The sequence below is a fragment of the Pantoea sp. X-Soil-ISGK-421 genome, from assembly GCF_059730785.1.
In genome coordinates this window covers 4,013,417-4,058,584 of the sequence record NZ_AP035979.1, presented here as the reverse complement: position 1 = coordinate 4,058,584, position 45,168 = coordinate 4,013,417, and the positions used below count along the sequence as shown (strand labels likewise).

Below are 45,168 nucleotides of genomic sequence, written 5' to 3'. Positions count from 1 at the left end.
TTATACGCAAGAAACAGGCCTAGTTATCCACAGTCGATCGCGTGTTTAACGTGAAAAAACAGCGCAATCAACTGGGGATCATTCTATTTTCCCGATCCCCAGCCACTATAGATCGTTTTAAATCTGAGTTTTCCATGTGGCGACCCACACTTCGGCGGCGTCTTCCGGGATCTCATGCTCCAGCACGTCGATCTCCAGGCGATCGCCAATACGTTTGGCACCCAACTGGTTTAATTGCTCTTCCAGGAGTTTGATCGCGCCACAGAAAAGATCGTATTCGTGATTACCAATGCCTACTGCACCATAACGTAAGCCGGAGAGGTCTGGTTTTGTCTCTTGCAGTGCTTCATATAAAGGAAGCAAATTATCGGGCAGTTCACCGGCGCCGTGCGTGGAGGTTACAATCAGCCAAATGCCTTCCGGTTGCAGCTCATCCAGCTCAGGGCCATGCAACACCTCGGTTGAGAAGCCCGCTTCCTGCAGTTTTTCTTCCAGATGTTCAGCTACATATTCGGCGCTGCCAAGGGTACTTCCACTGATTAACGTAATATCGGCCATGATGCTCTCCCGCACTAAAGGCGAGCATTGTACGCTGTGATCAAGCCGTGATCCACCTGTGGAAAACAGGGTTAATAGTAGAAAGCATCAGGCGGCAAGTCGCGCCATGCGCGCGATCTGCCGGGGATAAGTTTGTGCACAGCTTAGAGGAGGATCATGGCTTAATGGTGCGCATGATCGGGTTTTGCAGTGAGATCAGGGTTTCGGTGGACTGAATTTCGTCGATGGTCTGGATCTTGTTGATCAAAACCTGTTGCAAGGCATCAATTGATCGGCACATCACTTTGATAAAAATACTGTAATGACCGGTGGTGTACCAGGCTTCCACGACTTCATCAAGGGCATCAAGTTTGCTCAATGCCGCCGGATAATCGCGGGCGCTTTTGAGGATAATGCCAATAAAGCAGCACACATCGAAGCCAAGCTGACGGGGATCGATCTCCACGCGTGTCCCCAAAATAATGCCCGCCTGGCGCATTTTCTCCACACGAACATGAATTGTGCCGGGGCTCACGTTGAACTGTTTGGCGAGCTCGGCATAAGCGGTGCGCGCATTCTGCAGCAGCGCATTCAGAATGCCGCGATCCAGGTTATCCAGCTGAAGGTGTTCCGCCATTGTCCATCCTCGTTGAGTTCTTCTTCTATGAATAAAGGAGAATGTGCAGCAAATTAGCGGTGCAGGCAAGGTGCAGACAACAGCCAGGCCGTTGTCTGCACGCTTTTTAACGCTTACGCCAGAAGGTGACTTGCGCCTGGGTATGCTGGAATTTACGCGCCGTCTCGCGGATCACAAACGGTACATCCTGCGGCGGTGCCACTTCGTCCAAGTCCTCACGTAACAGGCGCTGCAGCGCTTGATAGGTCGTCAGTGCTTCGCCATTTTCGCGAATACCGCCCAGCCAGTTCTCTTTCGGCGTGAAATCTTCCAGCCAGGTATAAGGCGATGACAGCACCAGCAAACCGCCGGAGCGGATCATCGGGGTAATATCCTGCAGGAAGCGTTTTGGCTGACGCAGACGATCAATCAGATTTGAGGCTAGCACCAGATCGTAACGATCCGGCTGCGGCTTCAGGTTACAGGCATCGCCCTGGACAAACTGAATGCGCTGCGCTTGCTCAATTTCAAGACCAAACTCTTTCAGCCGCACTTGACGATATTCCACCAGCTCGCCTTCTTCTGGCACCACATAACGGAAATCCTCACCGGAGGTCAGCTGCAGCGCAACATCAATAAAGCGTGCTGAGTAATCCATACCGGTTACCGCGTCGAAGTGACGCGCCAGCTCAAAACTGGCGCGTCCGGTGGCGCAGCCGATATCCAGTGCCTGACCGCGCACAGCACAGTGCGGCAGCAGTTTTTCCACCAGCGCGGCCGCGTAATTTGGCACGTTGTAGTAGCTCGGCCCGTACTGAAAATCGAGATACTGCGACACCATGCTGTCGGTTTCATAAGGATTGAGCGCCATGCTCTCTTCATGTGAAGAAACCACATAGCGGAAACCGGCGTGCTGGAAGAAATGACGGCGGAAGGCGTAGCGTGCAGATTTCAGCGCTTCGTTACCGGTGGAAATCCAGCTGCCGCCTTTGATCAACGCATGTTTGCCATCAAAGGTCGGCGTGGAGAAATCGTCGTACAGCGGATGCACCTTAAATCCTTCGAAACCGTGGGTTGGCGTGGTCGTCCACTGCCAGACGTTGCCGACGATGTCGTAAAACTCGCCCTGTGCAAAATGGTCAACTGGGCTAGACGAAGCCCAATACGCCAGATTGATATTGCCCGGTGCATCATGCCAATCTGACTGATCGCCGCTTACCTGCTCACGCAGCTGCGCCCATTCGGCTTCGCACGGCAGCTGAACAGATTTGCCGGTCTCTTCGGCCAGCCAGCGACAGAACGCCGCGGCTTCCAGTTGATTCACTTCCGCTGGCCAATCCCACGGCATCGCGACTTCTTCAGCCAGCAAACGCAGTTTTAACTGATCGGGCATCTGTTCATCACCGACCCAAAATGTCGGCATCTGCGCACCAGAGAATTCACGCCAGCCCCAACCTTCCTCATCCCACCAGCGGCGATCGTTATATCCACCCGCCGCAACAAAGCGATAAAACTCGGCATTGCTGACCAGCATTTTACTGGCCTTAAACGGTTTGAGATCTGTTTGCTGGCTGCCGTATTCATTATCCCAACCGTAAGTGTCGTCGGTTTTTCCCTGCTGCACGCGGCCACCGGGCATGGCGATCAGGGAATTGGCTGGCACGGATTGACGATCGTGACGTGCTTGCGGACAAATCGGCCAGTGCGGCTGCGCTTTGACCCATTCGATCGGCAGCTGGCGCATCAACACGCTGGAGGTTTCCAGGTGAATGCGTTCGTGCTCAATCCCCATTAACACCACCCACGCCGGGCTGTCCCAGCCGATCGGCAGTTCCAGTGGCAGGGTGCGAATGAACTCGCTCACCAGGCTTTTCACTTTGCCGCGATAGTCGCGCACTTCTGCGATGGTTGGCCAGTCGTAGTGACTGTCGTTGAGATCGTCCCAGCTCATCTCATCCACGCCGATCGCCATCATCGCTTCGATGTGATCGTCAACGCGTTGCTCAAGATAGCGGCCCGCCATCAGCTTATTAATGTAGAAGGTGGCGGTGTGGCCAAAATAGAAGATCAGGGGATGGCGCAGCGAAATGGCTTTGTTAAACCAGGCGCGATCGTCCGCCAGACAATCAAATAGGCTTTCGTACAGTTCCCAGGTTTGGGTGAAGTACGCCAGCAGCTCGGCTCTTTTTTGTTCGGTATTTTGGCCGGAGAGTCGCAGCGTGCGAGTCGGTGCGGGAAGTTGGGCGGTGGTCACAAGGTGCTCCAGTTGCTTAGTGTGCGAACTTATCACTATAGCAAATAAGCATTTCTGTCAGATGAATTAGCGCTGCCAGCGGCGCAGCAGGCGACTTTTCAAGCCGGTATCGAAGCGCCAGATATGATCGAAGATGCGCAGAATGCCTGGTTTACCATGCAGCGACATCGCCACCGCGTGAAAGCGCTGTTGATATTGGCGCTGGCGCTGCTTAATGGTGCTGATAATGTCGTCTGGCAAACGCTGGGCAATAAAATCCGACACGATCACCGCATCGGCTTCCTGCCACGCGCTGCCTTCCATACGTTTCACCACTGCTGCGAGACAGGCCGCGAGATCGGTGCCGCCGCGAAAACGTTGGCTGAGAAAACGGATCGCCTGCTCAATGCCGTTATCGGCGGTGAGTTCATAGCCGATCACTTCATGGGCGAACAGCATGATGTAACAGCGACGCTTATCCGCCAGCGCCACTTTTAGCAGCGCCAGGCAAAAGGCTTTAGCGCAGCGTTCATTGAAACCGCCCATCGAACCGGACGTATCAACACAGACGATGAACGGGCCGCGTGGTTGCTCTTCATGCTGCTGGTGGCTGACCGGACTCATCGTGACTTTTTCATGCCACGCATCGCCCTGCAAGCGATAGGTCAGCAAGCGTTTCTCGACTAAGCGCCGATAAAACTCCAGCTCTAACTCGCTGATGCTCAATGCCGCCAGTTCAGGTGGCAACAGCCGCAGCACATCATCGCTTTGATGAATGCCGCTGACCTCTTCCGGCACGTTATCCGGTTCGCGCACCAGTTGGTGAAACGCTTCCAGCGGCGCCTCCTGCGACGGCACCGATTTGGCCTCGCGGCTGCGACCCAGCTGCTGCGCCAGTTTCATCAATTCCGGCTGCTGGGCGAGGAAATCGCCGTACTGCACGATCAGTTCGTAATCGCCATGCTGCAGCGGCGCTTTGCTCAAATCCCACAGGCGTCCAGCAGCGGCTTCATCGTCATCGGTGAGAATCGGTGCCAGCTGACCGCTGATCGCCATGCGCTGCTGCAGTTCCGCCATCAAGCGATCGCGCTGCTCTTCCAGAATGCTTTCATTCAGCGTCAACGTTTGCAGCGTCAGGCTGAGACGCCAGCGTTGCAGGAATAGCGTGTGTTGCGCGTTGCTGAGCTCGGCGCTTTCGGCGTTCAGTAACAGTTTGCTGGCTTCTTCGATGAACGGCGACGGCAGGCTTTTCAGCTGCGTCATGATGTTGGGTAGCTGCTGGGTGAAATGTTGCGTACTGAGCAATTGCATCTGCTGAAACAGCTGAAACTCCTGCGCCAGCGCTTCTGGCACCGGCGTGACTTTGATCTGCTCGGCGATCTCCGATCGCCAGCGTGGCAGATCGCGCATCATTGCTTGCTTCAGGCGGGGAAACTTTTCAAAGAACAGCGCCAGTTGCGGCGAAGCGAGCAACGCGATAATCAACTCTTCGATTAACTCGGTTTCGCCAATCGACAGCAGCGTGCTCAGCGTCTCCAGTGAGATCATTTTCTCGCCTGTTTCAGCTGTTCCGCGACATCCTGCAGGCTGGTTTCAATGCGTGCCAGCCAGTCATCGCTAATAAACAGGCAGCGCTGATGTTGGCTGAACAGCGTGCGCTGTGCGCGCAGTTGCGTCTCGAGCGCGTCATATTCATCCATGATCTCCTGCGGGACCTCGCTGCTGCTGCCGGCGCCGGGCAGCGTCAGGCGTGTGGATTGCAGGCTGACATCGCGCAGTGTCAGGCAGTGATGGGTATCCACCAGCATATCCAGCGTCTGACCAAAGCCAATGCCGTTCAGCTTGCCGCGGATTTCACCGCCCTTCAGCAGCCACTGATCCAGCGCTTCGCGGCCAATCAGAATGTGCGTCACCTGCATATCGTGCAGCATCAGCGGCTGTTGCAGCATTAACGTCAGCTGCTCATCGGTGATGGCTGTGGGTAATTCGTAATGCGGTTTGCGGCTGAACATGCCGCTGTGTTTCTCGAGCGTCAGCGCTTGCGCCACACTTTGCTGCTGTTGCAATGCCAAACGACGACCTTTGATCTGCTGCAGTTTGTGCAGCAGCGCCTGTTGCTGCCACGCATGTTGTGACATCAAGGTATCGATTTCGCGATCCAGTAGCTTCATCGAAGCCACGTCATGCCACAGGCAATCTTTCAGCAGCACCAGGTCGATAGGCGCGATGGTCACGCGCCCGCTGTAAAAGGCGCTGGCCTGCAACAGATGAATGGCTTTCTTCCAGCGACGATCGGAAATGTAGGGCGCGTCCGGCAGTGTTTCTAACTGCTGACGTAGCTGATAGATCAATTCAAACACGTGATCCGGCAAACTGACCTGGCTGATGCCTTTCTGCCACTGCTCATACTCTTCATCGCTGATGCGCAATGATTCCGCCACCGGATTGTCGTTTTCATCCTGCTGGTGGGTCAGCATGCTGCGGAAGTTCTGCTTCTCATGCACATTATCCAGCCACAGGCGAATCAACATGCGGTCATACAGCGCTTCCAGGCCGCTGTCGGCTTCCGGCAGTTCGTTCGAGGCGGTAACCAGCAAACGCATCGGGATTTTTTCTTCACTGTCGCCGTTACGGAAGCGACGTTCGTTGATGGCGGTTAGCAAGGTGTTAAGAATTGCCGGGCCGGCTTTCCAGATTTCGTCGAGGAAGACAATTTCGGCATCCGGCAGATAGCCTTTGGTCAGACGCTGATAACGCCCCTCATCTTTGAGCGCCTGAATCGACAGCGGACCAAATACTTCTTCGGGGGTGGAAAAGCGGGTCATCAGGTATTCAAAAGCGCGGGCATGCTGGAAGGCGTATTTTAATCGGCGAGCAATCAGACTTTTGGCAATGCCCGGCGGCCCGAGTAAAAACACGCTTTCGCCACTCAAGGCAGCCAGCAAACAGAGGCGGATCGCATGATGGCGTTCATACAGCCCTTTTTCCAGAGCGTTGCTCAGGCGAGAAATTCTTTCTGCCAAAAGATGGGGTTGAGCCATAATCACATCATTATCCTTTTGATCCTGGTGCCGTCATATTCTGGCGAGCGCAATACTCTACTGATTATCATGCGCGATTGCGTTGATAGCCGTCAGCTTTTTTGTTTCAGAAGGTTGATGCGAGATAACTCGCCGCTTCCAACGGTTTTTTGGCCCGATTTTCGGCGAAAAACCGCGTCACCGACGCGATGGTGACACTTTGTAAGAGTAGGTTTTTTTGGGAATATGTGCATACTGTGCGCTTTTTGATGGCTTGAGCGGTAGGCAAGTGCCTCCGGCTCCAACAAAAGACAACTTATGAGCTCGGATAAGAAACAGTCCCTTGGGGCAGTCACGCTGGCGGCAATTGGCGTGGTGTATGGCGATATTGGTACCAGCCCGCTCTATACATTGCGTGAATGTCTTTCTGGTCAGTTTGGTTTTGGCGTAGAACGTGAAGCGGTTTTTGGCTTCTTGTCGCTGATCTTCTGGCTACTGATTCTGGTGGTGTCACTTAAGTACATTAGCTACGTGATGCGTGCGGATAACGCCGGTGAAGGCGGGATTTTGACGCTGATGTCGCTGGCCGGACGCCATACGGGGGCTAGAGCCACGGCAATTTTGGTGATCATGGGGTTGATTGGCGGCAGCTTCTTCTATGGTGAAGTGGTGATTACGCCGGCGGTTTCGGTACTTTCTGCGATAGAAGGTTTGGAGATTGCCGCGCCGAGTCTTGATGCCTACATCGTGCCATTGGCGATTGCCGTGCTGACCTTGCTATTTGTTATCCAAAAGCACGGCACAGGCATCGTTGGTAAGCTGTTCGCGCCGGTGATGTTGCTGTGGTTTCTCGTCCTTGCAGTACTGGGCGCGCGCAGCATCATTAGCAACCCGGACGTCTTGCATGCGATGAACCCTTACTGGGCGCTGCATTTCTTTATTGAATACAAAACCGTTTCTTTCTTCGCGCTTGGCGCAGTGGTGCTGGCGATTACCGGCGTCGAAGCGCTATACGCCGACATGGGCCACTTCGGTAAATTCCCGATTCGCCTCGCCTGGTTCATCGTGGTGCTGCCTTCGCTGGTGCTGAACTACTTTGGACAAGGCGCGTTACTGCTTAAACATCCCGAAGCGATCAAAAACCCATTCTTCCTGCTCGCGCCGGATTGGATGCTGATCCCGATGTTGATTCTGGCAACCTTAGCCACGGTGATTGCGTCACAGGCGGTGATTTCCGGCGTGTTCTCATTAACCCGTCAGGCGGTGCGTCTCGGCTATTTGCCGCCGATGCGCATTGTGCACACCTCGGAAGAGGAATCCGGCCAGATCTATATCCCGGTGATTAACTGGCTGCTCTATTTCTCCGTAGTGATTGTGATTGTCGGCTTCGAGCACTCCAGTAATCTGGCAGCGGCTTATGGTATCGCGGTGACAGGAACCATGGTGCTGACCTCCATTCTCTGTTCCACCGTAGCGATTCAAAACTGGCACTGGAACCGCTATCTGGTGGTGCTGATTCTGATCGCCATGTTGTGCATCGACGTGTCGCTGTTCTCTGCCAACCTGATCAAAGTGTTCTCCGGCGGTTGGCTGCCGCTGACGCTGGCGCTGATGATGTTCATCATCATGACCACCTGGAAAAGTGAGCGTTTCCGCCTGCTGCGTCGTATGCACGAGCACGGCAACTCACTGGAAGCGATGATCGCGTCGCTGGAGAAATCGCCGCCGGTGCGCGTGCCGGGAACGGCGGTGTATATGTCGCGTGCGTTGAATGTGATTCCGTTTGCCATGCTACATAACCTTAAGCATAACAAGGTATTGCATGAGCGCGTGGTGCTGCTGACGCTGCGTACCGAAGATGCGCCTTACGTGCACAATGTCCGTCGTGTGACCATTGAACAGTTGTCACCCACCTTCTGGCGCGTAGTGGCGAGCTACGGCTGGCGTGAAACGCCGAACGTTGAGGAGATTTTCCACCGCTGCGGCCTTGAAGGCCTTAACTGCCGCATGATGGAAACCTCATTCTTTATGTCGCATGAATCGCTGATAATCGGCGATCGTCCGTGGTATTTGCGCCTGCGCGGCAAGTTGTTCCTTGCACTGCAACGCAATGCGCTGCGCGCGCCGGATCAGTTTGAAATCCCACCGAACCGTGTCATCGAGCTGGGAACCCAAGTCGAGATTTAACGTTATGCATGCGCGTCACCAACTCAAGGTGACGCGCAATCCTCCGCTGGCTCGCTGGCTGAACAGCAATTGAATGTCGTGCAGCTGCGCAATATTCTTCACAATCGAAAGCCCCAATCCGCTCCCGGTTTGCGCCTGTCCCGGCGGTCGCCAGAAGCGTTCACCCAACCGTGCCAGTTGCTCATCGCTGACGCCAGGCCCGTTATCATCAACGGTTATGGCGCGGGCATTGAGCTGTACGTCAATGGTGCTGCCCGACGGCGAATAGCGTAGCGCGTTATCCAGCAGATTCCGCACCATCAAACCCAGCAACAGCGGATGACCGTTCATCACCGGTTCGGCGTGGCTGGTGAACTGCAAATGCTTTTGCTGTTGTTCCGCCTGCGGGAAGTGCTCCGCCAACAAATTTTGGAGCAGTGGCGCCAGCGCTACCGGTTGAAACTCGCTGCGCAGATCGTCAGCTTCCACACGGGACAGTGTTAAAAGCTGATCCACCAACCGCGTGGCGCGCGCAATGCCGCTATCCAGTTGCTGAATGGCACGTTTGCGCATCGCCTCATCATCATCGGCCAGCTGAATTACTTCACTTTGCACCCGCAGCGCCGCCAATGGGCTGCGCAGTTCATGGGCGGCATCGGAAGTAAAGCGACGTTCGCGCTGCACCAAATGCGCCATACGACTGAACAAGCCATTAAGCGCCACCACCAGCGGCTTCACCTCTTTGGGCAAGCGCGTGTCCGGCAATGGCGTAGCATCATCCGGTGCACGCTGATGCAGTGAAAGCGTGAGGCGTTTCAACGGGCGCAGCTCAAACCACACCAGCAACAGCAGCAACAGCAGCATAAACGGCATGGCGATCAGCCACGGCATCAGGCTGCTGAGCGCCAGATCGCGCGTCATATCATCGCGGTATTCCCACTCTTGCCCGACCACCACGCGATAACGCTTATCCTCAGAGGTCAGCCACACTAAGCGCCAGCTGTCATTATCGTCACGCAGCTGACCATCAACAAAGCCATCGCGCTGCTGATCAAACTGCAGATCGCGACCATTTTCACCGTCGTTTAATAGCGGCTGGCCTTCGGCGCTGAAAATGGCAAACGCCAGCGCATCATCATCCTGCTCGCCACGATGATGGCGCAGGATCGCTTTAGTTTTGGGCAGCGTAACGTCCTGCAACGCGGTTGGATCGAGGGTGATTAGGCGTTTAGCAAACAGCATTTGCTGGGTATCAAACAGCTCGTTCACCGTATCGCGGGTTTGATGCCAGGCGCTGAGACCAGCAAGTCCGCCGCACAACATGATCAACAGCACAAAGCCGATGGCGAGGCGCAGAAACAGACTCATTCCTCCGCTCCCAGCGTATAACCAACGCCGTGTACGGTACGGATAAACTGGCTGCCGAGTTTCTTGCGTAGATGATGAATGTGCACTTCTACCGCATTGCTAGAGACATCTTCATCCCAGCTGTAGAGCTTCTCTTCCAGCTGGCTGCGCGTGAGCACGCGGCCTGGATTGCGCAGAAACAGTTCCAGTAGCGCCAGTTCGCGGCTCTTCAGGCTGACGGCTTCGCCATCGCACATTACGCTGTGGCTGTTGGGTGCCATCACTACTTTGCCGTGTTTGAGTTCTGGCTGCAGCTGCCCATGACGACGACGGATCAGCGCCTGCAAGCGCGCCGCGACTTCTGTTAACGCAAATGGCTTGCACAGGTAATCGTCGGCACCAAGTTGCAATCCCTGCACGCGTTGATCGAGCGCATCACGTGCAGTGAGAATTAGCACCGGCACGTCTTGTCCTTGCTGACGCCACTGACGCAGGATATCCAGACCATCGCGTTCCGGCAGCGACAGATCCAGTACCACCGCATCCCAGGGCGCGGCCGTTAGCGCCTGAAATCCGGCTTCGCCGGAGACAAACCAATCCACGCTGAAGCCAAGCCTGGTCAGCCCAACTTTCAAACCGTCGCCAATCAAGGTGTCATCTTCGATCAGTAAAATGCGCATCAGTTCTCCTTGTGTTGAGCCGTGTTATACGAAGCACAATCCCTGTTGTACAGGGAAAATAGCCGCAAATAGACTATTTTTCATGAATGTACGTAAAAGCCATTCTCTTAAGATCCTGTTAAGAACCTTATGGTGAAATAGCTTCCGTAAACCGACACATTCATGGAAAAGAGGTGAAATATGAAAAAGTCCGCAGCTCTGTTAGCGATTGTCGCCCTGGCCGCCACGCCGGTTCTTGCTGCTCAGCAAGGCGGTTTTGTTGATCCGAATGCGCCAACTGCACAGGTTAAATCCGGTGGTTTCAAAGCCGATAACACCAGCGTTGTCACGGTGAAACAGGCCGAAGAGATGAAAGACGATAGCTGGATCACCGTGCGCGGTACGCTTGAGAAGCAAATCGGTGATGAGGATTATCAGTTTCGTGATGCTACCGGCACCATGAAGGTCGAAATCGATCATAAACGCTGGAACGGATTGACCGTCTCGCCGAAGGATCAGGTAGAACTGACCGGCGAACTGGATAAAGATTTCAACTCCATCGAACTGGACGTGAAACAGGTACGTAAACTGCCATAATCCTTCCCCGGAGCCGCCTGAGCGGCTCCAAAACCCTTCCAAACTCAAATTCTCTCTGGCACAAGCGAAACGTTTCGATGGCGATCACATTTCCGTGATGCCGTGATTGAGTTGCCGTGCGCATTTTATACACTCCCGATCAGCGAAACGTTTCGCTGTGGAGTGGAAGAAATGAAAAAAGGTCGCTTGTTAAACGCTGAAGTCTCTCATGTGATTGCTCGCCTGGGGCACACCGATACGCTGACGATTGCTGATGCAGGCTTGCCAATTCCGGCTGGTCCACAGCGCATCGATCTGGCGTTAACGCCGGGTACGCCCGAATTTTTACAGGTGGTTGAGGTTGTCACGCAGGAGATGCAGGTTGAAAGCGCCCTGATGGCGGAGGAGATTAAGCAGCACAATCCGCAGCTCCATAGCGCACTGCTCGCCGTGCTCGAAGCCTTGCAACAGCACCAGGGGAATGTCATCACCATCCGTTACACCAGCCATGAACAATTCAAACAACAAACGCAGCGTAGTCAGGCGGTCATTCGCAGCGGAGAGTGTTCTCCGTATGCGAATGTCATCCTGAGCGCCGGCGTGACCTTCTGAGGCCGCTATGCAACCGTTATTGCAACTCAAAGGGATTGTAAAGTCGTTTCCGGGCGTGAAGGCGCTGAATGGCGCATCGCTCGCCGTCTATCCGGGACGCGTCATGGCGCTGGTGGGCGAAAACGGTGCGGGCAAATCCACCATGATGAAAGTGCTGACCGGCATTTACAGCATGGATGCCGGCTCCATGCAGTGGCTCGGTAAGGATGTCGCTTTCTCCGGCCCGAAAGCGTCGCAGGAAGCGGGCATTGGCATTATCCATCAGGAACTGAACCTGATCCCGCAACTGACCGTCGCCGAGAATATTTTCCTTGGCCGTGAATTTGTTAACCGTTTTGGCCGCATCGAATGGAAAAAGATGTATGCCGCGGCGGATGCGCTGTTAAAGCGCCTTAATCTGCGCTTCAACAGCCACAAGCTGGTGGGCGATTTGTCGATTGGCGATCAGCAGATGGTCGAGATCGCCAAAGTGCTCAGTTTCGAATCGAAAGTCATCATTATGGATGAACCGACTGATGCGTTAACCGATACCGAAACGCTGTCGCTGTTCCGCGTGATCAATGAACTGAAAGCGCAGGGCTGCGGCATTGTCTATATCTCGCACCGCATGAAAGAGATCTTCGAGATTTGCGATGACGTCACCGTGTTCCGCGATGGGCAGTTTATTGCCGAGCGCGCAGTGTGCGATCTCATCGAAGAGAGCCTGATCGAGATGATGGTAGGCCGCAAACTGGAAGATCAATATCCGCGTATCGATCAACAACCGGGTGAGATCCGCTTAAGGGTCGAAAACCTCAGCGGTCCGGGTGTGGATGACGTCAGCTTTACGCTGCGCAAAGGCGAAATCCTTGGCGTATCCGGTCTGATGGGCGCAGGACGTACCGAACTGATGAAAGTGCTGTACGGCGCGCTGCCACGCAGCAAAGGCAAAGTGACCCTGAACGGCCGTGAGATCGTGACCCGCTCTCCGCAGGATGGCCTCGCCAACGGCATCGTATATATCTCGGAAGATCGCAAACGCGATGGCCTGGTGCTGGGGATGTCGGTGAAAGAGAACATGTCGCTGACCGCGCTGCGCTATTTCAGCACCGGCGCGGGCAACCTGAGACACAGTGACGAGCAGCTGGCGGTGGGCGATTTTATTCGTCTGTTCAACGTTAAAACCCCGTCGATGGAGCAGCCGATTGGCCTGCTGTCGGGGGGGAATCAGCAGAAAGTGGCGATTGCGCGTGGCCTGATGACGCGTCCTGATGTGCTGATTCTTGATGAGCCGACACGCGGCGTCGATGTCGGGGCAAAAAAAGAAATTTATCAGTTAATTAACCAGTTTAAAGCCGAAGGGCTGAGCATCATTTTGGTGTCATCGGAAATGCCAGAAGTGCTGGGCATGAGCGACCGCATCATGGTGATGCATGAAGGCCATCTGAGTGGCGAATTTTCCCGTGAGCAAGCTACCCAGGAATCCCTGATGGCGGCGGCAGTCGGTAAGCAACACAGCGAGGAGTTAGTTGTATGAGCACCCAAACCTTACCCGCCAGCCGTCGCTGGTTCAGCAAAGCCTGGCTGCTGGAGCAGAAATCACTGATTGCATTGATCGTGCTGATCGCCGTGGTTGCCAGCCAGAGCCCGAACTTCTTTACGCTGGCCAACATGTTCAACATTCTGCAGCAGACGTCGGTCAACGCCATTATGGCGGTGGGGATGACGCTGGTGATTTTGACTTCGGGCATTGATCTGTCGGTAGGATCGCTGCTGGCGCTGACCGGTGCGGTGGCGGCATCGATCGTTGGATTAGAAGTGAATGCGCTGGTGGCCGTAGCGGCTTCGCTGGCGCTGGGAGCAGCGATTGGCGGTATTACCGGCGTGATTGTGGCGCGCGGCAAGGTGCAGGCTTTCATCGCCACGCTGGTGATGATGTTGCTGCTGCGCGGCGTCACCATGGTGTACACCAACGGCAGCCCCATCAACACCGGTTTCAACGATAACGCCGATCTGTTTGGTTGGTTCGGTATTGGTCGCCCGTTGGGTATCCCCACGCCGGTGTGGCTAATGGTCGCGGTGTTCGGCCTGGCATGGTACATGCTGCATCACACGCGCCTTGGTCGTTACATCTATGCGCTGGGTGGCAACGAAGCCGCCACGCGTTTGTCGGGCATCAACGTTAATCGCGTCAAAATTATCGTTTATTCGCTGTGCGGCATGTTGGCGGCATTGGCCGGAACCATCGAAGTGGCGCGTCTCTCTTCCGCACAACCGACAGCGGGCACCGGTTATGAACTGGATGCGATTGCTGCGGTGGTGCTGGGCGGTACCAGCCTGGCGGGTGGCAAAGGCCGCATCATGGGCACGCTGATTGGTGCGTTGATCCTCGGTTTCCTCAACAACGGCCTGAATCTGATGGGCGTATCGTCTTACTACCAAATGATTGTTAAAGCCGTCGTCATTCTGCTAGCAGTGCTGGTGGATAACAAAAGCAGTAAATAACTCTGACCTTCACACAGGATTTAAAAAATGAAAAAGTTAACTGCATTGGCCGTCATTCTTGGCGCCACCCTCAGTGCTGGCGCTATGGCTAAGGACACCATTGCTCTGGTGGTTTCAACGCTGAATAATCCGTTCTTTGTGTCACTGAAAGATGGCGCACAGAAAGAAGCTGACCAATTAGGTTATAACCTCGTGGTGCTGGATTCGCAGAACAACCCGGCGAAAGAGCTGGCGAACGTGCAAGATCTGACGGTGCGTGGCACCAAGCTGCTGCTGATCAACCCAACCGATTCTGATGCAGTAGGTAATGCCGTGAAGATGGCGAACCAGGCAAACATTCCGGTGATTACACTCGACCGCGTGGCAGCACAAGGCACGGTGGTGAGCCACGTTGCTTCTGACAACCGCTTCGGCGGCAAAATGGCCGGTGACTTCATCGCCAAAAAACTGGGCGAAGGCGCGAAAATTATTGAACTGCAGGGCATTGCGGGCACTTCTGCGGCGCGCGAGCGCGGTGAAGGCTTCAAACAAGCGGCTGACGCACATAAGTTCAATATCCTGGCGAGCCAGCCGGCTGACTTTGACCGTACTAAAGGTCTGAACGTGATGCAGAACCTGCTGCAGGGACATCCTGATGTACAGGCGGTATTTGCTCAGAACGACGAAATGGCGCTGGGCGCGCTGCGTGCGCTGCAAACAGCCGGTAAAACCGACGTGCTGGTGGTGGGTTTTGACGGCACCGCTGACGGTGTGAAAGCCGTCGAATCGGGTAAACTGACCGCCACTGTAGCTCAGATGCCTGACAAGATTGGCGTGATTGGCGTGCAGACTGCCGATAAAGTATTGAAAGGCGAGAAGGTAAAGGCGGTTAATCCGGTTGACCTGAAGCTGGTGACCAAATAATAAGTAAAGAAAAGCAGGGCAACGCGCCACCGTCCTGGTGGCGCATCTTTCTGGATGAATCCCAATGACCACAAGCGCAAAACTGGCCGTTCTCGGCAGCATCAATGCCGATCACATCCTTAACCTCTCCCACTTTCCGCGTCCGGGCGAAACGGTGATCGGGAAACAGTACCAAATTGCCTTTGGCGGCAAAGGGGCCAATCAGGCGGTCGCTGCGGGTCGTGCCGGTGCAGACATTGCCTTTATTGCTTGCGTGGGCGCCGATGACATTGGCGAGCGTATTCGTCAGCAGTTGCAGCAAGATCGCATTGATACCGCCCCCGTTGAAACCGTCGCCGATGAATCGACCGGCGTAGCGATGATCTTCGTGAATAGCGAAGGCGAAAATAATATCGGTATCTATTCTGGTGCCAATGCAGCGCTGACGCCCGCGCGCGTCGAGCATCATCAGCAGGTGATTGCCAATGCCGATGCATTATTGATGCAGCTGGAATCACCGCTGGAAAGTGTGCTGGCAGCCGCGAAGATTGCCCGCAAGCAGCAAACGCAAGTCATCCTGAATCCTGCGCCGGCTACCGCGCTTTCTGACGAGCTGCTTGCGCTTATCGATATCATCACGCCAAATGAAACTGAAGCAGAAATTCTCACCGGTATCGCGGTAAAGAGTGATGAAGATGCAGCTCGCGCAGCGCAGGCATTGCATGCCAAAGGTATTGATACCGTGTTAATCACACTAGGCCGTCGCGGCGTGTGGCTAAGTGAGCAAGGCAACGGCGTGCGTATTCCGGGCTTCAGCGTGCAGGCCATTGATACCATCGCGGCGGGCGATACTTTCAATGGTGCGTTTATTACTGCGCGTCTGGAAGGTATGGCAATGCACGATGCCGTTCTTTTCGCCCATGCGGCTGCCGCGATTGCGGTGACGCGTGCGGGCGCGCAGCCCTCAGTGCCGTGGCGCACTGAGATCGACGCCTTCCTGCAACAACAGGGTTAAGCGCTTGGCTACCATGAAAGACGTCGCCCGCCTGGCGGGCGTCTCAACGTCCACCGTTTCGCACGTCATCAATAACAATCGCTTTGTGAGCGAGCAGGTGCGCGAAAAGGTGGATCAGGCGATTCGCGAGCTGAACTATGCGCCGTCCGCGTTGGCGCGCAGCCTGAAAATTAAGCAAACGCGTACCATCGGCATGCTGCTCACCGCCAGCAGTAACCCATTCTATTCCGAAGTGGTGCGCGGGGTAGAAAACAGCTGCTACGAACGTGGCTACAGCTTGATTCTGTGCAACACCGAAGGCGATGAGGAACGTATGAATCGCAGCCTCGAAACGCTGATGCAAAAACGCGTCGATGGTTTGCTGATGATGTGCACTGAAACCCATCTGCCGTCGGCGGAAATCCTCAATCGCTATCCGTCCGTGCCGATGGTGATGATGGACTGGGCGCCATTTGAAGGGCGCGGCGACATTATTCAGGACAACGCGCTGCTCGGTGGCGAGCTGGCAACCCAGCATCTGATTGATCGCGGTTATACGCGCATTGCCTGTATTGCGGGTCCGCAGGATAAAACCCCGGCGCGTTTGCGTCTGGAGGGGTTCCATAAAGCGATGGCCAACAGCGGATTGTTGGTACCGCCAGGTTATGTCGTCGATGGCGATTTCGAGTTTCAGGGCGGTTTCAACGCCATGAATCAATTGCTGACGCTGGATACGCTACCCGAAGCGGTATTTACCAGCAATGATGCGATGGCGGTTGGCGTCTATCACGCTCTGTTTCAGGCCGGATTGCGTGTGCCGCAGGATATTGCAGTGATGGGTTATGACAACATAGAACTGGCGCGTTATCTGACGCCGCCACTTAGCACCATCCATCAACCGAAAGATGAGTTAGGCGAACTGGCGATTGATACCTTGATTCATCGTATGAGCGATCCCGACGCCAGTCAGCAAACGCTGGTGCTGACGCCGGAACTGGTTGAGCGCGGTTCGGTTTAAGCTGCTTTCTTCTTTTTCTCGCGGTTGGCGATCAAATTACGGCCGTCGCCCGGACGTAACATCATAAAGGTAAAGGCAGATAACACGGTAACGACGCCCATCGTCAGGAAAGTCGCGTGGAATTGCGCGACGGTTGTGGCCTCGACATCCTGATAGAAGCGCAGCACCGCGGCGCTCACCGCTACACCAAAGCTGATCGAAAGCTGCTGCGTTACTGCCAGCACACTGTTCCCGCCGCTGGCGTTCTCATCATTTAAATCCGCTAGTGTGATGGTGTTCATCGCGGTGAACTGCGTCGACATCGCCATTCCCAGAATCAACAGTGCTGCCAGCAGCATGACTACGCTGCCTCCCGGCGATTGCAGTGAGAAGGTGGCGATCAATATGCCAATGATGATGGTGATAGCAACCAGCGTATGGCGATAACCGAAGCGACGTAATACTTGTGTCACCGTGGATTTGGCCAGCAGCGCGCCAATCGCCGTAGGTCCCATCATGCAACCGGCGATAAGCGCGGGATAACCAAAGCCCACCTGTAACATCAGCGGCATCAGGAACGGAATACAGCCGGTTCCCAGACGCGAAGCAATATTGCCAATGATGCCGACCGAGAAGGTCCGGGTTTTAAACATTGGCAGATTGATTAGCGGTGCCGGATGACGACGCGCGTGCACTATATAGAGAAGAAGTAATGCAATGCCGCTAAACAGTACCAACAGCGCTTGCCACGGCAACACTACGCGCTCGCCAAACAGTTCGATGCCGACCGATATCAGCACCAGACCCAAGCCAAACAGCAGGAAGCCTAAAAAGTCGAAGCGGCGTTTTGGGGTAGTGAAGTCCGGCATATATTTGCGTGCGTAGAAGATGCCTGCGATACCAATAGGAATGTTGATCAGGAATATCCAGTGCCAGCTGGCGTAGGTCACTAACAAACCGCCGAGCATCGGCCCCAGAATCGGTCCCACTAAACCTGGCATGGTAACGAAGTTTAACACGGGTAGCAGTTCACTACGTGGATAAGCGCGCAATAACGCCAGACGCGCGACGGGCATCATCATCGCTCCGCCAACACCTTGCACCACGCGAGAGACCACCAGCATGCTTAATGAACCGGACAAGGCACAGGCCAGCGAACCCAGTGTAAATAGCGATACTGCAAGAATGAAGATTTTGCGGGTGCCATAGCGATCCGCCAACCAGCCACTCACCGGGATTAGCATCGCCACCGTTAGCGTGTAACTGATGACGGCAGATTGCATGGCTAAAGGAGAACGTTCAAGGCTGGTGGCGATAGCAGGAAGCGCAGTATTCAGGATGGTGGCATCAAGTGCTTGCATGAAAAACGCCATGGCGGCGATCCAGGGCAAGCCGGCCATACTGCGCGCGGAGCGAATCATTGAAAGTCCTTCTCGAATAATTGTCAGCCTACAACAAAGAAATTACGTTTGGCTAAACAGAATAGCATTGGTTTTTAAGGTAATGGCGCTGATTTATGCCGATGAAACGGCGATTTTGACTGATTCTTCGCCAGGAAATGTCCGTTTTTAACGCGTTCGTTTAAAAAAGAGGCGCTCAGTCATTTTTTTGCAATAAACCCTTGTCAGCTCCGAATAACTCCCTATAATGCGCCACCACTGAGACGGCAAAGCGGCAACGCAGACGGCTCAGCAGGGAGTGAAGAAATTCACCCCGCCGGATGAAAACGCTGAAAAAAGTGTTTGACTCCGAAGGAGGAAAGCGTAATATACGCCACCTCGCGACAGACGGTTAACCCGCTGCTCGCAACGCTCTTTAACAATTTATCAGACAATCTGTGTGGGCACTCGCAGGATTGATATCAGCGTCTCCGGACGCAAAAAAAATATCAAGTCTCACGAGTGAACACATAATGAAATTCATTATGACGTTTTACAGATGAGCATCGCTTAACTTGTTTAAGCAAATCAAACTTAAATTGAAGAGTTTGATCATGGCTCAGATTGAACGCTGGCGGCAGGCCTAACACATGCAAGTCGAACGGTAGCACAGAGGAGCTTGCTCCTTGGGTGACGAGTGGCGGACGGGTGAGTAATGTCTGGGAAACTGCCCGATGGAGGGGGATAACTACTGGAAACGGTAGCTAATACCGCATAACGTCGCAAGACCAAAGTGGGGGACCTTCGGGCCTCACACCATCGGATGTGCCCAGATGGGATTAGCTAGTAGGTGGGGTAATGGCTCACCTAGGCGACGATCCCTAGCTGGTCTGAGAGGATGACCAGCCACACTGGAACTGAGACACGGTCCAGACTCCTACGGGAGGCAGCAGTGGGGAATATTGCACAATGGGCGCAAGCCTGATGCAGCCATGCCGCGTGTATGAAGAAGGCCTTCGGGTTGTAAAGTACTTTCAGCGGGGAGGAAGGCGGTAAGGTTAATAACCTTGCCGATTGACGTTACCCGCAGAAGAAGCACCGGCTAACTCCGTGCCAGCAGCCGCGGTAATACGGAGGGTGCAAGCGTTAATCGGAATTACTGGGCGTAAAGCGCACGCAGGCGGTCTGTCAAGTCGGATGTGAAATCCCCGGGCTTAACCTGGGAACTGCATTCGAAACTGGCAGGCTAGAGTCTTGTAGAGGGGGGTAGAATTCCAGGTGTAGCGGTGAAATGCGTAGAGATCTGGAGGAATACCGGTGGCGAAGGCGGCCCCCTGGACAAAGACTGACGCTCAGGTGCGAAAGCGTGGGGAGCAAACAGGATTAGATACCCTGGTAGTCCACGCCGTAAACGATGTCGACTTGGAGGTTGTTCCCTTGAGGAGTGGCTTCCGGAGCTAACGCGTTAAGTCGACCGCCTGGGGAGTACGGCCGCAAGGTTAAAACTCAAATGAATTGACGGGGGCCCGCACAAGCGGTGGAGCATGTGGTTTAATTCGATGCAACGCGAAGAACCTTACCTACTCTTGACATCCAGAGAACTTAGCAGAGATGCTTTGGTGCCTTCGGGAACTCTGAGACAGGTGCTGCATGGCTGTCGTCAGCTCGTGTTGTGAAATGTTGGGTTAAGTCCCGCAACGAGCGCAACCCTTATCCTTTGTTGCCAGCGGGTTATGCCGGGAACTCAAAGGAGACTGCCAGTGATAAACTGGAGGAAGGTGGGGATGACGTCAAGTCATCATGGCCCTTACGAGTAGGGCTACACACGTGCTACAATGGCGCATACAAAGAGAAGCGACCTCGCGAGAGCAAGCGGACCTCATAAAGTGCGTCGTAGTCCGGATCGGAGTCTGCAACTCGACTCCGTGAAGTCGGAATCGCTAGTAATCGTAGATCAGAATGCTACGGTGAATACGTTCCCGGGCCTTGTACACACCGCCCGTCACACCATGGGAGTGGGTTGCAAAAGAAGTAGGTAGCTTAACCTTCGGGAGGGCGCTTACCACTTTGTGATTCATGACTGGGGTGAAGTCGTAACAAGGTAACCGTAGGGGAACCTGCGGTTGGATCACCTCCTTACCTGAAGATACCTTCCCGCGTAGTGCTCACACAGATTGTCTGATAGAAAGTAATGAGCAAGACGGCTGCGAAGTCGTGACACATCGTGTCCCCTTCGTCTAGCGGTTAGGACTCCGCCCTTTCACGGCGGCAACAGGGGTTCGAATCCCCTAGGGGACGCCACTTGCTTGGTGACAGGTGAAAGGTGTCTCCACGAAGTATCTCAAAAATGACGTAACCGTCATGTTTGAGATATTGCTCTTTAACAATCCGGAACAAGCTGAAAATTGAAACGACGTGTTGGTTCATTTCTCCGTAATAAGAAATGAATAACGACATGTTCGAGTCTCTCAATGCCTGCAGTCTGCAGCGTTGCAAAACGCCTGTGGGTTGTGAGGTTAAGCGACTAAGCGTACACGGTGGATGCCCTGGCAGTCAGAGGCGATGAAGGACGTGCTAATCTGCGTAAAGCGTCGGTAAGGTGATATGAACCGCTACAGCCGACGATGTCCGAATGGGGAAACCCGGTGCACTCAGTGCATCATCGCAACATGAATACATAGTGTTGCGAGGCAAACCTGGGGAACTGAAACATCTAAGTACCCAGAGGAAAAGAAATCAACCGAGATTCCCCCAGTAGCGGCGAGCGAACGGGGAACAGCCCAGAACCTGAATCAGTTTGTGCGTTAGTGGAAGCGTCTGGAAAGTCGCGCGATACCGGGTGATAGCCCCGTACACGAAAGTGCACATTCTGTGAGTTCGAAGAGTAGGGCGGGACACGTGGTATCCTGTCTGAATATGGGGGGACCATCCTCCAAGGCTAAATACTCCTGACTGACCGATAGTGAACCAGTACCGTGAGGGAAAGGCGAAAAGAACCCCGGCGAGGGGAGTGAAACAGAACCTGAAACCGTGTACGTACAAGCAGTGGGAGCCTTCATTTATGGGGGTGACTGCGTACCTTTTGTATAATGGGTCAGCGACTTATATTCTGTAGCAAGGTTAACCGTATAGGGGAGCCGCAGGGAAACCGAGTCTTAACTGGGCGTTAAGTTGCAGGGTATAGACCCGAAACCCGGTGATCTAGCCATGGGCAGGTTGAAGGTTGGGTAACACTAACTGGAGGACCGAACCGACTAATGTTGAAAAATTAGCGGATGACTTGTGGCTGGGGGTGAAAGGCCAATCAAACCGGGAGATAGCTGGTTCTCCCCGAAAGCTATTTAGGTAGCGCCTCGTGAACTCATCTTCGGGGGTAGAGCACTGTTTCGGCTAGGGGGCCATCCCGGCTTACCAACCCGATGCAAACTGCGAATACCGAAGAATGTTATCACGGGAGACACACGGCGGGTGCTAACGTCCGTCGTGAAGAGGGAAACAACCCAGACCGCCAGCTAAGGTCCCAAAGTCATGGTTAAGTGGGAAACGATGTGGGAAGGCACAGACAGCCAGGATGTTGGCTTAGAAGCAGCCATCATTTAAAGAAAGCGTAATAGCTCACTGGTCGAGTCGGCCTGCGCGGAAGATGTAACGGGGCTAAACCATGCACCGAAGCTGCGGCAGCGACGCGTATGCGTTGTTGGGTAGGGGAGCGTTCTGTAAGCCGTTGAAGGTGTGCTGTGAGGCATGCTGGAGGTATCAGAAGTGCGAATGCTGACATAAGTAACGATAAAGCGGGTGAAAAGCCCGCTCGCCGGAAGACCAAGGGTTCCTGTTCAACGTTAATCGGAGCAGGGTGAGTCGACCCCTAAGGCGAGGCTGAAAAGCGTAGTCGATGGGAAGCAGGTTAATATTCCTGCACTTGGTGTTACTGCGAAGGGGGGACGGAGAAGGCTAGGTTATCCGGGCGACGGTTGTCCCGGTTTAAGCGTGTAGGCTGACACCTTTGGTAAATCCGGGGTGTCTTAAGGCTGAGGCGTGACGACGAGCCACCACGGTGGTGAAGTAACTGATGCCCTGCTTCCAGGAAAAGCCTCTAAGCTCCAGGTAACACGAAATCGTACCCCAAACCGACACAGGTGGTCAGGTAGAGAATACCAAGGCGCTTGAGAGAACTCGGGTGAAGGAACTAGGCAAAATGGTGCCGTAACTTCGGGAGAAGGCACGCTGGCGCGTAGGTGGAGGGACTTGCTCCCCGAGCCGAAGCCAGTCGAAGATACCAGCTGGCTGCAACTGTTTATTAAAAACACAGCACTGTGCAAACACGAAAGTGGACGTATACGGTGTGACGCCTGCCCGGTGCCGGAAGGTTAATTGATGGGGTTATCCGCAAGGAGAAGCTCTTGATCGAAGCCCCGGTAAACGGCGGCCGTAACTATAACGGTCCTAAGGTAGCGAAATTCCTTGTCGGGTAAGTTCCGACCTGCACGAATGGCGTAATGATGGCCAGGCTGTCTCCACCCGAGACTCAGTGAAATTGAAATCGCTGTGAAGATGCAGTGTACCCGCGGCAAGACGGAAAGACCCCGTGAACCTTTACTATAGCTTGACACTGAACATTGAGCCTTGATGTGTAGGATAGGTGGGAGGCTTTGAAGCGTGGACGCCAGTCTGCGTGGAGCCAACCTTGAAATACCACCCTTTAATGTTTGATGTTCTAACGTAGGCCCGTAATCCGGGCTGCGGACAGTGTCTGGTGGGTAGTTTGACTGGGGCGGTCTCCTCCCAAAGAGTAACGGAGGAGCACGAAGGTTGGCTAATCCTGGTCGGACATCAGGAGGTTAGTGCAATGGCATAAGCCAGCTTGACTGCGAGAGTGACGGCTCGAGCAGGTGCGAAAGCAGGTCATAGTGATCCGGTGGTTCTGAATGGAAGGGCCATCGCTCAACGGATAAAAGGTACTCCGGGGATAACAGGCTGATACCGCCCAAGAGTTCATATCGACGGCGGTGTTTGGCACCTCGATGTCGGCTCATCACATCCTGGGGCTGAAGTAGGTCCCAAGGGTACGGCTGTTCGCCGTTTAAAGTGGTACGCGAGCTGGGTTTAGAACGTCGTGAGACAGTTCGGTCCCTATCTGCCGTGGGCGCTGGAGAATTGAGGGGGGTTGCTCCTAGTACGAGAGGACCGGAGTGAACGCACCACTGGTGTTCGGGTTGTCATGCCAATGGCATTGCCCGGTAGCTAAGTGCGGAAAAGATAAGTGCTGAAAGCATCTAAGCACGAAACTTGCCCCGAGATGAGTTCTCCCTGACCCCTTGAGGGTCCTGAAGGGACGTTGAAGACTACGACGTTGATAGGCCGGATGTGTAAGCGCAGCGATGCGTTGAGCTAACCGGTACTAATGACCCGTGAGGCTTAACCTTACAACGCCAGAGGCGTTTTGGTCTGAGAGACCTGATTTTCAGCTTGTTTTACCGGATAGATTTGCGCGGCCCGCGAGGGCGGCGTGAGCAAAAGAATTTGCCTGGCGGCTTTAGCGCGGTGGTCCCACCTGACCCCATGCCGAACTCAGAAGTGAAACGCCGTAGCGCCGATGGTAGTGTGGGGTCTCCCCATGCGAGAGGGGTGGGTGGGGGGGGGGGGGGGGCGAAGGGAACTGCAGGCATCAAAATCAAACAGGTGAAGAAGCCCCGGACGAAAGTTCGGGGCTTTTTTACGTCTGCAGATCGGAAAAACCATCCCAATTCATTGAGTTCTCAGCCACTGAGAAATAAAATCAGCAACATATTCCGGCTGATTGATGTCCAGCATCGGCAAATTCAGTTCTAAATCCTCATCGGTTGCCACTGCAATTACATAACCATCCAGTAAATCCTCAATCTCACCTTTAACGCCACGCCGCCAAAGCGCAATTTTGGGCAGCAGCTCATCTTTAAAACCCTCAACTAAAACCAGGTCTAACGTCGAGCTATCCATTCTCGAGGCTAATTGCATCAGGCTTAATGGTTTATCGGGCGTATCGACCATCAACGCCCACCGCTGATTACTGGCAACGATCACCTGGTGTGCCCCGGCTTTGCGGAGTAGATAACTGTCTTTACCCGGTGTATCGATGTCCATTTGATGATGCGTATGTTTAATTAGGCCCGACCGGATTCCTTGCCTTTTCAGTAGCGGAATCACTTGCTCGAGCAACGTGGTTTTTCCAGTTCCGCTCCAGGCAGAAATAGCCAACAAAGGCACGCTCATAACAATTTTTCCTCATTCACTAAATCGTCTGGCGTATTGATATTACGGAATGCCGATTCTGCCTCTAAAAGCGTAACGGCATGCCCGCCATGCTCATGTAAAAACTGCATCAAACGTCGCTCGCCCCGCAGCAGCCAGGCCTCAAGATCATCAGCAAGCGCACAATTGACGAGCGCTAATGCAGGATGATCACGCTGAGAGGACTTCACCCAAACTGCGGGCGCATCGCCACGCTGATGCCATAAGCGTGCAACAAAATCAGTGGGAATCCAGGGAGTATCGCAAGCGCAAAAAGCCACCCAATCTGTTTTACTTTGGCGTAAACCACTGAGCATGCCAGCCAGCGGTCCGGGATAGTCTGGCAAGGAATCAGTAACAACCTGACAACCACTTGCCTGATAGCGATCAATGTTACGGTTAGCGCTTATCAACACAATATTGACTTGCGGCCGGAATCTCCGCAAAACGTGCTGATAAAGTGGTTCGCCCTGTAACATTAGCAGCCCTTTATCCTGGCCCCCCATGCGACTGCCTTGCCCACCTGCAAGGATTACGCCGGTAAATGCTGTCATCTTCGTCTCCTTGCTTCATTCTGGACGATACTTGATTAGCGGCAGCGTACCATCTGCATAAAGGAATCAATGATGAAATATCACCGACTCAATGAACTGCTCGAGCTCCTGCAACCCGCATGGCAAAAGGATGCAGATCTCAACCTGCTGGCATTTTTACAAAAACTGGCGCAGGAATCTGGTTTCAGTGGCCCATTAAGTGAATTAACCGATGATGTATTGATTTACCATCTCAAAATGCGTGATGCAGACAGCCAGAGTGCCATTCCCGGCCTGAAAAAGGATTATGAAGTGGACTTCAAAACCGCGCTATTACGCGCACGCGGTGTGATTAAGGATGATGAGTAGTGTTATCCTTGCGCATTAATCGCAAAGGTAACACACAGGCAAAATGATGAGCGAAGCCGCCTTTAATTTCCAGACGCTGAATCCCGATGTCATTCTTGATGCACTTTGGGATGCGGGTCTGCGTGTCGAATCAGGCTTAACCGCCCTCAATAGCTATGAAAACCGCGTCTATCAATTCAGCGATGATGATAAACGCCGCTATGTGGCTAAGTTTTATCGTCCGCAACGCTGGAGCGCACAACAGATCCTCGAAGAACATCAGTTCACGCAGGATTTATTAGACGACGACGTACCGGTTGCCGCGCCGCTCATTCTGCAGGATTGCACGCTAAATCATCATGCCGGCTTTATGTACGCGGTCTTCCCCAGTTTAGGGGGGCGACAATATGAAACCGACAATGAAGATCAGATGGAATGGGTTGGCCGCTTTCTGGGACGAATCCATCAAACTGCAAAGCAAAGCCTGTTTCAGCAGCGTCCGACTTTCGGCCTCGAAGAGTATGTGTTTCAACCGCGGCAGGAACTGGAACAAAGTGCATTAGTACCGGCTTCTCTTAAAGACTTGCTGCTTGCTGCCGTTGATAAGCTGAGCGCTACGCTGCAGCAGCGCTGGCATAGCCAATGGCAGCCGTTAAGGTTGCACGGTGATTGCCATCCCGGCAACATTCTGTGGCGTGATGGCCCAATGTTTGTCGATCTTGATGATGCCCGTAACGGGCCGGCAGTGCAGGATTTGTGGATGCTGGTCAATGGCGATCGCCAGGAACAGTTGATTCAATGGGATATTTTGCTGGAAGCCTATAATGAATTCGGTGATTTTGATTTACATGAATTGTCACTGATTGAGCCTTTACGCGCTATGCGCATGGTTTATTATTTGGCCTGGGTGGTACGCCGCTGGCAGGATCCCGCTTTTCCGCGCGCCTTTCCCTGGATGACAGATGAGGATTTTTGGCGCCGGCAGATTGCATTATTTATCGAGCAGGAAAGGCTGTTACACGAACCGCCGTTGCAGCTTAGCCCGCAATATTAATGAAGTACTCAGGAGATTGTTTCACGATGAAAAAGATCATGTTTGCGCTGGTAGGTTTAATGCTGGCATTTGGCGCCTCAGCGGCACAGTTCAACGAGGGTAAGCAATTCGTCACTTTGCCAAAGCCAGTGGCAGGTGAGCCACAGGTACTGGAGTTCTTCTCCTTCTTCTGCCCGCATTGCTACCAGTTCGAACGCGTTTATCACGTGAGCGATGCAGTGAAAAAGAACCTTCCAGCAGACACGAAAGTGACCAAATACCATGTTGATTTCCTCGGTGGTCAATTCGGTCCGATCGTCACTCAAGCGTGGGCTGTTGCCATGGCGCTGGGTGTAGAAAGCAAAGTCACTGCACCGATCTTTGACGGCATTCAGAAAACCCAAACCGTTACCGATGCAGCAAGCCTGAAAGAGACCTTTATTAAAGCGGCAGGTATCTCTTCTGAAGATTATGATGCTGCCTGGAACAGCTTCGCCGTAAAAGCGCTGGTTGCACAGCAGCAGAAAGCGGCAGCAGACGTCAATCTGCAGGGCGTGCCAGCGATCTTTGTTAACGGCAAATATATGGTTAACAATGGCGGTCTCGATACCAGCTCAATGGACAACTTCGTTGCCGATTACGCCAACGTAGTGAAGTTCCTGGTAGAAAAGAAGTAAATTAGCTTTTAGAACGCCGACACTGTCGGCGTTTTTTTATTGCCTTTTTGTCTTACTCATACGCTGTATTTATTAACCCTTTGCTTAATATCCACATGAACGATCATCTTTTCATTAAGTCGAGCAAGGTCACGATAAGCGTTTAACTTAATGATTTCATTATTTATTTAATATTAAAGTAGTATCAATTAGCGTAAATAACAATACGTTATGATTTTTACGCACAAACTTATCCACAACTTGATCCTTGCGATCCGTCCCGCGTAACCACGAAAAAGATCCTGACTTCCTCGAGTGCATTCAACATTCTCCTCCGGTTGTGGCATCCTTATAGCCCTCATTATCGCAACGAAGAAAATACGAACCTATGGCGCAAATTGCAGAAAATCCCCTGATTCTGGTCGACGGCTCTTCATATCTGTACCGTGCATATCATGCCTTTCCGCCGCTAACGAACAGTGCAGGCGAGCCAACTGGCGCCATGTATGGTGTGCTCAACATGCTGAAAAGTTTGTTGATGCAATATCAGCCAAGCCATGTGGCTGTGGTCTTCGATGCGAAAGGTAAAACCTTCCGCGATGAGCTGTTTGAGCACTACAAATCCCACCGTCCGCCGATGCCTGACGATCTGCGGGCGCAGATTGAGCCCTTGCATGAAATGGTGAAAGCGATGGGCTTGCCGCTGTTGGCGGTTTCCGGCGTTGAGGCGGATGATGTCATCGGTACGTTGGCACAAGAGGCGGAAAAACTCGGTCGCCCGGTGTTAATTAGCACCGGCGATAAAGATATGGCGCAGTTGGTGACGCCGGCGATCACATTGATCAATACCATGACGAATACCGTGCTGGGCCCAGAAGAGGTCGAGCAGAAATATGGCGTGCCGCCAGCGCTGATTATCGATTTCCTCGCCATGATGGGCGACAGCTCGGACAACATTCCCGGCGTGCCGGGCGTGGGTGAGAAGACCGCACAGGCTTTGTTGCAAGGCTTGGGCGGCATGCAGTCAATCTATGACAATCTTGATAAAGTCGCCGATCTCTCATTCCGCGGCGCGAAAACCATGGCGGCGAAGCTGGAGCAAAATCGCGATGTCGCTTTCCTGTCCTATCAGCTGGCAACCATCAAAACCGACGTTGAGTTAGATCTAACGTGCGACCAACTCGTCGTTAACGAACCTAATGTAGAAGCACTGCAAACCCTATTTAGCCGTTATGAATTTAAGCGCTGGATCGCTGATCTGCAGGATGGCTCATGGCTGCAACAAGGCAAGAAGAGCAACACGAAGGCGCAGAAGTCGCAGCTTAGCGAACCCGCCGCGCCCGTTGCTGAAGCAACCAGCGTGCTCTCTGCGGATGGCTACGTCACGATCCTTGATGAAGCGACATTTGCCGAGTGGTTGAAAAAGCTAAAAAGCGCCGAGCTTTTCGCTTTCGATCTCGAGACCGACTCGCTGGATACCTTAAGCGCCAATATTGTCGGCATTGGGTTTGCCGTCGCGCCGGGTGAAGCCGCTTATCTGCCTGTTGCCCACGATTATTTAGACGCCCCAGATCAGTTGGATCGTAGCGACGTGCTGAAACAGCTAAAACCACTGCTGGAAGATGGCAAAGCGGCAAAGGTTGGGCAGAATCTCAAATACGATCGCGGCGTACTGAAGAATTACGATATTGAACTGAACGGCATCAAATTTGACACCATGCTGGAGTCTTATTGCCTGAACAGCGTGGGCGGTAAACACGATATGGATAGCCTGGCCGCGCGCTGGCTGAACCACAAAACGGTGACTTTTGAAGAGATTGCAGGCAAAGGCAAAAATCAGCTCACTTTTAATCAGATTGCTATCGAGCAAGCGGGCCATTATGCGGCGGAAGATGCCGATGTCACGCTGCAATTGCATCTGAAGATGTGGGAGAAGCTGGAGCCGGAAGCGGGACCAAAACAGGTATTTGAAGAGATTGAAATGCCATTGTTGAAGGTGATATCGCGTATTGAGCGCAACGGTGTGCTGATCGACCAGAATATCCTTGCGAATCACTCACAGGAGCTGACCACGCGCGTGGCTGAGCTGGAGCTGAAAGCGCATGAGTTGGCGGGAGAACCGTTTAACCTCTCTTCACCTAAACAACTGCAAACTATCCTGTTTGAAAAGCAGGGTATCAAACCGACCAAAAAAACGCCGGGCGGCGCGCCGTCGACCAGTGAAGAAGTGCTAGCTGAACTGGCGCTTGATTATCCATTGCCAAAAGTCATTCTTGAGCATCGTGGTTTATCGAAGTTGAAATCGACGTATACCGATAAACTGCCGCTAATGATCAATCCGGTAACGGGTCGCGTACACACGTCTTATCATCAGGCGGTAACGGCAACGGGACGACTCTCATCTACCGATCCTAACCTGCAGAATATTCCCGTACGCAATGAAGAGGGGCGCCGTATTCGGCAGGCGTTTATTGCCGGGCCGGGTAATCGTATTGTTGCCGCGGACTACTCACAGATTGAACTGCGCATCATGGCGCATCTGTCGCAAGACAAAGGCTTATTGGATGCGTTTGCTCAGGGTGAAGACATCCACCGTGCTACTGCATCAGAAGTGTTTGGTGTTGCGTTAAGCAACGTTTCGGGTGAGCAGCGTCGCAGTGCCAAAGCGATCAACTTTGGTCTGATCTACGGTATGAGCGCATTTGGTCTTTCTCGCCAGCTGAATATCGGCGCGGGCGAGGCGAAGAAATATATGGATCTCTACTTTGAACGCTATCCGGGCGTGCTGCGTTATATGGAAGAGACGCGTTCGAAGGCGGCAGAGAAGGGATATGTAGAAACGCTCGATGGTCGTCGCTTGTGGCTGCCAGATATCACCTCAAGCAATGCCATTCGCCGTAAAGCGGCTGAACGTGCGGCGATCAATGCCCCAATGCAAGGCACCGCAGCAGACATCATTAAACGCGCGATGATTGCGGTGGATGGCTGGCTGTTACAGCAAAAAGACGATGCCGTGCGCATGATTATGCAGGTACATGATGAACTGGTATTTGAGATTCGTAGCGATGCGGTGGATAGCGCCATTAAAACCATCCGTGATCTGATGGAGAACAGCATGAAGCTGGATGTGCCGCTGCAGGTGGAAGTAGGGACCGGCGATAACTGGGATGAGGCACATTGATCATGCTGGTTTAGCGGTATTTACCTGCCGCTGACATCATCATAAGAAAAAAGTTTACTTAATCGGTTCAGCAACGCCAAAAAGCGGTCTATTAAATGCGCGTTTTGTAACTGCTTATCGGCTAAGCATTTTTTTAGTAATTAAACTACATTGCACGTACGAAAGTGTGATGAGCTTAGTAAAAAAGATGTCGAAACCTGAAACTTAACAACAAAAAATCCTTTGTGGAGCGCGGAAAATCAGGTAAAGTTTGTCGCGTAGGGTACAGAGGTAAGATGTTCTATCTTTCAGACCTTTTACTTCACGTAATCGGATTTGGCTGAATATTTAGCCGCCCCAGTCATTTATGACTGGGGCGTTTTTTATTGGGCTTTTTCTCAAAAGCCGCAACAAAATTACTCTGCTTGTTCTTCGCCGTCGCCTTCTTGCGCTGGCTCCAGTTCGCTGAACCAGCTATCCAGTTTATTGCGCACGATATCAACGCCCATCTTCTTCAGTGACGAAAACATTTCCACCTGCACGTCGCCGTTAAAGGCTAATGACGCTTCGCGCACCATCGTCAGCTGGGCTTTACGCGCGCCGGATGACAGCTTGTCTGCTTTGGTCAGCAACACCAACACGGGAATCTGGCTCTGAACGGCCCATTCAATCATGTTCTGATCGAGGTCTTTCAGCGGATGGCGAATATCCATCAATACCACCAGACCTTTCAACGCCTGGCGTTTTTGCAAATATTCCGCCAGCGAGCGCTGCCATTTACGCTTCATCTCTTCCGGAACCTGGGCATAGCCATAACCGGGCAAATCGACCAGACATTTCCCTTCAACCACTTCAAACAAGTTAATGAGCTGAGTACGACCTGGCGTTTTACTGGTACGTGCCAGGCCTTTCTGGTTAGTGATGGTGTTTAGCGCGCTGGATTTGCCTGCATTCGAGCGCCCGGCAAAAGCAACTTCAATACCCACATCCGCCGGTAAGTGGCGAATATCGGGGGCGCTGAGCATGAAATGGGTCATGTGATAGTTCAAAGCAGACAAAGTGAAACTCCAGCAAAATGAATCGGGCAATTGGGTTGATTATACCTGTAATGGCGCAAAAGTACCCGATAGCGTCTAAACACGCCATTTTGTAAGAGATCTATGATTTTTACTGCCAGCTATTACCGCTTCATGGAATATTAACAATCCATTTAAATGTTGATTTTCAATTGGTTAAATTGATTGTGGCAAATACCACTCTAAAATAGAGACAAGTCTCACTTGTTCATTTTACCTATTAGTCTACATTTGTTGTCAGTGCACGGCAGCACCCATCAGGATGATGAGCTCAGGAGTGTCGGGGATGACCAAGAGCATGGCGGGAAGCGATTCAGGCAGGAATCGGATAAGGACAGGGATTAATCGCAGGAGCGATGTGGCGATGGAGCAACCGGGACGTTGTGAGCCGTAAAGGATATATAACGTGTTTCCTTCGTATGAAGGTGCGATAAAAGGCGATAGCATAGGCTATCGCCTTTTTTCTTTGCTTACTTTCTGCTAGATTTCGCCGCAATTCTATACTGAACTCACAAAGCACCGCCGAGACCGGACATCATGAAGCAACCTGCATCAGCCCCGCGTGGCAAACCTGCTGCGAAAGCCAAACGCAAATCGCGTGAAGACCTCAATCAGGAAGCGCGCGATCGCAAACGCGATAAAAAGCACAGCGGCCTAAAATCTGGCAGCCGTGCTAATCCGGAAACGCAAACCGCTGGCAAAGGTCAGGGTAAAAAAGCGCAGGATCCGCGCCTGGGAAGCAAAACACCGATCGCATTAGTCGCAGATGGGAAAACCCAGCCGGCGAAAAAGCCGGAAGCTAAACCAAAGCCAAAAGCGGAAAAAACGCGTCTGACGCCACAAGAAGAGCTGGCTAAGCTGGAAAATGACGAACGCCTGGACACGTTGCTGGATCGCCTGGAAAACGGTGAGACCCTGAGTGGCGAAGATCAGGCCTGGCTGGATCAAACCCTGGACCGCATTGACGAACTGATGGAAACACTGGGCATCGCGCTGGATGACGAAGTGGAAGATGAGCAGGCCGAAGAAGATATGATGCGCCTGCTAAAAGGTAATTAAGGCAAATTTTGATCGGCATGCGTTTTCACGCATGCCGCGCTGAACAGGTATTCACCTATGTTTTGGCCTGGATCAATTTTCGCGCTGCTGCTGACATGTTATCTGATCTGGTTATTGTTTAAACTACGCCGCCTGTCGCGTCTGAAGTCGCGTTTACGTCGGCGTTCAGCCCATCGCTTCGTCCACTCTTCTGCTACGCGACCCTCTCTCAAACGACGTCACCGTAAGGAGTGAGCATGTCATCGCAGCAGATTGATTGGGATCAGCGCCTCATCGAAAAATACAATTACGCTGGCCCGCGTTATACCTCTTATCCCACCGCGCTCGAGTTCAGTGAGAACTTTGGTGAGGCAGATTTTCAGCAAGCGGCCGTTCGCTATGCCGAACGCCCGCTGTCACTGTATGTGCATATCCCGTTCTGTCATCGTCTCTGCTACTTCTGTGGCTGCAATAAAATTGTGACGCGACAGCTGCACAAAGCCGATCGCTACCTCGATGTGCTGGAGCAGGAAATCCGCCAGCGAGCGCCCTTGTTTGCGGGGCGCTGTGTCACTCAACTGCATTGGGGCGGCGGTACGCCAACATTTCTTAATAAACAGCAAGTGAGTCGGCTGGTGGCGCTGCTACGCGATCATTTTACGATTGCCGATGATGTCGAAATGTCGATCGAGGTTGATCCGCGTGAAATCGAGCTGGAGATGATCGATCATCTACGCGCGGCAGGGTTTAATCGTCTGAGCATGGGCGTGCAGGACTTCAATAAGGCGGTACAAGAGCGCGTTAATCGCGTGCAGGACGAAGAAACCATCTTTGCTCTGGTGCAGCGTGCGCGGGAGCAGGGCTTCCGTTCGGTTAGCCTCGATCTGATTTATGGCTTGCCGCTGCAAACGCCGGAGAGCTTCGCCTTCACCTTACAGCGCGTTATTGCGCTCAATCCCGATCGCCTCAGCGTCTTCAACTATGCGCATATGCCAACGCTGTTCGCTGCGCAGCGCAAAATTAAAGATGATGAGCTGCCGGGCGCGGCACAGAAACTGCAAATCCTACAGGAAACCATCGCCACCTTAACCGGCGAAGGTTATCAGTTTATCGGCATGGATCACTTTGCGCGTCCGGATGATGAATTGGCGGTCGCACAACGCGCCGGTGAACTTCATCGTAACTTTCAGGGCTACACCACGCAGGGCGAAACCGATCTACTCGGTTTGGGTGTCTCGGCCATCAGTATGCTGGGCGACAGTTATGCGCAAAATCACAAAGAGCTAAAAGCCTATTACAGCGATGTTGAACAGCGCGGCAATGCGCTATGGCGTGGGCTCACGTTGAGTGATGATGATTGCCTGCGTCGCGATGTGATCAAAGCCTTAATCTGCAATTTTGCGCTGGATTTTGCCGCGTTAGAAGCGCAATGGCCGATCGCGTTCGAAGCGTACTTCGCCGAGGATTTAGCGTTGTTAGCGCCGCTGGTGGCAGATGGCTTGGTGGAACAGCGCGGTCGCAGCCTGCACGTTACTGGCGTCGGCCGTTTGCTGATTCGTAACATCTGCATGTGCTTCGATGTTTATATGCGCCAAAAGGTGCGCATGCAGCAATTTTCACGCGTGATATAAAAAAGCCGGGGAGCCCATGGGATCCCCGGCTTCGAAACGCCATGTTCCGCGTTACTCCATTCCCAGCTCTTTTAACTTACGCGTCAGGGTATTACGTCCCCAGCCGAGCAGGCGTGCCGCTTCCTGTTTGTGCCCCTGAGTGTGACGCAGCGCGGTGGTGAGCAGCGTGCGCTCCATCTCAGGCTGTGCTTCCGACAACAGGTTTTGATGACCGGAACGCAAAGCGCGATCGGCCCACTGCGCCAGTAGCGTGGCCCAACTGTCTGGCAACGACTGCACCGGGTTGTCTGGCGTGCTGGATTCAAACAGTTCAGGCGGCAGATCCTGAATTAACACTTCCTGGCCCGCTGCCATCACCGTTAACCAGCGACAGGTATTCTCCAGCTGACGCACGTTACCGGACCAATGCAGACGCGTCAGCGCGGTTTCGGTTTCCGGGTGCAGGATCTTCGCTTCCACGCCCAACTCACGCGCAGCGACCTGCAGGAAGTAACGCGCCAGGCGCGGAATATCTTCGCGTCGTTCGCGCAACGGCGGCAGATGAACACGAATCACGTTGAGACGGTGGAACAAGTCTTCTCGGAATTTGCCTTCCTGCACACGCAGCTCAAGATTCTGGTGGGTTGCCGCGATAATACGCACATCTACTTTCACCGGCGCATAGCCGCCGACACGATAAAACTGGCCATCTGCTAATACGCGTAACAGGCGGGTTTGCACATCGAGCGGCATATCACCAATTTCATCGAGGAACAGCGTACCGCCATCGGCCTGCTCAAAACGCCCCTGGCGAATCTGATTCGCACCGGTAAATGCGCCTTTCTCATGACCAAACAGCTCTGATTCGATCAAATCTTTTGGAATTGCCGCCATGTTCAGCGCGATAAAAGGCGATTTCGCGCGCGGACTATGGCGATGCAGCGCATGCGCCACCAACTCTTTACCCGTACCGGATTCACCGTTGATCAGCACGCTAATTGAGGAGCGTGAAAGACGACCAATGATGCGGAACACATCCTGCATTGCCGGCGCTTCGCCGATAATATCGGTGGTTGGGCCGCTAACCGGTTGATTACGCGGCTGCTGCTGTTCCTGATAATGGCTAATCGCGCGTTCAACCAGCGCAACGGCTTCATCAATATCAAACGGCTTTGGCAGGTAATCAAACGCACCTTGCTGATAAGCGCTGACGGCAGCATCCAGATCGGAGTGCGCAGTCATAATGATCACCGGCAGCATGGGATGGCGCTGCTTAATTTGTTTCAGCAGCGCAAGTCCATCCATGCCAGGCATGCGAATGTCTGACAATAATACGTCTGGGGTTTTACTTGCGAGCGCGTCCAATACCTCGTTAGCGCTGTCAAAGGTAGCACAGCTCAAACCGGCTCCAGTGAGCGCTCGTTCAAGCACCCAGCGGATGGAGCTATCGTCATCGACGATCCAGACTATCCCTCGTTGCATAGAAACCTCACTGGCGAATAGGCAGATAAACCGAGAATTCGGTATGACCTGGCCAACTGTTAAATTCTATTTTTCCTGAATGCTGATCGATCAGGCTACGGGCGATGGACAGACCTAAACCGGTACCGCCTTCGCGTCCGCTTACCATCGGATAGAACAGGGTATCTTGTAGCTGGGCCGGAATTCCTGGGCCGTCGTCTTCAATATCAATACGTGCGACCAAACGGTAGCGCGTGCCGTGCAGCGTGAGCTGGAAGGCAGTTCGGGTGCGAATCACAATGGTGCCGCCTGCATCGCCTAAGGCTTGCAGCGCATTACGCACCACATTCAACAGCACCTGTTCAATCTGGTCGGGGTCGTGCGGCATTTCCGGCAGGCTTGGGTCGTAATCACGCACCAGTGAAACATTTTCCGGCAACTCCATCGACACCAGATTCACCACGCGTTCCGCCACCTGATGAATGCTTTGCGTCACGTGCAAACCCGGTTGCTGCGGACCTAACAGACGATCGACCAAATTACGCAGTCGGTCGGCTTGCTCAATGATGATGCGCGTATATTCATGCAGAGAAGGATCGGGTAATGCGCGGGTAAGCAGTTGCGCGGCACCCCGTAATCCTCCCAGCGGATTTTTGATTTCATGCGCCAGACCGCGGACTAAATCGCGGGCAGCCACCTGCTGAGCATGCTGAATTTGTTCCTGGCTAAGACGACGTTGATTATCCATCGGCGCCATTTCCAACAGAATAAAGCCATCTGGTAAGCGCTGTGCCGTCAGCGACATAATGTGCGCCCGGCCATCGACCACTAACGTGACTTCGCTATCGGTAAAGCCCTGGCCAGCTCCGAGACTCTCGCTCATCACCTCAATATTCAGCGAAAAATAGCCGGTTAATTCCGGTAATGGCGTGCCGAACAATTTACGTGAGCTTTGCGCCAGTAATTGCTGCGCCGCCGGATTGGCGTAATGGATAACTAAATCGTTATCGACCAGCAAAATACTGTTGATCAGAGAGTTGAGAATCTGCCCCGCGTCGGGCAGCGTGCCAGTTGCCATACAGCGTTCCTCTGCACTAATTTAGTGCATTATAGCCTTTCAGGACGGAAATCTGTGCTTCGTACCCTGTATGCGCGGAGAAAAAAGCCCATCCGGAGATGGGCTAAAGTTTCCACGGCAATATAAAATCTTCGGCGTCTTTTACACCGCCGCTGCGTTGGCTGCACTCGTTGACCCGAGTCACTGAATTATCTCAGCTCTCCGGGATTGTCTCGATTGCCGCCTTGCGGCGATGAAAACCCGCGAATCTTTAATGCTGATTAAACGCTGTAATACAGTTCGAACTCAACCGGGTGCGGAGTCATACGCACGCGGTCAACTTCTGGCTTGCGCAGTTCGATGTACGCATCGATCGCGTCATCAGTGAACACGCCGCCACGGGTCAGGAACTCGCGGTCTTCATTCAGTGCGTTCAGGGCTTCTTCCAGAGAACCTGCAACTTTTGGAATCTCAGCTTCTTCTTCCGGCGGCAGGTCATACAGGTTTTTGTCCATCGCATCGCCAGGGTGGATCTTGTTGATAACACCATCAAGACCGGCCATCAGCAGCGCGGTGAATGCCAGGTATGGGTTAGCCGCTGGATCCGGGAAGCGCGCTTCGATACGACGTGCTTTCGGGCTAGCAACCACTGGAATACGGATAGAAGCAGAACGGTTACGGGCAGAGTAAGCCAGCATAACGGGGGCTTCGTAGCCTGGAACCAGACGCTTGTATGAGTTGGTGGTTGGGTTCGCGAGGGCGTTGATCGCTTTAGCGTGCTTGATGATACCGCCGATGTAGAACAGAGCAGTTTCAGACAGGCCGCCGTACTTGTCGCCAGAGAACAGGTTCACGCCGCCTTTTGACAGGGACATGTGGCAGTGCATACCAGAACCGTTATCGCCGAACATTGGCTTAGGCATGAAGGTTGCCGTTTTGCCGTACGCGTGAGCAACGTTGTGCACCACGTATTTGTAGATCTGAATTTCGTCAGCTTTTTTAGTCATGGTGTTGAAGCGGGTTGCCACTTCGTTCTGACCAGCAGTGGCGACTTCGTGGTGATGTGCTTCAACCACCAGACCCATCTGTTCCATGGTCAGACACATGGCAGAACGGATGTCCTGCGCGGAGTCAACCGGTGGCACTGGGAAGTAACCGCCTTTCAGACCTGGACGGTGACCTTTGTTTCCGCCTTCATACTCTTTACCGGTGTTCCATGCGGCTTCGATATCATCGATAGCAACGTGTGAACCTGAGGTAGAAGAACCGAAGCGGATGTCATCGAACAGGAAGAACTCTGGTTCTGGTCCAAACAGCACGGTATCCGCGATGCCTGAAGAACGCAGGAACTCTTCTGCACGTTTAGCAATGGAGCGTGGGTCACGATCGTAGCCCTGCAAAGTGCCTGGCTCAAGGATGTCGCAACGGATGATCAGGGTCGAGTCTTCGAAGAACGGATCCATGACTGCAGTGGTTGCATCCGGCATCAGCACCATGTCTGATTCGTTAATGCCTTTCCAGCCACCGATGGAGGAGCCATCGAACATTTTGCCTTCTTCGAAGAAGTCAGCGTTAACCTGGTGAGCAGGGATAGTAACGTGCTGTTCTTTACCTTTAGTATCGGTAAAACGCAGGTCAACAAACTTAACTTCATGCTCGTTCATCATCGAGAGAACGTGTTCAGCGGACATACTCAACTCTCCTGGAAATGGTCATTATCGTCATGGTGAGAGAACTTCGTTGCCGGGAATGTGTCTCGACTGCTGACCATTCCTAACCAAAGATCTCGGCAAGCTCTTTCAACCGTTTTATAACTGTCGTTTTCGCTTAAAATATATAAAGCGAATTCTGTGCCAACTTTATGACAATGGCGAAAATGGCGCTACAATGCGCTCTTTCGTGAGTCGAAGGCTGCACCAGGATGGATTGCATGCATTGTTATGGTGCATCACTGGTGAACATAAGCACTATATTGGTGCAAATTGCCATCGCAGTGCAGATTAATGCACCGTAAATGGTGCTAAAAACCAGCGCTACGAGAAACTTTCGGCGAAATCTGTGATCATGTTCAGTCTTCCGCTTAATCCGTGTACAATACCGCGTTATTTCTATAATGCCTGAGGCAAAGCTGTGATCGAAAATTTGCGTAACATCGCCATCATCGCGCACGTTGACCATGGTAAGACCACCCTGGTTGACAAGCTGCTACAACAGTCCGGTACTTTTGATGCTCGTACCGAAGCGACTGAGCGCGTAATGGACTCCAACGATTTGGAGAAAGAGCGTGGGATTACCATCCTCGCAAAAAACACCGCCATCAAATGGAATGACTACCGTATCAACATCGTTGATACCCCAGGACACGCCGACTTCGGTGGTGAAGTGGAGCGCGTCATGTCCATGGTGGATTCGGTGCTGCTGGTTGTAGATGCGATGGATGGCCCTATGCCGCAAACCCGCTTCGTAACCAAGAAAGCATTTGCTCATGGTTTGAAGCCGATTGTGGTTATTAACAAAGTTGACCGTCCGGGCGCGCGTCCTGATTGGGTTGTTGATCAGGTATTTGACCTGTTCGTTAACCTGGATGCGACTGACGAGCAGCTGGACTTCCCGATCATCTTCGCTTCGGCGCTGAATGGCATCGCGGGTCTGGAACATACCGACATGGCTGACGACATGACCCCGCTGTATCAGGCGATCGTCGACCACGTTTCTCCACCTCAGGTTGAAGTTGAAGCTCCACTGCAGATGCAGATCTCGCAGCTGGACTACAACAACTATCTGGGCGTGATCGGTATCGGCCGCATCAAACGCGGTACCGTTAAGCCGAACCAGCAGGTCACTATCATTGATAGCGAAGGCAAAACCCGTAACGGTAAAGTCGGTAAAGTGCTGGGCCACCTTGGTCTGGAGCGTATCGAAAGCACCCTGGCGGAAGCGGGCGACATCATCGCGATCACCGGTTTGGGCGAGCTGAACATCTCTGACACCATCTGCGACACGCAGAATGTGGAAGCGCTGCCAGCCCTGAGCGTCGACGAACCAACCGTAACCATGTTCTTCAACGTGAACACCTCACCGTTCTGCGGTAAAGAAGGTAAGTTCGTGACCTCGCGCCAGATCCTGGAGCGTTTGAACAAAGAGCTGGTACACAACGTTGCACTGCGCGTTGAAGAAACTGAAGATTCGGATGCATTCCGCGTTTCCGGTCGTGGTGAGCTGCACTTGTCAGTGCTGATCGAGAACATGCGTCGTGAAGGTTTCGAGCTGGCGGTATCCCGTCCGAAAGTTATCTTCCGTGAGTTCGAAGGCCGTAAGCAGGAGCCATTCGAAAACGTTACCCTCGACATCGAAGAAACCCATCAGGGTTCTGTGATGCAAGCGATGGGTGAGCGTAAAGGCGACCTGAAAAACATGGATCCAGATGGTAAAGGCCGTGTACGTCTCGACTACATGATCCCAAGCCGTGGTCTGATCGGTTTCCGTAACGAATTCATGACCATGACCTCAGGTACTGGTCTGCTGTACTCCACCTTCAGCCACTACGACGACGTTCGTCCGGGCGAAGTGGGCCAGCGTCAGAACGGCGTACTGATCTCTAACGGTCAGGGTAAAGCGGTAGCGTTTGCTCTGTTCGGTCTGCAGGATCGCGGTAAGCTGTTCCTGGGTCACGGTGCGGAAGTGTATGAAGGCCAGATCATCGGTATTCACAGCCGTTCTAACGACCTGACAGTTAACTGCCTGACCGGTAAGAAACTGACCAACATGCGTGCATCAGGTACTGATGAAGCGACCACTCTGGTTCCACCGCAGAAAATGACGCTGGAACAGGCTATCGAGTTCATCGATGACGACGAACTGGTAGAAGTGACTCCGCTGTCAGTCCGTATTCGTAAACGTCACCTGACCGAGAACGATCGTAAACGTTCTTCTCGCGGCAGCAAAGAGTAAGCGAAACAGTCTGATATTAAGCCCCGCACCAGCGGGGCTTTTTTGTGCCTGTAATCCGCTACAACGCTCGCTTGCGGTCGTTCGGCCCCGCTTACAGATTGCTGATTTCCCGCGCCTCGTCCCTGTTCAGACGCCGCTTTTGCCGCTAAAGTGAATGATCCAGGGAACATAAAGGAGAGGCGTCATGCTGTACATTTTTGATTTAGGCAATGTGATTGTTGATATCGATTTTAATCGTGTGCTCGGCGTCTGGAGCGATTTGGGGCGTGTGCCGCTGGCAACGTTGCAAAGCAGTTTCCGCATGGATGAGGCTTTTGAGAAACACGAACGTGGCGAAATCAGCGATCCCGAATTCGCGGCGCGCATCTGCGACCAACTGGATATCGCGCTGAGCTATCCGCAATTTACTGCTGGCTGGCAGGCGGTGTTTGTTGGCGTGCGTCCGGAAACGCTGGCCATCATGAACAAGCTGCGAGCCAATGGCGAGCGCGTGGTGATCCTGTCTAATACCAATCAGCTGCACTTTGAGTTCTGGCCAACGCAATACCCCGATGTGCAGCAGGCGGCCGATCATCTTTATATGTCGCAGGATATCGGCATGCGTAAGCCGGAAGCCCGCATCTATAACTATGTGCTGCAGCATGAAGGTTACCAGGCCGATCAGGCGGTATTCTTTGATGATAATCAGGCCAATATCGACGCTGCACGCGCGCTCGGCATTGAGAGCGTGCTGGTAGTGGATGAGAAAACTGTGCCGGATTGGTTCGAGGGTCGTCTCTGAGTGCTGAACCGACGACATCTGCGCCACTCGGCGCATGCCTTTTATTTGTGGGTTAAACTGCTGTGGCGACGCATTGATGATGACAACATGACCACGCAGGCGGGTAATCTCGCCTACGTCTCATTGCTGGCGTTGGTGCCGCTGATTGCCGTGGTTTTTGCGCTGTTTGCCGCCTTTCCGATGTTCTCAGATATCAGTGTGCAGCTAAAAAACTTCATTTTCACCAACTTCATCCCGGCGACGGGCGATGTGATTCAGCGTTATCTCGATCAGTTCGTCGCCAACGTCAATAAGATGACGGCGGTCGGCATTGTGGGATTGATCGTCACCGCGCTGCTGCTGATGCATTCGGTAGACAGTGCGTTAAACGCCATCTGGCGCAGTGACAAGCCGCGGCCATTGGTCTATTCGTTTGCCGTTTACTGGATGATTTTAACGCTCGGCCCGCTGCTGGCAGGCGCAAGCTTAGCCCTTAGCTCCTATCTGTTGTCGCTGCGTTGGGTGAATGTCACCGGCGTCACCAGTTTGATTGATCATCTGCTGCGCATCTTCCCGCTGTTCCTCTCCATTCTCGCTTTCTGGCTGCTGTATAGCATTGTGCCAACGCGACGTGTGCCCACGCGCGATGCACTGATCGGCGCTATCGTTGCCGGCTTGCTGTTCGAGCTGGGCAAAAAAGGCTTTGCGCTCTATGTTACGATGTTCCCTTCGTATCAGTTAATTTACGGCGTTCTGGCGGTTATCCCTATTCTGTTCCTTTGGGTGTACTGGTCGTGGTGTATTGTTTTGTTAGGCGCGGAAATCACCGTCACCCTGGATGACTATCGCCAGTTAAAACAGCAGGAACGCGATAAAGAACGTGAGGAAACATGATTGCTTTGATTCAGCGCGTCAGCCGCGCCAGTGTCAGCGTTGATGGCGCGACAGTGGGTGAAATTGGTGCCGGTTTATTAGTGTTATTGGGTGTAGAAAAGGGCGACGACGAGCAAAAAGCGCAGCGTTTAACCGAGCGTGTTCTGGGCTACCGCATCTTCGCGGATGAGAATGACAAAATGAATCTCAATGTGCAGCAGGCTGGCGGCAGCGTGCTGGTGGTATCGCAATTCACTCTCGCCGCGGATACCAATAAAGGCATGCGTCCCTCTTTTTCTGGCGGCGCTGAACCGGCGGAAGCCGATCGCCTCTATGAATACTTTAGCGATTGTTGCCGGGCACAGGGCGTATCCACAGCAAACGGACGCTTTGCCGCCAATATGCAGGTTTCGTTGGTAAACGATGGTCCGGTGACCTTTTGGTTACAGGTGTGAGGTTTTCAGCCGAGCGGCAAGGACTTAGCCACGCAAGCTCCGAACGAGAGAATCACTTTATGTATCATCTTCGCGTACCGCAAACGGCGGAAGAGCTGGATATGTATTACCAGTTCCGCTGGGAAATGTTACGAAAGCCGCTGCGTCAGCCGCAGGGTTCTGAGCGCGACGCCTGGGATGCGCTAGCACATCATCAAATGGTGGTGGATGAGCAGGGCAAACCGGTGGCGATTGGTCGTCTGTATATCAACGCGGAAAACGAAGCGGCAATTCGCTTCCTCGCGGTCCATCCTTCCGTGCAGGGCAAAGGTCTTGGCACGCTGGTGGCGATGACGCTGGAATCGGTCGCACGTCAGGAAGGGGCAAAGCGCGTCACCTGTAGTGCGCGTGAAGACGCCGTCGAATTCTTTGCCAAGCTAGGCTACGTCAATCAGGGTGAAATCACTGCACCGCAAACCACGCCGGTGCGCCACTTCCTGATGATCAAACCGGTCGTGACGCTCGACGATATTCTGCATCGCGCCGACTGGTGCGGCCAGCTGCAGCAAGCCTGGTATGAACACATCCCGCTGAGTGAAAAAATGGGCGTGCGCATTCTGCAATATACCGGGCAGAAATTCGTTACCACCATGCCCGAAGCGGGCAACCAGAATCCCCATCACACCTTATTCGCCGGCAGCCTGTTCTCGCTCGCTACGCTGACTGGCTGGGGCTTGATTTGGCTGCTGCTGCGCGAGCGTCACCTCGGCGGTACTATCATTCTGGCAGATGCGCATATTCGCTACAGCAAACCCATCAGCGGCCGTCCGGGCGCGATTGCCGATCTCGGCTCACTCAGCGGCGATCTTGATCGTCTGGCACGTGGCCGTAAAGCGCGCGTGCAGATGGAAGTTGAGCTGTTTGGTGATGAAGAGTTAGGCGCGGTTTTCGAAGGGGTGTATATCGTTCTGCCCGCCGATTCTGATGGTTCACTGGAAGAAGGCGGCTCCGGGGCGCGTATCAACTGATACCGCTCAATTACGCAAAAATGCCCGGTTATCCAGGTGCGCATGCATGCGCACCCTAGGAAAATCCAGCTCTATAAACGTAGGGTCGCCATTCATGGCGACCTGGTTTTTAAATTATTGCAACTGACCGCCACGCATCGTCTGCTGCACGGCTTGTGTATCGGTGGTCACCGACAACGTGCCATCCACGCTTGGGCGCAGCGGCGCGCTGGCGTTCAGCGACGCTTTCATCTGCAGCTGCAAATTACTGTTACCGCTCAGCTGCGTTGGCCAACCCCAGTTCCCCAGCACGTTTGCCGGCACAGCCTGTCCTTTCAGATTCAGCGTTAGCGGACGTGGCACATCCTGTCCAACCGTCGCGGTACCTTCCAATAAACCGCTGCCGTTAAAGGCACTCATTTCAGTCACCTGAATCTGCTGATCGTTGGCATTCAGCGCAATCGACGGATGACGCAAATCGGTACGATTGAAGGTAGCTTCGGCGGCGTTAAAGCTGGCTTTCCCAGCCCAAATTCCCCATTGATGTTGACGTGCCAGCAGCAGGTTATCCGCGCTACCATCCAGTGACGTCATCTGGAACGGGAACGCTGGATTGATATCAATAATCAGGTTGCGGTTAGCGGTGGCACGCGTGATCAGCACGCTATCCAGCCAATCCGGCAGGGCTTGCTGCCAGCGATCGCGCCAATTTTGCGGCAGCGTATATTCCAGCCCGGCGATCGCCAGTTCATCCAGCGTCAGCCGCTTGTCGCTGCGCGACCAGTTACCGCTGGCGCGCACCACGCCATTGACCCAGCGCGAGCTGAACTGGGTGAGGGCAATGCCCTGCGCGGAGAGGTCAGCATTGACGATCGGATCGTTAAGCTCAAAGCCGCCGTTAATAAAATTCCCGGCGTTCATGGAAAGAGAACCGCCGTCGCTTTCCCAGCTATCGCCGCGCAGGGTAATGTTCTTCAGCGTTAAATCGAGATCGGTTACCGCCCAATCGGGCCCTTGCAGGCGCGCATCGGTCATATCCAGACGATTGATGCTCACCGAAGGCACATCGCGCAGTGGATTAAGGAAGTCGCTCAGGTTTTGATGCGTTTGCAGGCGGATATCGTTCAGGCGCAGTTGGTCAATTTTCCAGTTGCCCTGCGCATCACGCTCGGCGTTGCCGGTCATCGAACCGCGCGCCAGATCGGCACCGATATTGCTCAGCACCAGACGACGTTGCTTAATGCTGCCCTGTAACAGCACGTTGTTGCCCGGTACGCCATCCAGCGTCAAGGTTCCGGCACTGATCTGGAATTGCGCATCGCTGCCCAGTACGTCGTTAGGCAGCGGTTTCCAAGGTAGAAGACCGCCATTCACGCGCTCAGCACTCATCGGCAAAGTGCTT

Annotated in this window: 36 protein-coding genes, 1 tRNA gene and 3 rRNA genes (1 of these 40 running past the window's edge); 25 read left to right on the top strand and 15 right to left on the bottom strand. The window is 53.4% G+C overall.

All coding sequences use genetic code 11. From position 1 onward, the window contains the following. Positions 1-117 precede the first annotated feature (117 nt). The 5 genes from mioC to ravA form a co-directional block, all read right to left on the bottom strand. The gene (gene mioC, locus AC6I8K_RS18820) at positions 118-558 is read right to left on the bottom strand and encodes an FMN-binding protein MioC (RefSeq protein WP_064738315.1); all 441 of its coding nucleotides are present in this window, start codon (positions 556-558) and stop codon (positions 118-120) included. A 154-nt stretch (positions 559-712) separates the two neighbouring features. Beyond that, positions 713-1,174, bottom strand: a complete 462-nt coding sequence (gene asnC / locus AC6I8K_RS18815) for a transcriptional regulator AsnC (RefSeq protein ID WP_008106733.1) — start codon at positions 1,172-1,174, stop codon at positions 713-715. Between the two features lie 106 nt (positions 1,175-1,280). Further along, positions 1,281-3,407, bottom strand: a complete 2,127-nt coding sequence (ovoA, locus tag AC6I8K_RS18810; protein WP_497827209.1) for a 5-histidylcysteine sulfoxide synthase — start codon at positions 3,405-3,407, stop codon at positions 1,281-1,283. A gap of 66 nt (positions 3,408-3,473) precedes the next feature. Next, positions 3,474-4,934 (bottom strand): ATPase RavA stimulator ViaA, encoded by a 1,461-nt coding sequence (viaA, locus tag AC6I8K_RS18805; protein ID WP_064738317.1) that lies wholly within the window; start codon positions 4,932-4,934, stop codon positions 3,474-3,476. Beyond that, entirely contained in the window at positions 4,931-6,427 is a 1,497-nt protein-coding gene (gene ravA / locus AC6I8K_RS18800) for an ATPase RavA (protein ID WP_064738340.1), read from the bottom strand. Before ravA ends, viaA begins: the two co-directional genes overlap by 4 nt. Positions 6,428-6,724: 297 nt before the next feature. Between ravA and kup the strand changes: the two genes are divergently transcribed. Beyond that, positions 6,725-8,593, top strand: a complete 1,869-nt coding sequence (gene kup / locus AC6I8K_RS18795; protein ID WP_064738318.1) for a low affinity potassium transporter Kup — start codon at positions 6,725-6,727, stop codon at positions 8,591-8,593. 15 nt (positions 8,594-8,608) lie between these two features. Here kup and qseC read toward each other — a convergent pair whose 3' ends face one another. Together qseC and qseB are read right to left on the bottom strand one after the other, a co-directional pair. Then, positions 8,609-9,940 (bottom strand): quorum sensing histidine kinase QseC, encoded by a 1,332-nt coding sequence (gene qseC, locus AC6I8K_RS18790; RefSeq protein WP_497827208.1) that lies wholly within the window; start codon positions 9,938-9,940, stop codon positions 8,609-8,611. Beyond that, positions 9,937-10,599, bottom strand: coding sequence for a quorum sensing response regulator transcription factor QseB (qseB, locus tag AC6I8K_RS18785; protein ID WP_497827207.1), 663 nt, complete (start codon positions 10,597-10,599; stop codon positions 9,937-9,939). Before qseB ends, qseC begins: the two co-directional genes overlap by 4 nt. A 180-nt stretch (positions 10,600-10,779) precedes the next feature. Between qseB and AC6I8K_RS18780 the strand changes: the two genes are divergently transcribed. The 7 genes from AC6I8K_RS18780 (at position 10,780) to rbsR (ending at position 17,144) form a co-directional block, all read left to right on the top strand. After that, the gene (locus AC6I8K_RS18780; protein ID WP_064738321.1) at positions 10,780-11,175 is read left to right on the top strand and encodes a YgiW/YdeI family stress tolerance OB fold protein; all 396 of its coding nucleotides are present in this window, start codon (positions 10,780-10,782) and stop codon (positions 11,173-11,175) included. Positions 11,176-11,346: 171 nt separating this feature from the next. Then, positions 11,347-11,766, top strand: a complete 420-nt coding sequence (rbsD, locus tag AC6I8K_RS18775; RefSeq protein ID WP_008106751.1) for a D-ribose pyranase — start codon at positions 11,347-11,349, stop codon at positions 11,764-11,766. 7 nt (positions 11,767-11,773) lie between these two features. Then, positions 11,774-13,282 carry a ribose ABC transporter ATP-binding protein RbsA gene (gene rbsA, locus AC6I8K_RS18770; RefSeq protein ID WP_064738322.1) on the top strand — a complete coding sequence of 503 codons (1,509 nt, stop codon included), beginning with the start codon at positions 11,774-11,776 and terminating at the stop codon, positions 13,280-13,282. Then, on the top strand, positions 13,279-14,250 hold the full coding sequence (rbsC, locus tag AC6I8K_RS18765) for a ribose ABC transporter permease (protein WP_064738323.1): 972 nt from the start codon (positions 13,279-13,281) through the stop codon (positions 14,248-14,250). Before rbsA ends, rbsC begins: the two co-directional genes overlap by 4 nt. Positions 14,251-14,277: 27 nt before the next feature. Further along, positions 14,278-15,153 (top strand): ribose ABC transporter substrate-binding protein RbsB, encoded by an 876-nt coding sequence (gene rbsB / locus AC6I8K_RS18760; RefSeq protein ID WP_064738324.1) that lies wholly within the window; start codon positions 14,278-14,280, stop codon positions 15,151-15,153. 64 nt (positions 15,154-15,217) lie between these two features. Further along, positions 15,218-16,147, top strand: a complete 930-nt coding sequence (gene rbsK, locus AC6I8K_RS18755) for a ribokinase (protein ID WP_497827206.1) — start codon at positions 15,218-15,220, stop codon at positions 16,145-16,147. A gap of 13 nt (positions 16,148-16,160) precedes the next feature. Beyond that, entirely contained in the window at positions 16,161-17,144 is a 984-nt protein-coding gene (gene rbsR / locus AC6I8K_RS18750; protein WP_483817936.1) for a ribose operon transcriptional repressor RbsR, read from the top strand. Here the strand turns inward: rbsR and mdtD are convergent. Continuing rightward, entirely contained in the window at positions 17,141-18,544 is a 1,404-nt protein-coding gene (gene mdtD, locus AC6I8K_RS18745; RefSeq protein ID WP_497827205.1) for a multidrug transporter subunit MdtD, read from the bottom strand. The two genes, rbsR and mdtD, sit on opposite strands and share 4 nt — an antisense overlap. Between mdtD and AC6I8K_RS18740 the strand changes: the two genes are divergently transcribed. The 5 genes from AC6I8K_RS18740 to rrf all read left to right on the top strand — a co-directional run bounded on the left by AC6I8K_RS18740 (position 18,483) and on the right by rrf (position 24,140). Beyond that, on the top strand, positions 18,483-18,695 hold the full coding sequence (locus tag AC6I8K_RS18740) for a hypothetical protein (protein WP_497827266.1): 213 nt from the start codon (positions 18,483-18,485) through the stop codon (positions 18,693-18,695). The two genes, mdtD and AC6I8K_RS18740, sit on opposite strands and share 62 nt — an antisense overlap. A 403-nt stretch (positions 18,696-19,098) precedes the next feature. Continuing rightward, a 16S ribosomal RNA gene (locus AC6I8K_RS18735) occupies positions 19,099-20,641 on the top strand. 87 nt (positions 20,642-20,728) lie between these two features. Beyond that, positions 20,729-20,803: transfer RNA gene (locus tag AC6I8K_RS18730), tRNA-Glu, on the top strand. A 213-nt stretch (positions 20,804-21,016) separates the two neighbouring features. Then, a 23S ribosomal RNA gene (locus AC6I8K_RS18725) occupies positions 21,017-23,925 on the top strand. Positions 23,926-24,025: 100 nt separating this feature from the next. Next, positions 24,026-24,140 (top strand): 5S ribosomal RNA (gene rrf, locus AC6I8K_RS18720). Together the 16S, 23S and 5S rRNA genes with 1 tRNA gene alongside form the textbook arrangement of a ribosomal RNA operon. Positions 24,141-24,247: 107 nt before the next feature. Here the strand turns inward: rrf and mobB are convergent. Together mobB and mobA are read right to left on the bottom strand one after the other, a co-directional pair. Then, positions 24,248-24,751, bottom strand: a complete 504-nt coding sequence (gene mobB / locus AC6I8K_RS18715) for a molybdopterin-guanine dinucleotide biosynthesis protein MobB (RefSeq protein ID WP_497827204.1) — start codon at positions 24,749-24,751, stop codon at positions 24,248-24,250. Then, entirely contained in the window at positions 24,748-25,323 is a 576-nt protein-coding gene (gene mobA, locus AC6I8K_RS18710) for a molybdenum cofactor guanylyltransferase MobA (RefSeq protein ID WP_483816479.1), read from the bottom strand. The genes mobB and mobA overlap by 4 nt, the downstream gene beginning before the upstream one ends. 72 nt (positions 25,324-25,395) lie before the next feature. On the opposite strand from mobA, the gene AC6I8K_RS18705 reads away from it, so the two are divergent. From AC6I8K_RS18705 to spfP, 5 genes are all read left to right on the top strand, one after another. Beyond that, positions 25,396-25,671, top strand: coding sequence for a YihD family protein (locus AC6I8K_RS18705; RefSeq protein ID WP_064741566.1), 276 nt, complete (start codon positions 25,396-25,398; stop codon positions 25,669-25,671). A 46-nt stretch (positions 25,672-25,717) separates the two neighbouring features. After that, positions 25,718-26,704, top strand: a complete 987-nt coding sequence (locus AC6I8K_RS18700) for a serine/threonine protein kinase (RefSeq protein WP_483817934.1) — start codon at positions 25,718-25,720, stop codon at positions 26,702-26,704. A 26-nt stretch (positions 26,705-26,730) separates the two neighbouring features. After that, on the top strand, positions 26,731-27,360 hold the full coding sequence (gene dsbA / locus AC6I8K_RS18695; RefSeq protein WP_064741564.1) for a thiol:disulfide interchange protein DsbA: 630 nt from the start codon (positions 26,731-26,733) through the stop codon (positions 27,358-27,360). Positions 27,361-27,727: 367 nt separating this feature from the next. Next, on the top strand, positions 27,728-30,520 hold the full coding sequence (gene polA / locus AC6I8K_RS18690; protein ID WP_483816478.1) for a DNA polymerase I: 2,793 nt from the start codon (positions 27,728-27,730) through the stop codon (positions 30,518-30,520). A 275-nt stretch (positions 30,521-30,795) separates the two neighbouring features. Beyond that, positions 30,796-30,843, top strand: coding sequence for a small protein SpfP (spfP, locus tag AC6I8K_RS18685; RefSeq protein ID WP_071892919.1), 48 nt, complete (start codon positions 30,796-30,798; stop codon positions 30,841-30,843). Positions 30,844-30,915: 72 nt separating this feature from the next. On the opposite strand, the gene yihA is transcribed toward spfP, so the two are convergent. Then, positions 30,916-31,557 carry a ribosome biogenesis GTP-binding protein YihA/YsxC gene (yihA, locus tag AC6I8K_RS18680; RefSeq protein WP_497827203.1) on the bottom strand — a complete coding sequence of 214 codons (642 nt, stop codon included), beginning with the start codon at positions 31,555-31,557 and terminating at the stop codon, positions 30,916-30,918. 555 nt (positions 31,558-32,112) lie between these two features. Between yihA and yihI the strand changes: the two genes are divergently transcribed. After that, positions 32,113-32,634, top strand: coding sequence for a Der GTPase-activating protein YihI (yihI, locus tag AC6I8K_RS18675; protein ID WP_064741560.1), 522 nt, complete (start codon positions 32,113-32,115; stop codon positions 32,632-32,634). Between the two features lie 236 nt (positions 32,635-32,870). Beyond that, positions 32,871-34,244: an oxygen-independent coproporphyrinogen III oxidase gene (hemN, locus tag AC6I8K_RS18670; protein WP_064741559.1), complete on the top strand. Its 1,374-nt coding sequence runs from the start codon at positions 32,871-32,873 to the stop codon at positions 34,242-34,244. 51 nt (positions 34,245-34,295) lie between these two features. Here the strand turns inward: hemN and glnG are convergent, their stop codons facing one another. The 3 genes from glnG to glnA all read right to left on the bottom strand — a co-directional run bounded on the left by glnG (position 34,296) and on the right by glnA (position 38,432). Further along, positions 34,296-35,705 carry a nitrogen regulation protein NR(I) gene (gene glnG / locus AC6I8K_RS18665; protein WP_008109800.1) on the bottom strand — a complete coding sequence of 470 codons (1,410 nt, stop codon included), beginning with the start codon at positions 35,703-35,705 and terminating at the stop codon, positions 34,296-34,298. A gap of 7 nt (positions 35,706-35,712) precedes the next feature. Continuing rightward, entirely contained in the window at positions 35,713-36,762 is a 1,050-nt protein-coding gene (glnL, locus tag AC6I8K_RS18660; protein WP_483816476.1) for a nitrogen regulation protein NR(II), read from the bottom strand. Positions 36,763-37,022: 260 nt separating this feature from the next. Further along, the gene (gene glnA, locus AC6I8K_RS18655) at positions 37,023-38,432 is read right to left on the bottom strand and encodes a glutamate--ammonia ligase (RefSeq protein WP_007885243.1); all 1,410 of its coding nucleotides are present in this window, start codon (positions 38,430-38,432) and stop codon (positions 37,023-37,025) included. 439 nt (positions 38,433-38,871) lie between these two features. On the opposite strand from glnA, the gene typA reads away from it, so the two are divergent. The 5 genes from typA (at position 38,872) to fabY (ending at position 43,787) form a co-directional block, all read left to right on the top strand. Further along, positions 38,872-40,692 (top strand): ribosome-dependent GTPase TypA, encoded by a 1,821-nt coding sequence (typA, locus tag AC6I8K_RS18650; protein WP_007885247.1) that lies wholly within the window; start codon positions 38,872-38,874, stop codon positions 40,690-40,692. A gap of 184 nt (positions 40,693-40,876) precedes the next feature. Then, positions 40,877-41,473, top strand: coding sequence for a glucose-1-phosphatase (gene yihX / locus AC6I8K_RS18645; RefSeq protein WP_064741557.1), 597 nt, complete (start codon positions 40,877-40,879; stop codon positions 41,471-41,473). Positions 41,474-41,476: 3 nt separating this feature from the next. Beyond that, positions 41,477-42,346 carry a virulence factor BrkB family protein gene (locus tag AC6I8K_RS18640; RefSeq protein WP_483817933.1) on the top strand — a complete coding sequence of 290 codons (870 nt, stop codon included), beginning with the start codon at positions 41,477-41,479 and terminating at the stop codon, positions 42,344-42,346. Then, a complete protein-coding gene (gene dtd, locus AC6I8K_RS18635) occupies positions 42,343-42,780 on the top strand; it encodes a D-aminoacyl-tRNA deacylase (RefSeq protein WP_483816475.1) in 438 nt (145 codons plus the stop codon). The genes AC6I8K_RS18640 and dtd overlap by 4 nt, the downstream gene beginning before the upstream one ends. Before the next feature lie 59 nt (positions 42,781-42,839). After that, positions 42,840-43,787, top strand: coding sequence for a fatty acid biosynthesis protein FabY (fabY, locus tag AC6I8K_RS18630; RefSeq protein ID WP_483816474.1), 948 nt, complete (start codon positions 42,840-42,842; stop codon positions 43,785-43,787). A 114-nt stretch (positions 43,788-43,901) separates the two neighbouring features. Here the strand turns inward: fabY and AC6I8K_RS18625 are convergent, their stop codons facing one another. Continuing rightward, positions 43,902-45,168, bottom strand: the 3' portion of a protein-coding gene (locus AC6I8K_RS18625) for an AsmA family protein (protein ID WP_483816473.1). Its footprint extends 410 nt past the window's final position; only the last 1,267 of its 1,677 coding nucleotides appear in the window; its start codon lies off the right edge, out of view; the stop codon is at positions 43,902-43,904.

Excerpts from the sequence above, each read along its gene's own strand:
- mobB (WP_497827204.1), bottom strand. The coding sequence starts at position 24,751 with ATGAGCGTGCCTTTGTTGGCTATTTCTGCCTGGAGCGGAACTGGAAAA.
- AC6I8K_RS18740 (WP_497827266.1), top strand. The coding sequence starts at position 18,483 with ATGAAAAACGCCATGGCGGCGATCCAGGGCAAGCCGGCCATACTGCGC.
- yihX (WP_064741557.1), top strand. The coding sequence starts at position 40,877 with ATGCTGTACATTTTTGATTTAGGCAATGTGATTGTTGATATCGATTTT.
- ravA (WP_064738340.1), bottom strand. The coding sequence starts at position 6,427 with ATGGCTCAACCCCATCTTTTGGCAGAAAGAATTTCTCGCCTGAGCAAC.
- kup (WP_064738318.1), top strand. The coding sequence starts at position 6,725 with ATGAGCTCGGATAAGAAACAGTCCCTTGGGGCAGTCACGCTGGCGGCA.
- mobA (WP_483816479.1), bottom strand. The coding sequence starts at position 25,323 with ATGACAGCATTTACCGGCGTAATCCTTGCAGGTGGGCAAGGCAGTCGC.
- yihI (WP_064741560.1), top strand. The coding sequence starts at position 32,113 with ATGAAGCAACCTGCATCAGCCCCGCGTGGCAAACCTGCTGCGAAAGCC.
- rbsB (WP_064738324.1), top strand. The coding sequence starts at position 14,278 with ATGAAAAAGTTAACTGCATTGGCCGTCATTCTTGGCGCCACCCTCAGT.
- AC6I8K_RS18700 (WP_483817934.1), top strand. The coding sequence starts at position 25,718 with ATGAGCGAAGCCGCCTTTAATTTCCAGACGCTGAATCCCGATGTCATT.
- glnL (WP_483816476.1), bottom strand. The coding sequence starts at position 36,762 with ATGGCAACTGGCACGCTGCCCGACGCGGGGCAGATTCTCAACTCTCTG.
- rbsK (WP_497827206.1), top strand. The coding sequence starts at position 15,218 with ATGACCACAAGCGCAAAACTGGCCGTTCTCGGCAGCATCAATGCCGAT.
- polA (WP_483816478.1), top strand. The coding sequence starts at position 27,728 with ATGGCGCAAATTGCAGAAAATCCCCTGATTCTGGTCGACGGCTCTTCA.
- glnA (WP_007885243.1), bottom strand. The coding sequence starts at position 38,432 with ATGTCCGCTGAACACGTTCTCTCGATGATGAACGAGCATGAAGTTAAG.
- rbsC (WP_064738323.1), top strand. The coding sequence starts at position 13,279 with ATGAGCACCCAAACCTTACCCGCCAGCCGTCGCTGGTTCAGCAAAGCC.
- rbsR (WP_483817936.1), top strand. The coding sequence starts at position 16,161 with ATGAAAGACGTCGCCCGCCTGGCGGGCGTCTCAACGTCCACCGTTTCG.
- AC6I8K_RS18705 (WP_064741566.1), top strand. The coding sequence starts at position 25,396 with ATGAAATATCACCGACTCAATGAACTGCTCGAGCTCCTGCAACCCGCA.
- dsbA (WP_064741564.1), top strand. The coding sequence starts at position 26,731 with ATGAAAAAGATCATGTTTGCGCTGGTAGGTTTAATGCTGGCATTTGGC.
- hemN (WP_064741559.1), top strand. The coding sequence starts at position 32,871 with ATGTCATCGCAGCAGATTGATTGGGATCAGCGCCTCATCGAAAAATAC.
- viaA (WP_064738317.1), bottom strand. The coding sequence starts at position 4,934 with ATGATCTCACTGGAGACGCTGAGCACGCTGCTGTCGATTGGCGAAACC.
- glnG (WP_008109800.1), bottom strand. The coding sequence starts at position 35,705 with ATGCAACGAGGGATAGTCTGGATCGTCGATGACGATAGCTCCATCCGC.
- fabY (WP_483816474.1), top strand. The coding sequence starts at position 42,840 with ATGTATCATCTTCGCGTACCGCAAACGGCGGAAGAGCTGGATATGTAT.
- rbsA (WP_064738322.1), top strand. The coding sequence starts at position 11,774 with ATGCAACCGTTATTGCAACTCAAAGGGATTGTAAAGTCGTTTCCGGGC.
- dtd (WP_483816475.1), top strand. The coding sequence starts at position 42,343 with ATGATTGCTTTGATTCAGCGCGTCAGCCGCGCCAGTGTCAGCGTTGAT.
- mioC (WP_064738315.1), bottom strand. The coding sequence starts at position 558 with ATGGCCGATATTACGTTAATCAGTGGAAGTACCCTTGGCAGCGCCGAA.
- asnC (WP_008106733.1), bottom strand. The coding sequence starts at position 1,174 with ATGGCGGAACACCTTCAGCTGGATAACCTGGATCGCGGCATTCTGAAT.
- AC6I8K_RS18780 (WP_064738321.1), top strand. The coding sequence starts at position 10,780 with ATGAAAAAGTCCGCAGCTCTGTTAGCGATTGTCGCCCTGGCCGCCACG.
- qseC (WP_497827208.1), bottom strand. The coding sequence starts at position 9,940 with ATGAGTCTGTTTCTGCGCCTCGCCATCGGCTTTGTGCTGTTGATCATG.
- rbsD (WP_008106751.1), top strand. The coding sequence starts at position 11,347 with ATGAAAAAAGGTCGCTTGTTAAACGCTGAAGTCTCTCATGTGATTGCT.
- qseB (WP_497827207.1), bottom strand. The coding sequence starts at position 10,599 with ATGCGCATTTTACTGATCGAAGATGACACCTTGATTGGCGACGGTTTG.
- mdtD (WP_497827205.1), bottom strand. The coding sequence starts at position 18,544 with ATGATTCGCTCCGCGCGCAGTATGGCCGGCTTGCCCTGGATCGCCGCC.